Below are 41,432 nucleotides of genomic sequence, written 5' to 3' on the forward strand. Positions count from 1 at the left end.
GCGCCTGATCGAGCGCAGCCTCGTCCAGGGGTTTGGCGGCCGCGTCGATCTGGCCTACCCAGTCACCGGTCTCGTCCTCGCCTTCGAGGCGCCCCTCGCGCGGCTGGCGGCCTGAGGCGTCGTCGGACTGTCCCGCGGACTGTACCTCGGGCCGCGCGGCGGGCGTACGCAGGCGTCGCGCCTTGACGGGGGCGGGTGCGGGGAATAGGGCCCGGGCTTCGGGTCCTGAGAGTGCCGCGCGAAGCCTGATGACAGAGAGCCCCGCTGAGCAACCCGTCGTTCTCCTGGTGGAAGATGACGGTCTCCTGCTGATGGAGGCCTCGGACACCCTGGCCGATGCGGGCTTCACGGTGCTGGAGGCGACGCACGCCGACAAGGCTCTGAAGGTGCTGGAGAACCGCGACGACGTCGAGGTTCTGATGACCGACGTCGACATGCCGCAAGGGTCGATGGACGGCTTCGCGCTGGCCCGCCTCGTCGCCCATCGCTGGCCGGCGATCCCCGTGCTGGTCGTCTCCGGCATGGGCACGCCGGGGCCGCACGACATGCCGGACGGGGCCCGCTTCATCCCCAAGCCCTACGAGCCCTCCACCCTGGTGCGGACGCTGCGCGCCTTCGTCCGCAGAGCGGCCTGAGCGGCGGCCTGACTCGGAAGGCCCGGCCGGCGGCCCGAGCGCGGGGCGCGGGGCCGGGGCGACGCAAAGCCCTTGCACCGCCCCGCCTAAAATGACACCCCCACGGGCGGCCGTCACCGCGGCGGCGCCGGAACGCGGGTTGTTGGACATGCCGGACGATCAGACCCTTCGCTTCGCCACGCAGGCGATCCACGCGGGCGCCGCGCCGGATCCGGCGACCGGCGCCCGGGTTCAGCCGATCTACTTCACCAACGGCTTCGTCTTCGAGTCGACCGAGCAGGCCGCCGACATCTTCGCGATGCGCCGCACCGGCTTCTCCTACTCGCGCGGCTCGAACCCGACGGTCGCGGCGCTGGAGCGGCGCGTCGCCGCGCTGGAGGGCGCCAAGGCCGCTGTCGCGGTCTCGTCCGGCCAGTCGGCGGTGATGCTCGTCCTGATGACGCTGATGCGCTCGGGCGAATCCTACGTCGCCTCCCCGCGCCTGTTCGGCGGCTCGCTCGGCCTGATGCGCCGCCTCGACGGCCGCTACGACCTGCAGCCGCAATTCGCCCGGGGCCTGGCGCCCGAGGATTTCGAGGCCGCGATCACGCCGCGGACGCGGGCGATCGTCTGCGAGTCGATCGTGAACCCCTGCGCGACCGTGATGGACATCGAAGGGATCGCCGAGGTCGCCCGGCGCCACGGCCTGCCCCTCGTGATCGACAACACGCTGGCCTCGCCCGCCCTGATCCGGCCGATCGAGCACGGCGCCGACATCGTGGTGCACTCGACCTCGAAGTTCCTCGGCGGGTCTGGCCAGACCATCGGCGGCGTGATCTGCGATGCCGGCCGCTTCGACTGGAACCGGCCTGACCGCTACAACCTGATCAACGAGCCCTGGCCCGATTACGAGGGCCTCGTGGTGCGCGAGCGCTTTCCCGACACGCCCTTCGCGGTGGCCTGCCGCCTGTTCGGCCTGCGCGACCTCGGGCCCGGCCTCTCGCCGATGAACGCCTTCCTGACGCTCACCGGCATCGAGACCCTGCCGCTGCGCATGGAGCGCCACTGCGCCAACGCGAAGGCCGTCGCGGCCCATCTCAAGGAACACCCGAAGGTCGCGTGGGTGAGCTATCCGGGCCTGCCCGGTCAGCCGGGCGAGGCGCTGGCCCAGCGCTACGTGCCGCAGGGGCCGGGCTCGATCTTCACCTTCGCGCTGAAGGGCGGCGAGCCCGCGGCGATCAAGTTCATCATGAGCCTGGAGCTGATCTCGCACCTCGTGAACATCGGCGAGATCAAGTCGCTGGCGATCCACCCGGCCTCGACCACGCACCGGCAGCTCCGCCCCGAGGAGCGCGCCGCCGCCTGCGTCGGCCCCGAGACGGTGCGGCTCTCGATCGGCCTGGAGAGCGTCGCGGACCTGATCGCCGACGTCGAGCAGGCGCTGGCCAAGCTCGACTGAGCGCGGCCGACCGGCTCACTCCGCCGGCGCGGGCGGGGTGAGCCCGGTGACCTGCGCCGAGGGCTGCTCGCTGAGCCAGCGGTAGAGGATTCCACCGAGCACGCCGCCGAGGAGCGGCGCGGCCCAGAACAGCCAGAGCTGGGCGAGTGCCCATCCGCCGACGATCAGAGCCGGCCCGGTGCTGCGCGCCGGGTTGACCGACAGGTTCGTGATCGGGATGCCCACGAGGTGCACGAGCGTCAGCGCGAGGCCGATCGCGAGCGGCGCGAAGCCGACGGGCGCCTTGCCGTGGGTCGCCCCCATGATGATGAAGAGGAAGAGCGCGGTCAGCACGATCTCTGCCGTGAGGCAGGCGGTGAGGGTGTAGCCCCCCGGCGAGTGCGCGCCGTAGCCGTTGGCCGCGAAACCCTTGGCGAGGTCGAAGCCGGGCGCGCTGCTCGCGATGGCGTAGAGCAGCCCCGCCGCCACGACGGCGCCGACGAGCTGCGCGACCACGTAGGGCAGGATGTCGCGGGCCGGGAAGCGGCCGCCCGCCGCGAGGCCGCAGGTGACCGCCGGGTTGAGGTGGCAGCCTGAGATGTGGCCGATCGCGTAGGCCATGGTGATCACGCTGAGCCCGAAGGCGAACGCGACCCCGAGGAGCCCGATCCCGACCTCCGGGAAGGCGGCCGCGATGACCGCGCTGCCGCAGCCCGCGAAGGTGAGCCAGAAGGTGCCGATTGCCTCGGCCGCGCATTTGCGGATGTCCATGGGGGACTCCTGGGTTCAGGAATGGTCGGCCGTCCGTGATCCCCCCGGCGCCGACGGTCCGGCGCGCGGGCAGACGATGCCGCCGGGGGCGGCGCGGGGAAAGGCCGGCCGCGCGTCCTAATCCCAAATTGCCTGCCGGAGGCTTGTTCGCCCCGGACGGCCTTGCCCTCGGCCTCGCTTCGGGTCCATACTGGAACACAACGCGAACAGATCCCCTGCCCGCCCGCGCCTCATCGGTCCGAGCCATGCCCGCCCCGAGCCCCGGCCGCACGCTGTTCTTCTTCGAGAAGCCCTCGGCGATGCGCGAGCTGAAGCGCTTCTTCCGCTCGCCGAACACCGTCTGCGTCGCCGCCGAGGGCCACCTGCTCACGGCCGAGGAGCCCGGCGATGTGCGGCCGGACTGGAAGCCCTGGCGCTTCGACGCGCTGCCGATCGTGCTCGACACGATCCCCGTCGCCTGCGGGCAGAACCGCTCCGGCCAGTCGCATGCGGGCAAGCTCGCCGCCATCCGCGAGGCGCTGAGCGGCGTCGACCGGGTGATCATCGCGACCGACCCGGGGCGCGAGGGCTCGATGATCGCCTGGGAGGTGCTGGAGCATCTCGGCTGGCGCGGCCGCGTCGACCGGCTGAAGCTCGGCGCGCTCGACGACGTCTCGATCCGGCGCGCCTTCGCGGGGCTGGCCGCCGAGCCCGATTCCGGCGAGCGCGACTACGCCGCCTATCTGGAGGCGCTCTGCCGCCAGTACGAGGATTACCATCTCGGCCTCAACGGCACGCGCGCCATCTCGCTGCGCCTGCGCCCGGCGGCCTTCCGCGAGCCCTGGCGCTTCGGCGGCGTGCAGACGCCGACGCTCGCGATCCTGGCCGATCTGGAGGCGCGCATCCGGGCCTTCGTGCCGCAGGACTTCTTCAGGGTCGGGCTGCATCTCGGCACCGCGGAGGGGCACGCGCTGACCCTCTGGCACGCGCCGAAGGAGCGCATCCTCGACCCGGAGGTGGCCGAGACGATCCGGGCGGCCGCTGCCGGCTGGTCCGGGCCGATCCGCGTCGAGCAGAAGGATGTGCGCCGGACGCCGCCGCGCCTGTTCTCAAAGGATACGCTGGCCCGACGCTGCGCCAAGCGCTTCGGCTGGGACCCGCAACACACCGCCAAGCTCGCCCAGGACCTCTACGACCAGGGCTATCTGAGCTACCCGCGCACCGAGTCCGAGCTGCTGCCCGAGGGGCAGATCGGCGACGCGACGGCCATCATCGTCGCCGTGACCGGGGTGCTCCCGGAACTGGGCCCGCTCTTCCCCCCCGAGCAGAAGCCGGTGATCCGGCGCGGCAAGAGTGGCCCCTACGTCAAGGATCCGGGCGAGCACCACGCCATCGTGCCGCTGCGCAAGGTGCCCGAGCGCGGGCGGCTCACGGGCGACCAGGCCCGGCTCTGGGAGCTCGTGGCCAAGGCCTATCTCGCCGCGCACCTGCCCGACGGGATCGACGCGCGCACCGGTATCACGGCCGAGGTGGGCACGCCCCTGGGCCCGAAGCGCTTCGCGGTCTCTGGGACCGTGGTGCGGGCGCCGGGCTGGCGCGCGGTCTACGGGGCCGAGGCCGACACGGAGGTCGACCTCGTGCCCGGCAAGGCCCGACGCGAGGAGGAGGCGAGCGCGGCCCGCCTGCCGCCGGTGCGCGACGGCGAGGCCGCCGCGGCGACGGGCGCCGAGATCGCGACCGCCGTGACCGAGCCGCCGCGCCGCATCACCCGCGGCGAGCTGCCGGTGGTGATGGCCCGCCTCGTCGATCAGGTCGAGGACCCGGCGGTGAAGCGCGCCCTGGAGAACCCCGCCAACCCGAACGAGCCGAAGGGCCTCGGCACGGCCGCGACCCGGGACACGATCCTGCCCAAGCTCCTGAAGAGCCGCTACGTGACGCTGGGCACCGGCAAGGACCCGGCGGTCTCGGTGACCGAGGTCGGCCTCGCCTTCATCGGCGCGGTGCGGGCGGTGTTCCCGGCCTACGGCGATCCGGTCGGACGGGCGGTGTTCGAGGCGGAGCTCGCCGAGATCGGCCGGGCCGCGACACGCGCCGAGGCGGAGCGCCGGGCCGAGGAGTTCCGGCAGCGCACCCGCGCGCGGCTCGACGCGCTGATCGCGGCGATCGCGGGCGCTCCGACGATCGACCTCGACCCGAGCCTGATCCCGCCGGGCGGGCCTGGCGGACGCGACGACCGGGCCCCGACGCCCGCCATGGTGGCGTTCGCGGTCTCGCTCGCCGAGCGCAAGGGCGTGCCGCTCCCGCGCGGCTGCAAGAGCAGCATGCGGGTCTGCCGCACCTTCCTGGACGCCCAGGCGGGGCCGCGGGCGCAGGGGGACATGGAGGCGCGCGGGCCGGACGGCGTGCGCGCCCCGAGCGAGGCGATGCTGCGCTACGCCCGCAGCCTCGCGGAGGCCCGGGGCATCGCCTGCCCGCCCGAGGTGGAAGCGCGCTTCGAGGCCTGCCGCAGCTTCCTCGACGCGCATGCAGGCCGGCCGGACACGGCGCGGGCCGCCCGGAAGAGCGCCGCTCCGTCCCGCGGCCGGGGGGCCGCGCCACGCAGGAAGCCTGCCCCGGCCCGCCGGCAGGCCCGATCGGCAGGAGATCGTCAGCCGTAACAGAGCGCCGTCCGGCGCTCGGGGGCTCGGGAGGGCACCCTGCCGAAGCCTGATGCCCTCAAGCGGCCAGACGCAGGATCTTCCGCGCTTCCGCGGGCGTCGCGACGCGCCGTCCGTACCGGGCCACGGCCTCGGCGGCGAGGCCGACGAGCTCCGCGTTGCTCGCGGCGAGCCGATCCCGGCTGATCCGAATGTTGTCCTCCAGGCCCGTGCGCACCGCGTCCGCGCCCCGGGCCAGGGCCCAGTCCATCACGCGCGTCTGGTTCCGCCCGATCCCGGCCGCCGTCCAGGTCGCCTCCGGCAGGATGCGGCGGCATTCGGCGAGCAGGATGTCGAGCAGGTGCTCGTCGGCCGGCATCGCGTTCTGCACACCCATCACGAACTGAACGTGCGGCCGCGCGTCCATCAGGCCGGCCTCGATCAGGCGTCTGGCTCCGTGCAGGTGCGAGAGGTCGAAGATCTCGATCTCGGGCCGCACGCCGAACTGCTTCATCTGGGTGGCGAGATCGGTGACGAGCGTGGCGTGGTTCTCGTAGACGATGGTGGGAAAGTTGACCGAGCCCGTCGAGAGCGAGGCCATGTCGGGCCGGTGCCGGAGCGACAGCCCGCGGCTCGCCGGGTCGCGCCCGCGCCCACCGGTGGAGAACTGGACGATCATGCCGGGGCAGTGCCGGCGCAGGCCCTCCTGCACGGCGGCGAACGTCTCGGGATCGGAAGACGCGCTCTCGTCGGCATTGCGCACGTGGATGTGGGCGAGCGTGGCGCCGGCCTCGAAGGCCTCCTGCGTCGAGGCGATCTGCTCGGCGACCGAGATCGGCACCGCCGGGTTGTCGCTCTTGCGCGGCACCGAGCCGGTGATCGCCACCGCGATCACGACCGGTGCGTTTGTCTCGGGCTGGGGCATTCCTGTCTCCTCCGCGGCCGCTGTCGGCCCTCGCGTGATCAGACGTCGCAGACGACCGTCTCGGCGCCGTCTCGGAGAAGGATGTCAAGGGTTCGCGGGTCCGGGGCCCTCGCCGGCATCGGTCCAAGAGCCGGCTTCACCCGCGGGCTTCGCGCCACGCATCGTCCCCGAAAAGCCGGAGAGGGGTTCGGGCGGCTGTCGCGCTTGCAGGGGGCCGGAGGCCGCCCGGTGCGGCCCGGGGGAGCGGGCCCCCGGGCCGCGGGATCGCGCCGCTAGGCCATGCCGAGCGCCTGCATGTAGAGCTCGAGGATCGCCTCCTCCTCCTGGCGCTCGGCGTGGTCCTTCTTGCGGATCCGCAGGATCTGGCGGACCGCCTTGGCGTCGAAGCCGCGGCCCTTCAGCTCGGCGAACACGTCCTTGATGTCGCCCTGGAGACCGGCCTTCTCCTCCTCCAGGCGCTCGATCCGCTCGATGAACTGCTTCAGTTCGTCGGCGGCCACGCCCTCGGAGGAGGAGACGTCGCCGACCTTCGGCATCGAATGGGCGTTCATGAAAATCCTCGTCACCGCGGGGGCGCGCCCCCGCGATCACGGATCGCCCGGGGCCGTCCCATCCTCGCACTGGCCCGAGTGGTAGACGAGCGACGTTACCGGAAGCTTGAGGCCGGCTCGGGGAGCCGGTGCCGGCTCTCCCCGGGAACCCTCAGTGCTGCGGCGGGGCCTTCGCGAAGGCCGCCTGCTGCTCGGGGCTCGCCTCGGTCTGGTGCTGCGCCTTCCACGCGTCGTAGGGCATGCCGTAGACCTGCTCGCGGCTCGCGTCCTTCGAGAGCGGGATGCCGCGCTCGTCGGCCGCGTCCTTCAGCCAGTTCGACAGGCAGTTGCGGCAGAAGCCCGCGAGGTTCATCAGGTCGATGTTCTGCACGTCGGTGCGGCCGCGCAGGTGGCTGACGAGGCGGCGGAAGACGGCCGCCTCCAGCTCGGTCTGGGTCTTCGGATCGATCTCGCTCATGGGGCTCGGCCTCGGGACTGGCGTGGAACGGAACTGTCCGCCTCAGGTCGGTCCCCGGCGCTCCGCCGTCAAGCGTCGCGCGCGGGCAGCAGCGGCCCGAGGCAGCGGGCGAAGCGCGCGGCCCATTCCGTCTGGCCCGCCTCACCGGCGATGAGGTCCTGCCGGATCTCGACCAGCGCGTTCAGCAGGCCCCGGGCGGTGGCGTGGCGGTCGATCGTGTCGCCGGGCAGGCCGCCGCCGTAGGGTTCGTTGTCGCCGACGGTCAGGCCGGCCGGATCGGCCCGCAGGGCCTCGATCAGCGGGCGGCTAAGGCGCTCGTCGCGGTCGTAGAGGATGCCGACCTGCCAGGGACGGGCGACGCCGCGCCAGTAGGGCGTGAAGCTGTGGATCGTCACGATGGCCGGGGGCACGCGAGCCGCCTCGGCCGCCGCCACCGCGGCCTCGATCGCGGCGTCGAACGGATCGTAGAATCGGGCGAGCCGGGCCGCCTTGCCGGCCGCGTCGATGCGGGCGTTGCCCGGCACCACGGCGCCGTCCGAGAGGCGCATCACCAGGGTCGGGTCCGCGCGGCCGCGGTTCGGGTCGATGATGAGGCGCGAGAAGTTCGTGAGGATCGCGGGCGCGCCGAGCAGGGCCGCCAGACGCCGCGTGACCCCCGCCGCGCCGATGTCGTAGGCGATGTGCCGGCCGAACTCCGCCTCCGCCACGCCGAGCGCGATGTCCGGCGGCACATGGTTCGAGGCGTGGTCGCAGGCGAGGATCAGGCCGCAGGCCGGGTCCCCCGGGACGATCTCGACCGGGTGAGGGGTCACGCTGTCGGTACGGGCGGGAGCGTTCACGGGGCCGGTCGGTTCCTCGGCAAAGGCGGGGGCGGATCGCGGAAGCTTGAGCCTTGCCGTCCGGCCCGGGCTCGGGCAAGCACGTATCAAGGATCGTGCGCCCCCGGCAAGAATCGGGCCCCGGGCCCGGCCCCTCGCATCGCGCAGATGTGCGCGGGGCCGGGGCGGGTGAAGAAGAGACCGCACGCGAGAGACGAACAGGCGAGGAGCCCCGCGATGACCGCCAACACCGATCCGGCCGTGCACCAGGCCCGCATCCTGCTCGACCGTTTCCTCGCGGCCGGCATCGCGGCGGCCCATCCGGAGAAGTGCTTGGCGCGGCACCTGCCGCAGCCGGCGCCCGGGCGGCTGATCATCCTGGGCGCGGGCAAGGCCGGCGGCAGCATGGCGGCGGTGGCGAGCCGGTTCTACCGCGAGGAGCACGGGGTGTCCGAGGAGCGCATCCTCGGCCTCGCCGTCGCGCGCCACGGCTACGGTCAGGACGCGCCCGGCATCCGCATGGTCGAGGCCGGCCATCCGGTGCCGGACGAGGCCGGCATCGCGGCGACGAAGGAGGCGCTGCGCATCGCCTCCGAGGCCGGCCCGGAGGACGAGGTGCTGGTGCTCCTCTCCGGCGGCGGCTCGGCCAACTGGATCGCGCCGGCCGGCGACCTCACGCTCATCGAGAAGCAGGCCATCACCCGGGCACTGCTGCGCTCCGGCGCGCCGATCGGCGAGATCAACACGGTGCGCAAGCACCTCTCGCGCATCAAGGGCGGGCGCCTCGCGCTCGCCGCCCGCAACGCCCGCTCGATCCTGACGCTGGCGATCTCCGACGTGCCCTTCGACGACCCGGCGGTGATCGCCTCGGGTCCGACCGTGCCGGATCCCTCGACCCTCGAACAGGCCCGCGCGATCTGCGAGCGCCGCAACATCCCCCTGCCCGAGGCGGCCGTGCGGCTCCTTAACGACCCGAACAACGAGACCCCGAAGGCGGGCGACCCGGCCTTCGCGCGGGCCGAGTACCGCATCATCGCCCGGCCGATCGACGCGCTGGAGGCGGCGGCGGCCGCCGCGCGCGAGGCCGGCTACGAGCCGGTGATGCTCGGCGCCGACCTCGAGGGCGAGGCGCGCGAGGTCGCGGCCGAGCACGCCGATCTGGCCCGCAAGGCCAAGGCCGAGGGCCGCAAGGTCGCTCTGATCTCGGGCGGCGAGCTGACCGTGACCATCCGGGGCGAGGGCCATGGCGGGCCGAACCAGGAATACGCGCTCGCGCTCGCCATCGCGCTCGACGGCGCGGCCGGCATCCGCGGCATCGCGGCCGACACGGACGGGACCGACGGCGGGCGGGGCGAGGCCACCGATCCGGCCGGCGGCCTCGTGGACGAGACGACGCTGGAGCGCGCCCGCGCGGCCGGCCTCGATCCGGCCGCGATGCTCGCCGACAACGATTCGACCCGCTTCTTCGAGACCATCGGCGACCTCGTCCGGCCCGGCCCCACCCGCACCAATGTCAACGACTGCCGCATCATCCTCGTCGACTAGTCTTTTCCAACCCGTGCCGGTCTCTCTGCGTCGCGGTGCGGCGGGGCTCCTGCTGGGCGTGGTGGCGTTCTTCGCCGCCGCGCCCGCGCGGGCGGACCTGCGCCTGTGCAACCTCACGCCCAGCAAGGTCGGCATCGCGCTGGGCTACCGGGACGCGCAGGGGTGGGTGACGGAGGGCTGGTGGGATCTGGCGCCCAAGGGCTGCGAGACCCTGCTGCGCGGTGCGCTGGCCGCGCGCTTCTACTACGTGTTCGCAGTCGACTACACGCGGGGCGGCGAGTGGAACGGACGCTCGCTGATGTGCACCCGCGACTCCGAGTTCACGATCCGGGGCGTCGAGGACTGCCTCGCCCGCGGCTACGACCGCAACGGCTTCTTCGAGGTCGATACCGGCGAGCAGAAGAGCTGGACCATCCAGCTCAGCGACCCGAACCAGCCGGCCGCGCCCCAGCCCTGAGGCCGGGAACGGTCCGGCGGGGTTCGGTGTTCCGGGGCACGCTCCATTCGGAACCGCTCCGTGCCCCTCAGCCTCCGCATCCTCGCGCTCTGCGTCCTCTGCCTCGCCCCGGTCCCCGGGGCGCTCGCGCAGCAGCAGGGCGCTCCGCCGACGGACGCGACGGTCGAGGTCGAGGATCCGCAACCCGGCCCACCCCCGCCGCTGCCCGACCTCGCCGACCCGAACGGGCGCACCGGCGAGTCGCTCGGGGAGCCCGGCTCCGGCTCCGGCATCCCGAAGGCCCTGCGCGGCTCGGCCGCCAAGGCGGGCGGCCCGGTCAACGACCTCAACCCGAGCGGCCGGCCGGAGGAGCCGCCCCTGCCCCGTCCCGATCTCGGCGCGGTGCTGGCCGGCAAGGCCCTGTTTCACGGAAACTATTGCGGGGCCGGCCAGCAGGGCGAGGGACTTGCCCCGACCGACGCCCTCGACGCCGCCTGCCAGCGCCACGACGCCTGTTACGATGCGGCCGGCTACCGCTCCTGCGCCTGCGACGCGGCGCTGAAGCGTGAGGCTGCACTGGTCTCCGAGCAGCCCGGCGTGTCGCGCCAGGTGCGGGAGCGGGCCCTGAGCGTCACCGAGGCCGCCGACGCGATGAACTGCCGGAGACCCTGAGCGCCCCGGCTGCCCGAACCGGGTCACCCCGCATCGCCCGGCGCCAGCCTTCCCTCAGGCAGCCTTCCTCAAGGATGAGCGAGCCCCCGTTCGTACGCCGACCGGAAACCGGGACGTGTCAGACATTCAGATAGGCTGAGGTGCGTGGGCGCGGATCTCCGCGCCTGCCAAGCCATCGCGATCGAGGGCCCTGCTGCCGCCCTCCGGCACGATCCGAGGGTGCGGGCGGCCTCTCGCGGCCTCTCGCGCCGGCGGCCGCCCCGGACGCGTTCCCCGGCGCGGCTCAGGGCGCCGGGCCGACCGGCTCGCCGGTGACCGCCCCCTCCGCCTTCAGCACCTCGTGCGCGGCCTTGAAGGCGTCGAGCCCGGCGGGGATGCCGCAATACACGGTGGCGTGCAGCAGGATCTCCTTGATCTCCTCGACGCTGACCCCGTTGGCCAGGGCGCCCTTGACGTGCAGCTTCAACTCGGCGGGCTTGCTCAGGGCCGTCAGCATCGCGAGGTTGAGCATGCTGCGCGTCTTCCGGTCGAGGCCCTCGCGCGTCCAGGCATAGCCCCAGCACCATTCCGTCGTGATCCGCTGGAAGGCCATCATGAAATCGTCGGCCTTGGCCAGGCCGCCATCGACGTACTCCGTGCCGAGCACGGCGCGACGCACCGCCAAGCCCTTCTGGAACTGCTCGCTCTCCGCCATCGATCCGCTCCCTGACATGTTGCGCCGCGACACTCCCCATTTCAGTCTTGTATGTCAATCAGACAAAGTTTTTGATGAGCGGGCGGCGTCGATCGCTGCTGCCGTGGGCCGAGGGGGAGGCGCGAATGGCACGAGTGCCCGCCGCCCTGCTCGTTCGGCGCAGGGACGGGTCCCTGTCCGATCCCGCGTTCCGTGCCGCCGCGCGGCGGCTCTGCGCCACCGCGCGCCCGGAACTCCTGGGGGGGGCGTCATCGCGCTCGAGCCCCCGCTCCGCTCGCCGGGGCGTCCCAACACGTTCCTCGCCCACGCGGCGGTTTCCGGAGGACTGCACGACAGCGCCTACGTCCGCGGGTCGATGGATCCGACAAGTCCGGAAGCCTGCCGCCGGAGAGCCGCCCGGATCTCCGCGCAGCAAGGCGGTCCCGGCGTGTATGCGGGTGATCTCGGTTTCTACAGCGACGGAGTCGATGGCCGTGTCGTCGCATCGCAGATCGACACGGATCGGGTTCCGGTCCACCTGCCGACGGGAGGGTACGATGACCTGGCCACCGTCGAAGATGGCGCGGCGTTCGCGCGCCTGATCCCGGCAGGACATTCCGGAAGATGCCTGGATTGTGGCATTTCCCCATGTGCGAAAACCCGGATCTGTTTCGAGGCTACTTCATACAGGCCCTCGACACCTTCGTTCGATAGCGAGCAGGAGTGAAGACCGTGACCGACGCGACCGAACCCGCCATCTCGCCGCCGTCCCGTTTGGCGGTCATCGGGCTTGGCAAGATGGGGCTGCCCATGGCCAAGCGCCTGCTCGGTGCAGGCTTCGCCGTGGCCGCCTACGACCCGGTCGCGGCGTCGCGGGACGCGTTCGCGGCAGCGGGCGGACGATCATGCGGATCCGCCGCGGAAGCCGCCGGCGAAGCGGATGCCGTGATCACGATGTTGCCCGATGGGACGATCGTGAAGCGCGTCGTGCTCGAGGACGACGCGCCCGTTCTCGAGGCGATGCGTCGCGGCTCGGTCCTGATCGAGATGAGTTCCTCCGAGCCCTTGACCACCCGCCTCCTGGGCGAGCGCCTCGCGGAGGCGGGGATCGGCCTCGTCGATGCTCCCGTCTCGGGCGGCGTGAGGAAGGCCGAGGCGGGCACGTTGTCGATCATGGTGGGCGGGGAGCCGCGCACCGCCAAGCGCGTCCGTCCCGTCCTGGAAGCGATGGGAAGCGCCCTGTTCGACACCGGCCCGCTCGGCTCGGCCCACGCGATGAAGGCCCTCAACAACTACGTGTCGGCCGCCGGGCTCATCGCCGCCTGCGAAGCCGTGCAGATCGGTGCGGCCTTCGGGCTCGATCAGAACGTCATGGTGGATATTCTGAACGTCTCGACGGGCCGGAACAACACCACCGAGAACAAGCTGAAAGCCTACATGATATCCGAGGCATACAACTCGGGTTTCGGCCTCGCCCTGATGGCGAAGGACATCGGTATCGCGGTCGATCTCGCGGAGGCCCTGAGAAGGCCCGCGCCCCTGTCGCATCACGTCGTCGCTCTCGCGCGCGAGGCGCTGACCATGCTCGGAGCGCAGGCCGACCACACCGAGATCGACCGCTACCTGAAGCGCTTGGCCGAAGAGCGCTTGGCCGAAGAGCGCTTGGCCGAAGACGACGCCTGATCCGCGGTCGGCACGCCGACAGTCATGCGGCGCCGAGCCTCGGTTCTGGGCTCGCGGGCCGCGCACGTCATCGCCCGTTTGCCGGCTCGTTGCGCCCCGGCAGGATCAACTGATGGGGTACCCAGTCGTAGGGTTGCACGTACTCGCCTCGGGCAAGTTTCACGGCATCCTTCACCGCCTGGGCCCCCTGTAGCGGCGCGTCTTGAAGGACGCTGACCGACAGGTCGCCGCTTTTCACGGCCGCGATCCCGTCCGACGTTCCGTCGACGCCGCCGACCAGGACCTTGCCCGCCAGGCCGGCCGCCTTGAGGGCGGCCACCGCGCCGAGGGCCATCTCGTCGTTGTTGGCCGCGATGGCGTCGAATCTCAGGCCGCTGCGCAGCCACGCCGTCACCTGATCCTGCGCCTGCCGCCGGCTCCAATCCGCGCTCGCCTCCGCCAAGAGCTGCAGCCCCGGCCGTTGCCCGAGGATCTCCTTTACGCCGGCGGTGCGCTCCTGTGCGGCGTTGTCGCTGTCCTTGCCGCGCAGGATGGCCACGTTGCCGCGATCCCCGAGACGCTGCGCGAGCATTCGCATCTGCACCCGGCCCGCTACGAGGTGGTTCGCGCTGACGATCGCCATCCTGCTGGTCACCGGACCGCTCGGGCGCCTGTTCACGAACACCACCGGAATCCCGGTCGCCGCGGCCATCGCGGCGATCGTCCTGGCACTGGCATCATCGACGGGCGTGACGATCAGGGCTGCCGGCTTCGCCTCAAGGGCGGCGCGCGCCTGGCTCACCTGGGTCTCGCCCCGGCCGGCCGCCTGCCCCACATTGACCGAGACGGAGACCTCGGAGGCGGCCGTGTCGACGACGGCCGCCTGCAGGCTGTCGAGGAAACGGTCGCCCGCCTCCGGCATCAAGAAGGTGAGTTTCATCCCGGTAGCGGCGGCCGGTGTGGCGAGAGCGAGCAGCAGGAGTGCGGCAGGCAGGGGGCTGGTGCGTTGCTTCATGGCAAGCCTCGGTTGAAGCGCGAGCGTCAGGCGGCACGGACGGTGTCGAGGAACGACTGCACCTGTCGGCGCAGCAGATCGGAGTGCTGGGCGAGTTCGCCCGAGGCGCACAGAACCTGGGTGGCGCCCGTCCCGGTCTCCTCGGCGTTGCTCGCCACGCCGGTGATGTTGACGGTCACCTCGTCGGTGCCGCTCGAGGCCTGGGCGATGGCTTGAACGATCTCGCGCGTCGCCGCCCCCTGCTCCTCGATGGCCGACGCGATGGCGGTCGCCGTCTCGTTGATCGAGCGGATCGAGGCGGAGATACCGTCGATGGCCGCGGCGGTTCGGCCGGTGGAGGACTGGATCGCCTCGATCTTGGCCGTGATCTCGCTCGCCGAACGGGAGGTTTGGCTGGCGAGGTCCTTCACCTCCGTCGCCACGACCGCGAAACCCCGGCCCGCTTCCCCGGCCCGTGCCGCCTCGATCGTCGCGTTGAGCGCAAGCAGGTTGGTCTGGCCGGCAAGCCCGGCGATGGTGTCCACCACATCGCCGATGCTGGCGGCCACGTCCATCAACTCGCGCACCAGCGCGGTCATTCCCTCCGTCTCCCGAACGGCGGCCTGCGACATCGCCGCGGAGCGCTCGACCTGGACTCCGATCTCCGTCACCGAGGCATCGAGTTCCTCGGCCGCGCCCGCGATCGACTGAATGTTGACGGAAGCCTCCTCGGCCGCCGCAGAGACCGCGACCGCGCGCACCGAGGTGGCTTCGGCCGAGACCGAGAGATGGCGGGCGGTCGTCTGCATCTGCACGGCCGCCGAGGAAACGGCCGTGACGATCCCGCCCACCGACTGATCGAACGCCTCCGCCATCTCGCGCATGGCGATCCGGCGCTGCTCCTCCGCCCCGGCGCGCTGGGCGGTCACTTCGGCCTCGAGAGCCCTGTTGCGGATCATGTTGTCCTTGAAGACCTGAACCGCTGCCGCCATCCGGCCGATCTCATCGTGGCGGCGCTGTTCGGGCACCGCGACGCCGATGTCGTCATCCGCGAGCCGGCCCATCGCGACGGTCATGCGCCCGATCGGCCGCGAGATCGTCATCGTCAGAAGCCAGCCGGCCAGGGTGCAGAGCGACAGCAGACAGGCCAGGGCCGAGACGATCCAGAAGCGGGCCGAGGCACGGATCTCCTGGGCGGCGGCCGTGGCCGCCGCCACCTCCTGTTGGCGATAGGCCTGCACGGCCTGCACCGCGGTGTAGAAGCTGGCGGCCTCCGAGAGCATATCACCCTGCAGCACAGCCGTTCCGATCTCGGTCAGGCCAGCCCGGTCGAGGATGCGGATCTCCTCCTCGATCGCCAGGAAATGCTGCCACGCGTTGCGGAGGGTCTCGGCGAGCCGGGTCTCGCGCGCGTCCTCGATCAGGTTCGCGTAATCGCCCCAGGCTTTCGAGAAGGCGATGCGGCTCTCCTCGGCCTCCCGCGCGTAGGCGCTGCGCTGCGCCTCGCTCGGGCTGTAGTGTTGCAGCGCCGTCAGGGCCCGCAGCTGCTGGCTGAGGCGGGCGAGGTCGCCCAGCAGGGTCACGGCCTCGACCTGACGGGCCAGCGCCGCGCCGATCGTCGAGACCTGATCGACCTTGACGATCGCGAAGCCGCCGGTCAGGCCGGACAGCACCACGAGGATCGCGAACGTACCGATGATCTTTGACTTGATGGATCTGAGATTGATCGCTTGAATTCTATGGCCGATCGACATGGCGACGAACCCCTGAGGACAACGTGTCCGAATGGAAACTTCGATGTGACGTGGTGGGGCGTACGCAGCCGCACCGGTCCTGTGGCGCGACTGGACCGATCCCTGTCTTGCTCAGAACGTGACGCCGCTCTTGACGCCGAAGACGACGATATCGGTCCGTCCGCCGACGCCACCGGGACGGTTGATCAACTGGATGTTGGGTCGGACCACGACGTCGGAGGAGAGGGCAAGGCTGTAGAAGACCTCCAGCGCGCGCTCGTATCCGGGGATCGGGCGAACGCCGCCATCGAGAAGGTTGGCGACTTGGACGCTCTGCCCCAAGCCTTGGCTTGCATGCGACTGGCCGATGCCGATGCCGATCCAGTCGAACGGGCGCTCGGCCCAGAAGCCCTTGTAGACGAGGCCGATCGTCTCCTGCCTGTCGATGAACGAGGTCGAGGAATTGGCCATCGTGACCCGCACGAAGGCAGTCAAGCTGCTCAGCGGATTGGCGGGATCTGGCCGGTAAAGTTCCTGTACGGCAACGCCGTAGAGGCCGCTGCGCTCGCGGTTCGCGATCGGCACGCCTCCGGCCACGGCCAGAGGCAGGCCGTCGCGGTTGAGGAAGAGGTCGGGCCCACCGCCGGTCTGGTACCACGCTCCGACCGTATAGCTGCCGGGATAGCTGAAGGGTGGGAGCGTCGGGAAGGCCGCGGCCTCGACGATGGCCAGGGCGCCCACCGCGCCGGACGGGTCGAAGTTGAAGCCGTCTCGGAGGTCGCGCGGATTGACCTGATAGATGCCGGCCATCAGATAGCCGGTGCTCGTGTTGCCGAGCCGCAATCGGGCGGCATATTGCGAGATCGGCCAGTTGTACCAGTAATTGCCGACGAGGTTGCCGGGCTGGTTGCCGCAGAAGGTGAGGTTCTGGAACTCGCAGGCGAAGCCGGCAAAGTCGCTGCTGACCGGCAGGCGACCGAATTTGAGATCGAGGAACTCGCCGAAGCGCTGGGTGTAGGAGAGCTGGGTCAGGCGCGGGATCCGGCCACGGCCGAAGACCTCCTCGGTCTGCTGAAGCACGCCGAACTGCTGGTCCGCGGTGAGGCCGCGGCCGAAGCGATAGGTGAGAGCGACGTTGAAGGTGCCGCCGGCCAGGCCGGCGAGGCGATCCATGTCGACGGCCGAACGGACGGCGAGCTGACCTGCGCCGCGCAGGGATTGATAGGGGCCGCCCTGAAGATTGGTCGATGTCTGATAGTCGAAGCTGCCGTCCATGCGGATGCCGGCGCGGTAGAGATCGTCCCGTACCCCTCCGAAGCTGCCGAGTACGCCCCATTGCGGTGCGGCGCTCTGGGTGTCGAGGCTGCCGGCCGGGGCGGTGTCGACCCCGGCCGCTGTCGAGGGGCGCGCCAGCGGCGGGCGGGCGCCGTCGAGGGCCGGTCGTCCCGATCCGGAGAGGCGGCGTTGTACCGGAGGGGTGGAGAGGGTGGGGCGTTCGGCTGCAGGAGCCGGGGCCATCCCGAGTTCGGGGCCGGTCTGAGCAAGAGCGGGGGCCTTCCCTGACCCGATCATGTACGCCATTGCGAGCGAGAGCGACAGAACGAGCGGGCTTCCTGGGGGCGACATTGTCTTCCGGTGTCCGAGGCGGGATGCGAATTGTGCCGTAATCTGATCGCAGTTTCGCAAGTTACAGACGTCGAACGCTAAATAATTTGGAGACGAAAGGGGCGAGCGACTACTATGAGATCCGGCAATAAGATCGTCTCGTGTATTGTAATTGTACTTTATCAATCAACGAGATATCGATTTATTGCATCTACGGAACGAGTCTTCACTAGAGATATTCGGGTTAAAAATTGGTTTCAGACAACCAGATATTGCAAAATTCTGCTGAATTTCAACCGTATATACTGACCTCGCGCACGTGCAACTCCAGCTTGTCTTCTTGCTGGGTCGGCTTATCGCGAGGCATCTGCTCGACGACCCGGGTTCCGCCGGGGCAGGTCTCGGTGAGACATCCCCCGGATGTGGTGGTCCGCGCTGAGGTATGGCGTTCCGGCTCGTTCACGGTCCCCTTCGGCATGGTCCGGCCGGAATGCGCGCTTTCCGGTTCCGTGAGACCCTGACGGGGGGAGCGGAGGCGTGAAGAAGGCCAGGTCTGCCGAGGAGCAGGCCGCCTGCGCGACGGGTGCCTGAACGCGGCGTGTTCTTGGTGTCGGCCGAGGCGAGGCGCAGGATCGAGCCGTGGCGGCACCCGTACGACGAGAGCCGTCCTCGCGCAGACCCCGGGGTGGCTGACGCCCTGGGCCGTCGCCTTGGCGGCGGCACGGCCGGCCCCTGAACGAGGCTCACCTTTCGGCCGGACCGAAATCCGCGGGACCCTCGTCTCGCGTCCGACTGACCGGCGGCAGCCTGCTCCAACACCCGTTTCGCGATGACACGGCTATCCCAAATGCCTGCACCAGCGCCCCGTCCAGCTTGCCGACCATGTTCTGCAGGACGCGCATCGCCTCATCGGACGAGAACGACGCCTTGTAGGAGCGTCGCTCGATCAAGGCCGCGTAGATGTCGCACACCGTCAGCAACCGGATCGGATCCGAGACCGCCTCACTGCTCAAGCCGTTCGGGTAGCCGGATCCATCGAGCATCTCGTGATGGTGGCGCGTCACCGCCAGGGCAATCGGGTCGCAGGTGCCCGAGGCTCGCAGGATATCGTAGCCGAGCACGGCGTGCGTGCGCATCACCGCCATCTCATCGGGATCGAGCTTGCCCGGCTTGTTCAAGATCGCGTGCGGGATCCGCGCTTTGCCAACGTCGTGGACAAGTGCCGCTCTCGCCATGGTCAGTTGATCGGCGCGCGAGAGCCCAAGGCTCTGTGCGAAGGCCGAGACCAAGCCGGAGACCAGAAGGCAATGCTGGAAGGTGATGTCATCGTGCTCCCAGACGACATCGAGCCAGTGCGTCAAGCCACCCTCCCGGATAGCGTTCATCACAGGCTCGAGCCCGTCCTCGACCGCAGCGAGATCCACGGCGCCAGCCTCTGCGCTCCGGAACATGGCCCTGAGAAGATTTGCGCTGCGCGTGGCCCCGCGCCGCACGATCCAGTCGGCCACGGACGCCTGCGGATCGAGCAGGCGGAGCAGGGCCGCCACAACGGTACGAGGCTCGGCGTCGGTTGCGAGAGAGACGGCGGTGCCCCAGGGGCGGGCCCCGGGCGCAGCGACACCGGGCATGCACCCGACGAGAATCGCTGGGGGTCTGTGCGCTCCGATCTGCTGCGCCAACCACGACAGGCACGAGCGTGTCCGTGGCTGCTCCAAGCGGACATCGACGATGATGCCGAGCACGGGCGCGGCGAGGTACCAGGGTTGATTGATCGCCAGGACTTGGCAATCGGCGATGCATTGCGCTGCCTCGATCAAGCACTGGCTGCGATCCTGCCGGTCGGTTACCAGTAAAATTGCCGGCTGCTTCACGTCGATCCGCCAGGGTACCGCAAGTTATGGCCCGCATAAGGCCAGTAGCACGTTAATATAATTTGAAGGCATAGCAACGATTCGGGCTGATGTATGTTTCTGATATCTCAATCGAAGGTTGCCTTTACTTGGAATACAACTAAAAGTATCGATATTGTCGATTGACTTCGCGCGAAGGCTTTCCTAGGCAGGGTCAACGGCCGCTTCCCCGATATGCCATGATCGGCGCTCTCGACCCCGTGCCGATCCTCATGACGTCGGCCTCAGGGCATTTCACACGACCGGTTCTCGATGGATGGTCCTTGCTGAGATCGGAACCAGACCAAGCCGATCCGTTCCCTGCCTCCAGATGGCCTCAACGGCTCGGCTGGAGGGGGTCTTCGGGCCGCCCGATCCTCTGCCCCTGTGCGTCGCCGACGTTCTAAGCTGGTCGTGGATCGATCGCGGCCCGCATCGGTCGACCGGCTCGTGGAGCGGGCTGCCGAGCCCGGGCATGCGCGCCCGGTGGGGAGGGCGGATCCACGTCCGGCGCTTCGCGCCCAAGACCGCGCTTCGCGCCCAAGACGGCGTGACCCGTATCTGAGGTCGAACTTCATAACCGAGGGCATTGAATGACGGATCCGGCAGTCGGGAGTTCCGTGGCGACGGATACGCGGACGCTGGCAGAGGGGCGTCCGCCGATCGCGATCATCGGGTGGATCGCCACGGCGGCCTCCGTCTCGATGTTCTTCGCCTACATCGATCAGATCGCCCGCAATCTCGAGGGGACCAAGGGGTCCGCCATCCAGCCCGCGGCCGCGCTCGTCGCAGCGACCCTCTGGGCGGCCTATGGCGCCTTCAGAACCCGAAAGGATTGGCCCCTCGTCTGCGCCAACGTGCCGGGCGTCATCTTGGCGGCCGTCGCCATGGTGACCGCTCTCTGATCCGAGGGCCGCTTCCGCCACGATCGAGGAGGTTCTGCCGCGGCATCCGGAAGCTGCCCGGGCCCCGGGTCGTGGAGCGCTCCTCTGCCTGGCCCGCCCTCTTCTGCCGCCGCGTCAGGGGCGACGAGCGCTGTGCCGGCACGCCGAGCGCACCGCCATCGCGCGCTCTTCCCGTCCACCTGTCGGGACAGGGAGGATGCCCCTGATGGCGGTGAGGCGCCGGCCCTCCCGGCCGCGCGGCCGCTTCGTGGGCGCGCGGTTGCCGCGATGGCACCTCCGGAGGGTGCGGCCCGGCGGCATGTCAGTGGCGAGGCAGAAGCGGAAACCGATCGGCGCGGTCCGCTTGGTCCGTCTGCCCGCACATCGAGACGTGGGCCAGCGCGTGGCCGGATCGCGGGCGCGCCATTCCCAATGTGAGTTGGTGCGAGCAACAGGATCCGGAAACGGGCTTTTCTTTGCATCGTCTTGTGGCCGGTATCGGAGATCGCGCAAGACGTATTTGTGAATTAATTATGAACTTGCAGCCTGCTTATCGATGTCGCAAAAGCCGGATCAGAGTGCATCGACAGCGCTAATGCGCTGCCAAATTGCATAGTTGGTTCTAAATACACGCTATTGTTGAGCGTTCATGTGGCTTGTATTGTCCCGCGCCCCTGGTGGCGGGCGACAGCTACGTGACGTCACGATATCAGGAGCATCGGGCGTGGCACGCAATCTCGAAAATCTCAAGGGAACGAGGTTCCTGGCCACACAAACGTTTCCGATCGGGCAGGGCTATGCCGGTTGGCAGATCGACGGCCTTTCAGGCGTCGATTACGACGCGAGCAGAAACACTTTCATCGCCGTTCGAGACAACGCGTATTTCGGCGGCCCGAACGGGCGAACCACCCCGCCTTACTTCAGCCTGACGCCAGTCTTCTCGACCGGTGTGCCGGGCTATACGCTGCAATTCTCCGGTGTCACTCCGCTGGATACCGCATCCTGGATGCCGGGCATGCGCGGCCTGGAATCGGTTCGCCACGATCCGGACGGCGACGGTCTCTGGTTCACGTCGGAGGAGCCGCACACGGTCTACCATGTGCGCGCGGATGGCGTGACCCGTGAGCAATTGACGCTGCCGGATATCGTCACGGGCCGTTTCGCGCCGGGAACGAACAATTACGGGCTGGAAGGGCTCACCTTCACGCCCGACAAGGGCCTTTGGGTCATCCGGGAGAACGCCCTCCAGGGCGACTCGCCGAACCTGACGCGGATTACCCGCCTCGACCGCGACGGAACCGTCGCGGCGCAGTATGCGTACCGGCTCGATTCCTTGAGCGCGCCGAACAACGGGAACAGGCCGGTCGCGAACCCGCCCGCCTCAGGTGTCGGCAACAACGGCGCGGCCGAGATCCTGGCACTCACGGACACGCGCTTCCTCGTTCTCGAGCGAGCCTGGGACGGGATCGGAGCCGAGAAGGCGCCTCAGGGCGTCTCCCACAACGCGATCCGGATCTACCAAGTCGATCTTGGAACGGCGACGGACGTCTCCAAGGTTGGCAGCCTCGCCGACAACGATCCCGCAATCGTGCCGGCATCGAAGCAGATCCTCTTCGATTCGGCCGATCTCGCCTCAACGCTCGCGACATACGATACCAAGATCGACAACATCGAAGGGATGAGTCTGGGACCGGTCCTGCCGAATGGACAGGCCAGCCTTGTCCTGGTCTCCGACAGCAACGCGCGTGCGCAGCAGCGCAAGACCCAGTTCGTCGTCCTCGAACTGGAAACGCCGGTGCCGGAGATCCAGCGCTGGGACGGCGACGGGGCGATGGCGGACGGCGCGGCCGGAGGCGGGCCCGGGACCTGGTCCGCCGCGACCGACCGCCAGAACTGGACGCGCGCGGACGGGCGGATCAACGATGCCTGGGCCGGCAGGACGGCGCTCTTCTCCGGTACGGGCGGCACCGTCTCGATCGACGCGCAGGCGGGCCCGGTATCGGCCGCGGCCCTCCGCTTCGAATCGAGCGGCTACCGGATCGCCGGCGACGCGCTGACGCTCGGGTCGAGCGGGCTCACGATCGATGCCGGTGGAGCAGGCGTCGGCGTGACGTTCGCCTCGGTGCTGGCGGGCGTCGGTGGCCTGGCGCTGACCGGGACGGGAACGACGACCCTCGAAGGAGCCAACACGTATGCCGGGACGACCCGGGTCTCCGCCGGCACCCTGTTGGTCAACGGCTCGTCCGGCCGTTCGGACACGACCGTCGGCGCCGGCGCGACGCTCGGGGGGATCGGTTCGCTCGGCGCCGTGTCGGTGGAAGGCGGCGGCGCACTCGCGCCCGGCAGCACCGTCGGCGTCCTCAGGACGGGCGACGTGCGCCTGGCGTCCGGCGCGACGCTGTCCCTCGACCTCAACGGGACCGGCGCGGGGTCCGGCTACGATCAGGTCGCGGTGACCGGCTCGGTCAGCCTCGACGGCGCGGCGCTCGACCTGCGGTTCGGATCCTTCACCGCGAAGCGGGGCGACAGCTTCGTCGTCGTCGACAACGATGGCACCGAGGCGATCACGGGCGCGAACGGCACGGGCGCCCCGTCGTTGCGCTACGGGGGCGCCATCCTCACGGAAGGCTCGACCTTCAGCGCCAACGGCCGCAGCTACCGCCTCAGCTTCCAGGGCGGCAGCGGCGACAACGACGTCACGCTCACGGACGACACGGCGGCACCCACCCTCCGCGAAAGCGATGTCGGCAAGCTGCTCAGCGGGTTCGACGACATCCGGAAGGAGCATGCCGACCTGCTCGCGCGGAACCTGCAGGCGGTCAAGGACATCATGGCCGCCAGCACGCCGGCCGAGCGCGCGGCAGCGCAGGCCGACGACAGGGCCTATTCGACGGCGCTGGTCGGCGGCCCGGCCCTGGGTGGCCTGAATGCGCCGGGCATGCCCTACGGCAATGCGGACGGCACCGGATGGGCCGTGAACGACGCCGCAGGGAACGAGTCCGCCAAGGCCAAGGCCATCTTCAACTATCCGCGTCCCTTCCTGGCGGATCCCAGCATCAAGCCGCTCGTCGGGGGGAGCGGCGGTTCTCTCCCGAGCGGCCACACCAGCAAGGGGTTCGCCGAAGCACTCTACCTCGCCTACATCTTTCCCGAGCGCTTCCAAGAGATCATGACGCGCGCGAGCGAGTACGGCGAGCATCGGATCGTGAACGGGGTCCATTACCCGCTCGACGTCATCGCCGGGCGCATGGTGGCGGCGTGGAGCACCGCCGGTTTCCTCGATCCCTCGAACAATCCTGGCGGGAGCGCGAACGTCCGGAACACGGCGCTGTCGGTCCGGAAGGCCATGTCCGATGCCCTCGCCGGCACCGGCCAGACGATCGCCCAGAAGGCCGCGAGCGGTCCGACCGATCGCTTCAGTGACTACGCAACCAACAAGGCCGACTGGAATCGCCGCCTGACCTACGGGCTTCCGGACATCGGTCCGACCGATCAGCCCATCACCGTGCCGAGCGAGGCCGCCTACCTGCTGGCGACCCGCTTCCCGTATCTCGGTCTCGATCAGATCCGCGACATCCTGGCATCCACCGCTCTCCCGTCCGGCGGCGTGATGGACAACGGTAACGGCTGGGCTCGGCTCGACCTGTTCCGGGCGGCCGACGGCTATGCCCGGCTCGCGACGGACACCGTCGTGACCATGGACGCCGCGGCATCGGCGGACGACACCCGTCCGGGTGCCGCCTTCAACGCGGCGGACCTCTGGCGCAACGATATCGCCGGCCCCGGAACGCTGACGAAGAACGGTTCGGGCACCCTCACGCTGGCGGGCGGCAACAGTTTCGCCGGGATCGCCCTGAACGGGGGCGGCCTGACCTTGACCGGAGAGAGCCGGCTGACCGGGTCGAGCCGTGTGGCCGCCGGGGTGCTGACGGCGTCCGGTCGCCAGTTGTCGACCGGTGGCGACCTGATCGTCGGCCAGGAGGGTACGCTCCGGCTTGGCCAGACGGGCCTCAGCATCGGCGGCACAGTGGAGGCAAGCGGCACCATCGTTCTGGACGGGGCGGCCGATATCCGGCTGGCCGGCATCGGAACGGTCTCCGGTTCCATCTCGGGCACGGGCAGCCTGACGAAGAGCGGGAGCGGGCGCCTCTCCCTGTCCGGCGCGAACACTTACGCGGGCGGCACCCTGCTGGTCGGCGGAACGCTGGAACTCGCCTCGGTCGCCGCGGCCGGCGCGGGGATCATCCGTTTCGGAACCGGCGCTCAGACCCTGCGGCTCGACCTGCCCGGCACCTACGCCAACCGCATCACGGGTTTCGACCTGGGCGACGCCATCGACCTGCAGGGCCTCGCCTACGACAAGGCCGGACCGCTCGTCTACGACGGCACGACCGGCCGCCTGAGCCTCGGCCTGGGATCGCAGGCGACCAGCCTCAGCATCGACCCGGCGCTTGCCGGGGCCCGTTTCGCCGTGTCAGCCGATGCCGATGGCAGCACGCTCCTCACCTTGCAGCAGGAACAGAGCCCGCCGCCCCAATCGCCTGCCCCGCCCTCCGGCAATCAGGCCGGTGGTACGGGGGCCAGCCTGGCCACGACCACGGACCGGGCTGTCGCCGAAACCGCGGCCGGGCGAACCGTCCGCGCCCTGCCCGACACCCTCGACAAGGCTGCCGTGGAACAGGCCGTCGGCATCTTCCTCGCCGGCCTTCCCGAGGGCACGAACCTCAACGTCTCCACCTTCATGCCGACGCCGGGAGCGACCGATATCCGCGTCGCGGGCCCCGGCGACGGCACGCGCATGGTGGTGACCGTCGATGCCTCGTCCGTTCCGCCCGGTACGCCGATCACCCTCGACAACGTCGATTTCGTCGTGCTGTCCGGGCCCGCCTCGCTGGTCGGCGGCGCGGGCGCGCAGACGGTGTTCGGTGACGATGCCGCCCAATCCATGGTGCTGGGCGCCGACGACGACACCCTGCACGGCGGCGGCGGCAACGACGTGGTCGGATCCAAAGACGGCAACGACCTGCTCTACGGCGATGCCGGGGACGACACCGTCTTCGGCGGCCTCGGAGCCGACACCGTGTCCGGCGGAGCGGACCGGGACATCGTCTACGGCAACCAGGACGCGGATCTGATCTACGGCAACCAGGACGCCGACACGCTCTACGGCGGCCAGGGCAACGACCGGGCGTATGCCGGGCAGGGCGACGATCGGGTGTTCGGCAACGCCGGCAGCGACGTTCTCTCCGGCAATCGCGGGGCGGACCTCGTCTACGGCAACCAGGGCGCCGACGCGATCTACGGCAATCAGGGAGCGGACACGCTCTACGGCGGCCAGGACGAGGACACGCTGTTCGGAGGGCAGGACGACGACGTCGTCTACGGCAACCTCGGCGCAGACGCGCTTTTCGGCAATCTCGGCGCCGACACCCTCTACGGCGGCCAGGGCGCCGACACGCTCATTGGCGGGCCGGGCGACGACCTTCTGGTGGGCGGCCTCGGCGCCGACCTCTACGTCTTCGGCTCGAACGCGGGCCGGGACGTCATCGTGGGGTTCGACCAGGCCGGCGGCGACCGGATCAGCCTCGGCGGGCAGCCCTACACGGTCGGCGCGACCGAGAACGGCGACGCGCTGCTCACCCTGGCCGGCGGCGGCACGGTTCTACTCGCCGGGATCCGCGCCGGTCAGGTCGACCCCGAACGCTTCGTGGCCTGAGCCCGCATCGCGGTCGCTCCCGGCGCATGGGGATGCGGTCGGCGGCTCACCGCCCGTTCACGGGTATCGCGCGGGCATCATCGGACAAGCGGGCCCCTGCGGCCCCCTTGAGCCGCGCGAGACAGTCCGATCGGCATTCCTCGACCGCACGGACGAAGCGCGGCGCGTTGCCGGGCGTGCTGCGGCCATTGCGCACGATGACGGGCAGCATGCACCGGCTCGCCGAAGGGGAGCTCCAGACCCCTGTGCCCTTCGCCGATCGCCGGGACGAGGGCATCCGCCGTGCAGGTGTTCAAGGACAACCTGATCCGCACCCGGCAGCTGGAGGAAGAAACCGCGCGCATCCGCGAGATCAACGGCGTCGCAGCCTCGATTGCGGCGGCGGTCGAGCAGCAGGGGTGCGGCCACGAACGAGATCGTGCGGAACGTCGGCCGGGCCGCCGCGGGCACGAGCGAAGTGACCGGCAACATCGCGGGTGTGGCGGGCGCCGCCTCGGAACTCTCTCGCCAATCCGAGCACCTCACCCACGAGGTTCACCGCTTCCTCGGCACGGCTCGGGCTGCATGAGCTTGGTGGGCCGGGCAGAGGCTGCCCCAAGGCGGAGAGGGGCCCCAGGCCGCGCTGCAGCGGCTCGATCATGGGCGGGCGGTGCCCGGTCTGGGCCAACCTGTTGCCCGACGACCCGAGCCGACGGCATTCCTCCGGCGGGCTCATGGTCCCGGTCGACCGGCTGAAGGTCCGAAGCCGCCCGCACCCGTCAGCCGGCGTCCTCCGAGCGCGAACACCTACCGGCGGTGGCGTCACGACTCGGTGCTGAGCCGGACGAGAGATCCGCCGGTAGGGCCGAAGTTTACCGAGGCATGAAAGCGCCCGATGCTCACACGTCGAGGTTTGCTACGCTCAGCGCGTTCTCCTGGATGAACTCGCGCCGCGGCTCGACCACGTCGCCCATCAGCTTCACGAAGAGGTCGTCGGCGTCGGTCGTGTCCTTCACCTTGACCTGCAGGAGCGAGCGCACGTCGCGGTCGAGCGTCGTCTCCCAGAGCTGCTGGGCGGTCATCTCGCCGAGGCCCTTGTAGCGCTGGAGCGAGAGGCCCTTGCGCCCGAAGGCCATCACAGCCTCGAACAGGCCGACGGGCCCGTGCAGAACGGTCTCGTCGGTCTTGCGCGCGAGCGTCGCGGGCTCGCCGTAGATCTCCCGGAAGGCGTCGGCCCGCTCGGCGAGACGGCGCGCCTCCTGGCTGGTGATCAGCCCGGCATCGAGCGTCGCGACCTGCCGCACGCCGCGCAGCGTCCGGCTGAGCCGGTAGCCGCCCTCGTGCGCCTCGCCCTCCCAGCCCCGCTCGATCTCGTCGGCGATCGCGTCGAGGCGCTTGGCCGTCATGTCGGCCAGCACCTCGGCCTCGCCGGGATTCTCGGCCACATCCCCCGCGAAGGCGCCGGCCAGCACCGCCTGCTCGACCACCGCGCGGTCGTAGCGGGTGTGCAGGCCCTGCAGGATGCCGCGGAAGCTGCGCGCCTCCTCGACCAGCGTCTTCAGCTGCGGGCCGGCGAACTCGGCGCCGGAGGCGAGGCGCAGCACCGCCCCTTCCGTGCCCTGGTCGATCAGGTAGTCTTCCAGCGCCCGCTCGTCCTTGAGGTAGAGCGCCTTGCGGCCGCGCTCGGCTTTGTAAAGCGGCGGCTGGGCGATGTAGAGGTGCCCGCGCTCGATCAGCTCCGGCATCTGGCGGAAGAAGAACGTCAGGAGCAGCGTGCGGATGTGCGAGCCGTCCACGTCCGCATCCGTCATGATGATGATGCGGTGGTAGCGCAGCTTGTCCGGGTTGAAGCCCTCGCGATCGGTGCTCGAGCGGCCGATGCCGGCGCCGAGCGCCGTGATCAGCGTGCCGATCTCGGCGGACGACAGCATCCGGTCGGCGCGCACCCGCTCGACGTTCAGGATCTTTCCGCGCAGGGGCAGAACCGCTTGGAACGCCCTGTCGCGGCCCTGCTTGGCCGAGCCGCCGGCGGAATCACCCTCCACCAGCAGGATCTCGCACTTGGTCGGATCCCGCTCCTGGCAGTCGGCGAGCTTGCCCGGCAGCGACGCGATATCGAGCGCGCCCTTGCGGGTCACGGTCTCGCGCGCCTTGCGGGCCGCCTCGCGGGCGGAGGCCGCCAGCACGACCTTGCCCATCAGGGCCTTGGCCTGGGACGGGTTCTCCTCCAGCCAGGTCGAGAGCCCCTCGTTCAGCACGTTCTCGACGGCCGGGCGCACCTCGGAGGAGACGAGCTTGTCCTTCGTCTGCGAGGAGAACTTGGGGTCCGGCACCTGCACCGAGATGACGGCGGTGAGGCCCTCGCGGCAATCCTCGCCGGTGAGGGAGACCTTCTCCTTCTTGGCGACGCCCGAGGATTCCGCGTAGCCGGTGATCTGCCGGGTCAGCGCCGCGCGGAAGCCCGCCATATGGGTGCCGCCGTCGCGCTGCGGGATGTTGTTGGTGAAGGGCAGCACGGTCTCGTTGAACGAGTCGTTCCACCAGAACGCCACCTCGACCCGGATGCCGTCGCGCTCGGAGCGCACCACCACGGGCTTCTGCATGCCCTCGATCGGTTTGCGCGAGCGGTCGAGGTAGCGCACGAAGGCCTCGATGCCGCCGTCGTAGTAGAGCTCCTCGCGCTTCTTCTCGGCGTGGCGCGCGTCGGTGAGCACGATGCGCACGCCCGAGTTCAGGAAGGCGAGCTCGCGCAGGCGCTTCTCCAGCGTGGCGTAATCGAACTCGACCATCGTGAAGGTCTCGGTGGAGGGCAGGAAGGTCACCTCCGTGCCGCGCCGCCCGTTGCCGGGGCCGACCACCTTCAGCGGGGCCTTCGCCTCGCCGTGGCCGAATTCCATCGCGTGCTCCTGGTCGTTGCGCCAGATCCGGAGCTTGAGCCAGACCGAGAGCGCGTTGACGACCGACACGCCGACGCCGTGCAGGCCGCCGGAGACCTTGTAGGAGTTCTGGTCGAACTTACCGCCCGCGTGCAGCTGGGTCATGATGACCTCGGCTGCCGAGACGCCCTCCTCCCGGTGGATGTCGACCGGAATGCCGCGGCCGTTGTCGGAAACCGTACAGGATCCGTCCGCGTTGAGCGTCACGGTGACGAGGTCGGCGTGGCCGGCGAGCGCCTCGTCGATCGCGTTGTCGACGACCTCGTAGACCATGTGGTGGAGGCCCGAGCCGTCGTCGGTATCGCCAATATACATGCCCGGACGCTTGCGGACGGCGTCCAGCCCCTTCAGAACCCGGATCGATTCCGCGCCGTAGGCGTCGTGTTCAGTCTGCGGAGTGTCGGCCATGAATGTCCTCGGGCAGGCGGGTCGTCGTCATGCGCCGCCCAGCCCTGTCGGGCGGCTTCGCCTGCGATTCGTCTAACCGGCCTGATATAGGGGTTCAGCCTTGAAATTGCATCGGTTTCCGGGCGCGGCACGCTGCGCCCGGCGCCGATTTCTGGCCGGTCCGCGTTAAAGTCCCGTTAGGGCTGTCAATCCTGCAGGAACGGGTTCGAGACGCGCTCCTCGCCGAGCGTGCCCGTGGGCCCGTGGCCCGGGATGAAGGCGACGTCGTCGCCGAGCGGCAGCACCTTGCGCTTGATCGCGTCGATCAGCTGCTCGTGGTTGCCGCCCGGCAGGTCCGTGCGGCCGACCGAGCCCTTGAACACCACGTCGCCGACCAGCGCGAAGCGCGCGTCGCGGCTGACGAAGACCACGCTGCCGGGCGAGTGGCCGGGCGCGTGCAGGATGTCGAAGCTCAGCCCGCCGACCGTGACTTCGTCGCCCTCGTCGAGCCAGCGGTCGGGCGTGATCACCCGGGCGCCGTCGAGGCCGTAATTGGCGCCGGTCTCGGGCAGCGAGTCGAGCAGGAACTGGTCGGCCCGGTGCGGGCCCTCGACCGGCACGCCGAGGCGCTCCTTCAGCTCGGCCGCCCCGCCCGCATGGTCGATATGGCCGTGCGTCAGCAGGATCTTCTCGACGGTCACGCCCTGCTGGGCGATCGCCGCCTCGATCCGGTCGAGGTCGCCGCCGGGATCGACCACGGCGCCGACCTTCGTGGCATCGTCCCAGATCAGGGTGCAGTTCTGCTGGAAGGGCGTGACCGGGATGATCCCGGCGCGGGGCGTTGGCATGCGGCGTCCGTTCGCTGTTCACGTGTCGCCGCATCTCTAGCTCGGATCGCGCCGTGAGGGCACCCGCCCCGGGCGGGCGGAGCCCTCAGGCCGGCGCCCGCCTCAAGGGCGCGTCGAGGCCGCCGACCCGGAACCAGTGGTAGCCGTACCCCTCCAGGCAGAGGCAGTGCCGCCCGTGCGCGTCCGCCTCGCTGCGCTGGCCGGTGAGGAGATCGACCAGGAGGTGGCCCTCGGGTTCCGGCACGCCGGTCTCGACCGAGACCTCGATCGGGCCCGGGTCGAGGTTGTGCACGCAGAGCACGGCGTTGTTGCGCCAGTCGTAGCGCAAAGCCAGCACGGCGTTGCGCCCGGTCTCCAGGGCGGTGACCTCGCCCCAGCCGATCTCGGGCGCCTCCTTGCGCATGCGGATCACGCTCTGCATCCAGCTCAGCAGCGAGTCCTGCTCGTGGCGCTGCTGGGCCACGTTGATATGCCGGAAGCCGTAGGGGCCGTGGTCGATCACCGGCATGACCGGGCGGTCCGAGACCGTGAAGCCGCCATGCGCCTCGCTCGTCCACTGCATCGGTGTGCGGGCGCAGTCGCGCTCCTTCAGGGCGAGGTCGTCGCCCATGCCGATCTCGTCGCCGTAGCGCAGCACCGGCGTGCCCGGCAGCGCGAACATCAGCGCGTAGGCGAGCCGGATCCGGCGCGGGTCGCCGTCGAGCATCGGCGCGAGCCGGCGCCGGATGCCGCGGTCGTAGAGCTGCATGCCCTTCTCGGGGCCGAACTTCTCGAAGACGAGCGCCCGCTGCTTGTCGGTGAGGCGCCCGAGATCGAGCTCGTCGTGGTTCCGCAGGAAGGTGCCCCACTGGCAGGAGAGCGGCCGGGGCTTGGTGCGGGCGATCGCCTTGGCCAGCGGCCGCGCGTCGTGGGCGGCCAGCGCGTAGAAGGTCGCTTGGTTGACCTGGAAGTTGAACATCATGTGCATGCGGTCGGCGTCGTCGCCGAAATAGTCGAGATCCTGCTTGGGGAGGATGTTGGCCTCGGCCAGGATGATCGCGTCACCTTTGCGCCACTGCAGGAACTCGCGGAAGTCGCGCAGCATGTCGAACTGCTCGCGGGGCTCGCCCTTCAGGCCGGCGCCCTTCTGGGCGATCACGAACGGCACCGCGTCCATGCGGAAGCCCGAGACGCCGAGCTGGATCCAGAAGCCCATGATCTTCAGGATCTCGGCCATCACCGCCGGATTCGCGGTGTTGAGGTCGGGCTGGAAGTCGAAGAAGCGGTGGAAGTAGTAGGCCTTGGCCTGCGCATCCCAGGTCCAGGTGGTCTTCTGCACGCCGGGAAAGACCATGCCCTCGTCGGCTGTGGCCGGCTTCTCCTTCGACCAGACGTACCAGTCGCGGTAGGGCGAATCCGGGTCCTTGCGGGCCTCCTGGAACCAGGGATGCCGGTCCGAGGTGTGGTTGACCACGAGGTCGATCAGCACCCGCAGGCCCCGCTGCTTGGCCGCGTGTGTGAAGGCCACGAAATCCCCGAGCGAGCCGTAGGCCGGATCGACGCCGTAATAGTCGCTGATGTCGTAGCCGCCGTCGCGCTTCGGGGAGGGCTGGAACGGCATCAGCCAGACCGCCGTGACCCCGAGGCCTTGCAGGTAGTCGAGCCGGCGCTCCAGCCCGGCGAAGTCGCCGATCCCGTCGCCGTTGGCGTCCATGAAGGTGCCGACCGACAGGCAGTAGATGACGGCGTTCTTGTACCAGAGGTCGGTGATCACGGGCGCCTCCGCGGGCGTGGGGCCGGCGTCCTAACGCGGCCCCGCGGAAAAGCGTTGCCGTACGCGTCCCCACCTTAAAACAGCCGCGTTGTGGCGCCCCTATCGGAGCCCCGGCACAAGGCCTATCCCGGCCGGGCCCGAGACGAGACCGTCGGCTTCCGGACCGTATGAACACCATCCTGATCAAGCTGTTCGCGACCGCGCTGACGCTCAGCCAGGTCACGACCCGGCCCGATGCCGTGCGCACCCAGTTCGACCCCGCGACCGACGGACCGAAGGTCGTGCAGCTCCTGCGCGACGGCTGCGCCCACATGCGCAAGGCCTTCGACATCGAGGACATCAATCTTGACGAGTTGATCTCCACCGCGATGGAGGATCCGAGCGCGGTGGCGGGTGCCGGCGCCCCGAAGATCCTGCACGGGCTCGATATCGGGGAGCTCAACACGAGCTACCGCCAGTTCTGCAACGGCGAGAACCCGGCCAATTCCCCCTTCGACGCGAGGGCGGTGATCGACTTCTACAACAAGGCGACCGAGAACCTGCCGACCGCCGAAGCGCTGCGCGACAAGGCGCTGCCCGGCATGACCCAGATCCTCGACGGCGCGGGCAAGCCCTTCGCCGAGACTTTCGAGGCGAACGGGCGGCGTCTCGCCGTGCCGATCGAGACCGTGCCGAGCCTCGTGCGACAAGCCTTCATCGCGGCCGAGGACAAGCGCTTCGAGAGCCACCGCGGCATCGACGAGCGCGGGGTGATCCGGGCCTTCATCGGCAACCTCGCCGCACCCGGACGGCCGCAGGGCGGCTCGACCATCACCCAGCAGGTGGTGAAGAACCTCTCGGTGGGCGACGACGTCACCTACGAGCGCAAGATCCGCGAGATGATCGTGGCGGCGCGCCTGGAGCGCATCCTCACGAAGCCCCAGATCCTCGGCCTCTACCTCAACGGGATCTATCTGGGCCGGGGTGCCTACGGCATCGAGATGGCGGCGCGCTCCTATTTCGGCAAATCGGTCGGGCAGCTGAACCTGGCCGAGGCGGCGCTGCTCGCCGGTATGCCGAAGGGCCCGAACTTCTACAGCCCCGACAAGTACCCGGAGCGCGCCCGCGAGCGGCGCGCCTACGTGCTCTCGCGCCTGAAAGAGGAGGGCGCGATCACGGAGGCCCAGATGGCCGAGGCGGTGAAGGCCGATCTCGGCCTGAAGGCCCTCGACACGACGAGGCGGGACAGCGGCTTCTACGTGGTGGACTACCTCAACCGCGAGGCGCGCACCTTCGCGGGCGTCGACTCGCTCACCGCGGCTTCGTTCACGGTGCGCTCCACCATCAATGCCGGGCTCCAGCGCGCCGTCGAGGGCGCGCTGCAGGAGGGGCTGGCGAATTACGAGCGCGCCACCGGGCGCCAGACCTGGAGCGGGCCGGAACTCAACCTCGCGGACGCTGTGCGCCGGCTGGAAGCCGCTGCGCCCGCCCCCGAGGCGGCGCCGCAATCCGCGCCCACCGTGACGGGTGCGGAGCCGGCACCCGGCCGCAAGGGCAAGGCCGCCAAGGTCGCCGCCAAGCCCGCGCCGAAGCCGGCCGGCCCGAAGCCCGCCTGGCTGCGCGCCCTGGAGAGCGCCCGGCCGGTCCTCTACGACGTGCGCTGGCCGCTCGCGGTGGTGCTGGAGACCGGCCGCAACGGCGTGCGGGTCGGGCTGCCGGACGGAAGGGTCGCGAGCCTCGATCCGGGCATCGCCCGCAACCGCCTGCAACCCTATGACGCCGTCCGCGTGAAGCTGCGCGAGGGCAAGGGCTTGCGCGCCGAGATCCGGGTGCGGCCGAGCGTGCAGGGCGCCGCGCTCGTGCTCGAGAACCGCACCGGCCGCATCCTGGCGATGGCGGGCGGCTTCTCCTACCCCCTGAGCCAGCTCAACCGGGTGACCCAGGCGGTGCGCCAGCCGGGCTCCACGCTGAAGCCCCTCACCTACCTGGCCGCGCTCAATGCCGGCCTGCAGCCCAACACCCTGGTGCTGGACAGCGCCGTGACGCTGCCGCCGATCGGGGGCGTCGGCGATTCCTGGTCGCCGAAGAACTACGACGGCGGCGGCTCCGGCCCGACGACCCTGCGGCGGGGGCTCGAATTCTCGAAGAACCTCGTGACCGCGCGCCTGCTCCAGGGCGGGATCGCCGAGAAGGCGCCCCAGAGCCTGAAGCGGGTCTGCGACATCGCGCTGGAGGCGCAGATCTACGCCGCCTGCGAGCCCTACTACCCCTTCGTGCTGGGCGCGCAGCCGGTGCGGATGCTCGACCTCGCGGGCTTCTACGCGGCGGTCGCCAACGAGGGCGCGCGGCCCGCGCCCTACGCGCTCGAAGCGGTCGAGCGCGACGGCAAACCGCTCTACACCCATCAGGCCCGCGAGCCGGTGCGGATCGGCTCGGCCGACCGGGTCTCGTTCTACCAGCTCAAGACCATGCTGCAGGGCGTGGTCCAGCACGGCACCGCCGCCGCGCTCGCCCGCAACGGCGCCTCCATCGCGGGCAAGACCGGCACCTCGGAGAACGAGAACGACGCGTGGTTCGCGGGGCTGACCAACGAGATCACCGTGGTGGTCTGGGTCGGCTACGACAACGCCGACGGCACCCGCCGGACGCTCGGCCGCGGCCAGACCGGCGGCCATCTCGCGGTGCCGATCGCCGGCCAGATCTTCAACGCGGCCTGGGCGAACGGCATCGCCAAGACCCCGCTCGCCGGGCCCTCGCCGGAGGCGCGGCCCCTCATCGCCGATATCGGCGCCGAGCATTTCCGCCGCGGCAGCGACGGCCGGGTGGCCGACACCCAGTTCCGGCTCGTGCCGCGCGAGACCGTCTATGCGGGGCGTCCCGACGCCGAGGACGGCGACCTCGCGGGCGGCGCGGAGGACGGGGCCGACGTGCAGGGCGACTTCTACGGCAACATGACGGGCGAGCGCGGGCCGCGCGCCGAGCCCGACCTGTTCGACCCGTTCGGCGAGCGCCGCCCGGCCCGCTCCCGCCGGGCGCAAGGGGACCTCGACGGCTACCGGCCCTGGCCGGGAACCAACCGCTCGCCCTTCGGCGACGAGGATTACGACACGCGCCCGCGCCGCCGCGACCCGGACTACCTGTTCGGCGACGAGCCGCGCTACTGACGCGCCCCTCCGCGAACCATCCAAGGACACACATCCCGTGCGGACACAGCTTCCGGCAGCCCTGGCTCTCGCCCTGATCGCCGCCTTTCCGACCGCCCTGCCCGCTCTCGCCCAGGTCAAGACGCCCGCCGCCGGGCCGGGCACGGGCGCCGCTCCGGCCTCCGAGCGGATCCGCGAGGTCCCCTCCGTCACCGCGCAGGATCCGACGGCGCTCCGGCCCGGCACGATCCTGTTCAGCGACCGGCGCGACCAGCCGCAGAACCCGGAGAGCGGGCTCACCCCCTATCTCGACTGGCAGCGGCAGAAGCCGGCCGAGGCCGCCGCGCTCGCCCCCTTCCCGGGGTACAAGGAGCCGGACTACGCCCAGACCGTGAACGGCGTGACGAAGCAGCGCCACGAGACCCTCAAGGTCTACGTGGCGGAGGGGCGCTTCGTGGTGGCCCGTCCGCCCGAGGCGATCGATCTCCAGGCCTTCGCCAACCTCGCCTTCGTCCAGGCCATGGACCCGGCGATCAAGCACAAGGCGCTCAATCCCGCCGACGTGACCCCGACCAAGGACCCGGCCGCCGCCTTCGCCCGCCGGCCCGACCGGCCCTGGTGCGAGCCGGGCACGACCTGCATCGAGTCGCGCTACGACCTCGAGGGCAAGCTGCCGCTGGGCGTGAAGCTCGCCAACAAGCTGGAAGAGGGCTCGTCGAAGAAGATCGCCGAGTTCGTCTCCTTCCAGAGCGAGCTGCGCACTCTGCCCTCCGAGAAGGCCGCCGCTTTGGCCACGCTCACCAAGGTCGACACGCCGGTGACCGGCGGGATCGAGCAGACGATCTTCTGGGTCAACCAGATCCTGCGCTTCGGCAAGTTCCTGGCCGTGCTGCAGCCGATGCCGGGCGACCCGCAGAAGACCGTGGTCACCACCTACATGGCGCTCGCCATCAAGGCCGACGTGCTCGACCGCAAGGCGGAGTACGCCCGCGTGCCCGTGCTGAAGAACCTGCTGCCGGCCCAGGTGCTGATGGGCAATTCGAGCTTCAACACCGGCACCTCGATCAGCGCGGGCCTGCCGACCTACGCCCGCAACCGCATCGCGGCCTTCGCGGACGCGCTGGGCAAGCGCTGAGGCGACCGACACCTCTCGGGCCGGCGCCCCCGCGCTCTCCCGCCCCGCAGAGGAGGGACAATGCGGGGGCGCCGGCCCGACTTATGGAAGGGCGGATGCGCGCAGAGCGCTCGGGTCTCGTCTCGAGCGGATCCGCCCGCCCCGCTCTCAGTACCCCCGGTTGCCGATCGTCGGCAGCGAGGGCTGGGTGTAGGCGCGGTTCACGTCGCGGCGGCTCTGCGTGCCGTTGGTGTCGTTCGAGCGGCTGAAGGCGTCGGCGCTGAACTGCTGCGAGAAGCCGCTGTCGCCGGTGCTGGTGCAGGCGCCGAGGCCCAGGCTGAGGCACGCCGCCAGCAAGAGGGGCAGGCGGGTCGGGGAAGGGCTGGTGCGCATCGCGGCGTCCTTGCGGGTTCGGTCCTGGCGGTCGGCGTGGGCCGGCCCGCCGCCGCCGTCAAGCCTGCGTCCCGGCCCCGGCGTGCGGGTCGGCACGATGCGAGGCGATATCGCCACGAAAAACTCACCCTCCGCGCGGCTTCCGCGCCATGCCCGGCCGCAATCGTGTGGAGGATGGGCCCCCTCCCCTGGCGAATCCGCGGGGGCCGGGCGACAAGCGATCCCGATGAGCAACGTCCTGCCCTTCCGCCAGCGCCAGCCCGTCGCGAAACTCGCCCGCTGCGAGGTCGTCGCGGTCGCGGGCGATCTTCTCACCCTGCTGGAGCAGCTCGAGGACGTCTGCGCCCGCGCCGCCGGGACGGGCCGCCCGCCGCTCGAGGTCGAGCGCACGGTCCAGCACCTGCTCGACGCGGTCGGCGCGGTCGAGCGCGCCCTCGACTGCATCGGCGAGGGCGAGCAGGCCGCCCCGGCCTGACCGTACCCCTTAGGGAAGGCTGAACGTTCGGAACTGTCGCGGTCAACTTTTCGTTGAGCGCACGGACGACGCCCGCGTCACCGTGTCCCGGAGAAGCCGATGCCCGCGACCAGCCCCCGCCGCGCCGTCCTGGCGCTGACTGCCTTTGGACTGATGGCCGGTACGGCCGCCCACGCGCAGGATGGGGGCCTGTTCGAGGCCTTGTTCGGACGGTCGCAGGCGGCACCGCAGCAGCCGGTCGCACAACCGCAGGTTCAGGTCCCCGTCTACGGATACGGCTCCGACACCGGTTACCGCCGACGCAGCCACCGGGTGGAGCGTCCGCGCCCGCGCACCCGCTACACCGCCCTGCACAAGCCCGAGCCGCTGAAGGTGAAGATCACCGACCGGCAGACGCCCCTCGACATGTCGGCCGGCCCCGCCGCCGCGCTGATGCGGGACGAGACCCTGCGGCCGGGCGACATCGTCATCCTGAAAAGCGGGCCGCAGGTCTACACCGGCGGGATCGAGAAGCGCCACACGCTGCGCGATTTCGAGCCGGCGCAGAGCTCGCGCCTCATCGGCAAGCAGACCCGCCGCCAGCTCGCCGCCATGGTGACGCCGGTGGGCGCGCTCCCGGCCGACGAGGCCCGCCGGGTGCTGGCCCGGATGAAGCGCGGGCCGCGCAGCCCCGCCGCGCTGCCGGAGCAGGCCACCGCCCAGGCCAGCCCGATCCGGGTGATCAATGCCTGGACGCCGGTGCGGTAGGCCGGGCGCCAGGGTTGCGCCGATGCGCTCCTGAGGCGCGCCGGGTCCCTGGTCCGCGGGACCCAAACGCAATCGACTTGACCATGCGAAGGGTCGTGCAATGTGGGGAGCAGGCTTCGGGGCTGCTGCCCGAACCAGATGTTGAAGCCGACCGAGGTCGGCCCGGTATGAGTGCGCTTCAATCAGACCTGACGCTCTTGGCTGCCGACAGGCTGATTGCAAAACAGCGGCATCATTCGGTGATGGCGAGCCCGAATTGGCCGCCGGATGGATGTCCGGCAATAGCGATTTCACAACTGACAGTAGTCTTTTTATCCAATTGCATCTTCTTGATTACTTTTTATCAACGAATTATTAACCGTTTCGTTTATATATAGATTGAAGTGCGGCGCGTATCTTGAGATCTTTAAAATGTTGATCCGTAAGAAATTCAGCGAAGATAAGGCGATCCTCGACGCCCTTGATCGTTCGCTTGCTATTATAGAGTTTTCTTTGAGCGGTACAGTATTAAGGGCAAATTATAACTTTCTAAACGTGGTTGGCTACAACTTGAATGAAGTTGAGGGGCAAAGCCACCGCCTGTTCATTGACGCAGCAACGGTCACGGAGGCGGAATACGCGATGTTCTGGGAGAGCCTCCGCGCGGGTGATTACGTGTCAGGTGAATTTATGCGTGTCGCGAAGGGCGGCCGGAAAGTCTGGCTCGAAGCCAGCTACAATCCCATCCGGGGCGCGGACGGACAGCCGTATAAAGTCGTCAAATTCGCATACGACATCACAAGCCGGAAGAATGAAAACATCCGACAGAGCATGATGATTGACGAGGTTCCGGTCGGCGTCATGACGGCCGATCCGAACGACGATTTCAAAATCAGCTTCATCAACAAAACTTCGCTCAGAACCCTGGAGACAATTGAAGAGCATCTGCCGATCAAGGCCTCTGAGCTGATCGGGAAATCTTTTGACATTTTTCATAAGAATCCTGGACACCAGCGCAGGATGCTCGCCGATGCGAGCCGTCTACCGCATCGGGCAAAGATCAAGGTCGGACCCGAGACGCTCGACCTAAAGGTCTCCGCGATCCGGGATGCGGAAGGGCGCTACGTCGGCCCGATGCTGACGTGGTCTGTGGTGACGGCCCAGGTCGCGATGGTGGCGGAGGTGACGCGCGTCGTCGATGCGCTCCGGCAGGCGATCGAGGAAATGCGGAGTTCGGCCCAGGGTCTGAACACCTCGGCCGATCAGTCGAGCGGGCTCGCAGCCTCGGCTGCCGCCGGTTCTGAGCAGATGGCCAGTTCCATCCAGGAGATCTCAAGTCAGGTCGGCCGGGTGTCGGAGCGGGCCAACCAGATCGCCGACCAAGCCAACGCGACGGTGGGTACCGTGCGGATCCTCGCTGAGAACGCTGTCAAGATCGATGCGGTCGTCGGCATGATCAAGTTGATTGCCGATCAGACCAACTTGCTCGCCCTCAACGCCACGATAGAAGCGGCGCGCGCGGGTGCGGCCGGTCGAGGCTTCGCCGTCGTCGCGGCCGAAGTGAAAGAACTCGCTGGCCAGACCGCCCGGGCGACCGAGGAGATTACTCGGCAGGTTCAGGCCATCCAGGGCACCACGCAGAAGGCGGTCTCGGCAATCGACACGATCACGGCCGCGGTCGACGAGCTATCGAGGCTGACGCTGACGATGGCGCGGGCGGTGGAGGAGCAGGCGGCCTCGTCCCAGGCGATGGCGTCCAACATCCACGGCGTCTCCTCGGCCGCTGGCGCGACCGGCCAACTCGCGGAGAGTGTCCGCCAGATCTCGGAGCGGCTCGCGGACTACCCGGCCGGTCTCACGCAGAGCGTAGAGACCTTCCTGAAGGCGAGCTGATCTGCGCAGCCGCCCTGGCCGGATGCCAAAGCGGCGCCCGGCGTCACGGGGCGATCACCGCGGCGCAGGCATCTCGGCCGAGGCCGCATCGACCGCTTCGCGCGCCGCGTGGCCAGACCGCTGAGTTCGCTACGGCGACATCGCAGGAGGGCCCGCCTCCCGCTGCTGCTCGGGACGGGCGGCCTGGACCGGGCGAGCGAAGAACGGCCGCGTGCGGCCCGTGCTTCCGTCCTCGGCGGTCCTCGCCAAACCCCCGCACTCGGGATCGGCCTCTCGGCCGTTCTTCTCGGCGCAGGGCCAGACTCAAGGGCTATCGGCTCAGCCCAGCGCCGCCACGCCCGACATGCTGGCCCAGACGGTGCCGTAGTGGCAGGCGGTCGCGGCGAGCACGAAGGCGTGCCAGATCGCGTTCTGGAACGGCAGGCTGCGCCAGACGTGGAAGACCACGCCGACCGTGTAGAGCGCCCCCCCGATGGCAAGCAGCCAGAGCGCCGTCGGCTGCAGCACCGCGATCACCGACTCGTAGGCGAGCAGGCCGCTCCAGCCGAGAACGAGATAGAGCCCGATCGAGAGCCGGTCGAAGCGGCCCGGGAAGAACAGCTTCACCGCGATCCCGATGCCGGCCACCACCCAGATCACCCCGAGCAGCGCCCAGGCGGTCGGCCCGGTGCCGACGAGGGTCACGAGCGGCGTGTAGGTGCCGGCGATCATCAGGTAGATCAGCGCGTGGTCGGCCCGGCGCAGCAGCCACTTGCGCGGGCTGACCGGGTAGAGGTTGTAGGTCGCCGAGACGCCGAGCATGCCCACCAGGGCGGTGGCGTAGACCACCACCGCCACGCGCTCGCCCCAGCCGAGATGGGCGGTGAGCGAGGTCGCCACGATCGCGACCGCGCCGGCGAGCCCGAGCACGACGCCGAGCCCGTGCACCACACCGTCAGCGAGGATCTCCCGCTTGGAGTAGTGCCAGTTCAGTGACAGCGGTCTCCCGTCCTCGGCCAGGAACATCTGTGCCTCCTGCAGCGCGTGCAGTGTAAGATTTTCGAGGCGAAGGCGTTCCGTACGCAAAATGCGTAAACACTGGATATCCACGCCGAATTGCGAGCGTGGTGAAGGCTTGTGCTGTGCAGCACGATCGCTGCGCAGCAAAAGGCCGCACGGAGCCTTGCGGTTGCTTGCTCGCTCCCTCGGCGCTGCGGCGTCAGCTTCGCGCCCCGGTCCCGAAGACGCTTAGGGCGCCTTCGAGACCGTTTCGTGACGCAAGGCTCGGAGCGGGTGCTGGACTCAGAGGCGGCCGCCCGCCAATCCCTCGAAGCCGAAGGGGGTCTCGCCCTGCGCACGCGCCGGGGCCCGCGCGCCGAGGCTCAGCCGGGCATGCACCGTCGCCATCATCAGCACGCCCATCGCCAGGACCTGATGGGCGAGGCCCGCCCAGAGCGGCACCGCGAGCAGCAGGGTGACGATGCCGAGCCCCATCTGCGCCACCGCGAGGGCTGCGACGCCGGCCGCCCGGCCCCGCACCCCGCCCGCGGCCCCGGAGAGCCACGCGTCGACCGCGTGGGCGAGGGCCGCCAGCACGATCAGGTAGGCGACGAGCCGGTGGTTGAGCTGCACCAGGGTGGTGTTGTCGACGAAGTTCTCGATCCAGGGGGTGACCGCGAACAGCTCCGCGTGCGGCGGGATCAGCGCCCCGTCCATGGTCGGCCAGGTGTTGTAGAGCAGGCCCGCATGGGAGCCGGCGACCAGGCCGCCGAGGAAGATCTGCACCAGAACCAGGACCGGCAGGGCGAGCGCCGCGGCGCGCAGCCGCG

Annotated in this window: 31 protein-coding genes and 1 pseudogene; 15 read left to right on the forward strand and 17 right to left on the reverse strand. The window is 69.9% G+C overall.

Features of this window, described 5'->3' with window-relative positions; translation table 11 throughout:
• Positions 1–248 precede the first annotated feature (248 nt).
• Both MFF54_RS11220 and MFF54_RS11225 read left to right on the forward strand, forming a co-directional pair.
• Positions 249–635 (forward strand): response regulator, encoded by a 387-nt coding sequence (locus MFF54_RS11220; protein WP_066922204.1) that lies wholly within the window; start codon positions 249–251, stop codon positions 633–635.
• A 148-nt stretch (positions 636–783) separates the two neighbouring features.
• Positions 784–2,073, forward strand: coding sequence for an O-acetylhomoserine aminocarboxypropyltransferase/cysteine synthase family protein (locus MFF54_RS11225; protein ID WP_238302857.1), 1,290 nt, complete (start codon positions 784–786; stop codon positions 2,071–2,073).
• A gap of 15 nt (positions 2,074–2,088) precedes the next feature.
• Here the strand turns inward: MFF54_RS11225 and aqpZ are convergent, their stop codons facing one another.
• Positions 2,089–2,823 carry an aquaporin Z gene (gene aqpZ / locus MFF54_RS11230; protein WP_238302858.1) on the reverse strand — a complete coding sequence of 245 codons (735 nt, stop codon included), beginning with the start codon at positions 2,821–2,823 and terminating at the stop codon, positions 2,089–2,091.
• Between the two features lie 245 nt (positions 2,824–3,068).
• Here aqpZ and MFF54_RS11235 point away from each other — a divergent pair, with 245 nt between their 5' ends.
• Complete coding sequence (locus tag MFF54_RS11235; protein WP_238302859.1) at positions 3,069–5,459, forward strand: type IA DNA topoisomerase; 2,391 nt, start codon at positions 3,069–3,071, stop codon at positions 5,457–5,459.
• 58 nt (positions 5,460–5,517) lie between these two features.
• On the opposite strand, the gene MFF54_RS11240 is transcribed toward MFF54_RS11235, so the two are convergent.
• The 4 genes from MFF54_RS11240 to MFF54_RS11255 all read right to left on the reverse strand — a co-directional run bounded on the left by MFF54_RS11240 (position 5,518) and on the right by MFF54_RS11255 (position 8,210).
• Positions 5,518–6,363: a 3-oxoadipate:acetyl-CoA acetyltransferase gene (locus tag MFF54_RS11240; RefSeq protein WP_238302860.1), complete on the reverse strand. Its 846-nt coding sequence runs from the start codon at positions 6,361–6,363 to the stop codon at positions 5,518–5,520.
• A gap of 272 nt (positions 6,364–6,635) precedes the next feature.
• Entirely contained in the window at positions 6,636–6,899 is a 264-nt protein-coding gene (locus MFF54_RS11245) for a DUF2312 domain-containing protein (protein ID WP_238302893.1), read from the reverse strand.
• Positions 6,900–7,065: 166 nt separating this feature from the next.
• Positions 7,066–7,371: a DUF1244 domain-containing protein gene (locus MFF54_RS11250; RefSeq protein WP_238302861.1), complete on the reverse strand. Its 306-nt coding sequence runs from the start codon at positions 7,369–7,371 to the stop codon at positions 7,066–7,068.
• Between the two features lie 68 nt (positions 7,372–7,439).
• A complete protein-coding gene (locus tag MFF54_RS11255; protein WP_238302862.1) occupies positions 7,440–8,210 on the reverse strand; it encodes an N-formylglutamate amidohydrolase in 771 nt (256 codons plus the stop codon).
• A gap of 216 nt (positions 8,211–8,426) precedes the next feature.
• Between MFF54_RS11255 and MFF54_RS11260 the strand changes: the two genes are divergently transcribed.
• Genes MFF54_RS11260 through MFF54_RS11270 form a run of 3 tightly spaced genes read left to right on the forward strand, consistent with a single transcriptional unit; the run spans position 8,427 to position 10,842 of the window.
• Positions 8,427–9,734 carry a glycerate kinase type-2 family protein gene (locus tag MFF54_RS11260; protein WP_238302864.1) on the forward strand — a complete coding sequence of 436 codons (1,308 nt, stop codon included), beginning with the start codon at positions 8,427–8,429 and terminating at the stop codon, positions 9,732–9,734.
• Positions 9,700–10,191 carry a DUF1036 domain-containing protein gene (locus MFF54_RS11265; protein WP_370880177.1) on the forward strand — a complete coding sequence of 164 codons (492 nt, stop codon included), beginning with the start codon at positions 9,700–9,702 and terminating at the stop codon, positions 10,189–10,191. Before MFF54_RS11260 ends, MFF54_RS11265 begins: the two co-directional genes overlap by 35 nt.
• A gap of 60 nt (positions 10,192–10,251) precedes the next feature.
• Positions 10,252–10,842 (forward strand): phospholipase A2 family protein, encoded by a 591-nt coding sequence (locus tag MFF54_RS11270; RefSeq protein ID WP_238302867.1) that lies wholly within the window; start codon positions 10,252–10,254, stop codon positions 10,840–10,842.
• 283 nt (positions 10,843–11,125) lie between these two features.
• Here MFF54_RS11270 and MFF54_RS11275 read toward each other — a convergent pair whose 3' ends face one another.
• Positions 11,126–11,536 (reverse strand): carboxymuconolactone decarboxylase family protein, encoded by a 411-nt coding sequence (locus MFF54_RS11275; protein WP_238302869.1) that lies wholly within the window; start codon positions 11,534–11,536, stop codon positions 11,126–11,128.
• Between the two features lie 711 nt (positions 11,537–12,247).
• Here MFF54_RS11275 and MFF54_RS11280 point away from each other — a divergent pair.
• Positions 12,248–13,198 carry an NAD(P)-dependent oxidoreductase gene (locus MFF54_RS11280; RefSeq protein ID WP_238302871.1) on the forward strand — a complete coding sequence of 317 codons (951 nt, stop codon included), beginning with the start codon at positions 12,248–12,250 and terminating at the stop codon, positions 13,196–13,198.
• Between the two features lie 67 nt (positions 13,199–13,265).
• On the opposite strand, the gene MFF54_RS11285 is transcribed toward MFF54_RS11280, so the two are convergent.
• The 4 genes from MFF54_RS11285 to MFF54_RS11300 form a co-directional block, all read right to left on the reverse strand.
• Positions 13,266–14,192 (reverse strand): substrate-binding domain-containing protein, encoded by a 927-nt coding sequence (locus MFF54_RS11285; RefSeq protein ID WP_306423958.1) that lies wholly within the window; start codon positions 14,190–14,192, stop codon positions 13,266–13,268.
• 26 nt (positions 14,193–14,218) lie between these two features.
• A complete protein-coding gene (locus tag MFF54_RS11290) occupies positions 14,219–15,925 on the reverse strand; it encodes a methyl-accepting chemotaxis protein (RefSeq protein WP_238302874.1) in 1,707 nt (568 codons plus the stop codon).
• Positions 15,926–16,036: 111 nt separating this feature from the next.
• A complete protein-coding gene (locus MFF54_RS11295; protein WP_238302876.1) occupies positions 16,037–17,422 on the reverse strand; it encodes a carbohydrate porin in 1,386 nt (461 codons plus the stop codon).
• A gap of 830 nt (positions 17,423–18,252) precedes the next feature.
• Complete coding sequence (locus tag MFF54_RS11300) at positions 18,253–19,380, reverse strand: HD-GYP domain-containing protein (RefSeq protein ID WP_238302878.1); 1,128 nt, start codon at positions 19,378–19,380, stop codon at positions 18,253–18,255.
• Between the two features lie 638 nt (positions 19,381–20,018).
• On the opposite strand from MFF54_RS11300, the gene MFF54_RS11305 reads away from it, so the two are divergent.
• The gene (locus tag MFF54_RS11305; RefSeq protein ID WP_238302879.1) at positions 20,019–20,303 is read left to right on the forward strand and encodes a SemiSWEET family transporter; all 285 of its coding nucleotides are present in this window, start codon (positions 20,019–20,021) and stop codon (positions 20,301–20,303) included.
• A gap of 628 nt (positions 20,304–20,931) precedes the next feature.
• Positions 20,932–25,998 carry an esterase-like activity of phytase family protein gene (locus MFF54_RS11310; protein ID WP_238302881.1) on the forward strand — a complete coding sequence of 1,689 codons (5,067 nt, stop codon included), beginning with the start codon at positions 20,932–20,934 and terminating at the stop codon, positions 25,996–25,998.
• A gap of 46 nt (positions 25,999–26,044) precedes the next feature.
• Here MFF54_RS11310 and MFF54_RS11315 read toward each other — a convergent pair whose 3' ends face one another.
• Positions 26,045–26,209 carry a hypothetical protein gene (locus MFF54_RS11315; protein WP_238302882.1) on the reverse strand — a complete coding sequence of 55 codons (165 nt, stop codon included), beginning with the start codon at positions 26,207–26,209 and terminating at the stop codon, positions 26,045–26,047.
• A 122-nt stretch (positions 26,210–26,331) separates the two neighbouring features.
• On the opposite strand from MFF54_RS11315, the pseudogene MFF54_RS11325 reads away from it, so the two are divergent.
• Positions 26,332–26,566, forward strand: a pseudogene (locus MFF54_RS11325) (hypothetical protein); the annotation flags it as partial.
• Positions 26,567–26,876: 310 nt separating this feature from the next.
• Here the strand turns inward: MFF54_RS11325 and gyrB are convergent.
• The 3 genes from gyrB to MFF54_RS11340 all read right to left on the reverse strand — a co-directional run bounded on the left by gyrB (position 26,877) and on the right by MFF54_RS11340 (position 31,901).
• Positions 26,877–29,321, reverse strand: a complete 2,445-nt coding sequence (gene gyrB / locus MFF54_RS11330) for a DNA topoisomerase (ATP-hydrolyzing) subunit B (protein ID WP_238302884.1) — start codon at positions 29,319–29,321, stop codon at positions 26,877–26,879.
• Positions 29,322–29,506: 185 nt separating this feature from the next.
• Entirely contained in the window at positions 29,507–30,148 is a 642-nt protein-coding gene (locus tag MFF54_RS11335; protein WP_238302885.1) for an MBL fold metallo-hydrolase, read from the reverse strand.
• An 85-nt stretch (positions 30,149–30,233) separates the two neighbouring features.
• On the reverse strand, positions 30,234–31,901 hold the full coding sequence (locus tag MFF54_RS11340; RefSeq protein WP_238302886.1) for an alpha-amylase family protein: 1,668 nt from the start codon (positions 31,899–31,901) through the stop codon (positions 30,234–30,236).
• A gap of 167 nt (positions 31,902–32,068) precedes the next feature.
• Here MFF54_RS11340 and MFF54_RS11345 point away from each other — a divergent pair, with 167 nt between their 5' ends.
• Both MFF54_RS11345 and MFF54_RS11350 read left to right on the forward strand, forming a co-directional pair.
• Complete coding sequence (locus tag MFF54_RS11345) at positions 32,069–35,044, forward strand: penicillin-binding protein 1A (RefSeq protein WP_238302887.1); 2,976 nt, start codon at positions 32,069–32,071, stop codon at positions 35,042–35,044.
• Positions 35,045–35,081: 37 nt separating this feature from the next.
• On the forward strand, positions 35,082–36,158 hold the full coding sequence (locus tag MFF54_RS11350) for a hypothetical protein (RefSeq protein WP_238302888.1): 1,077 nt from the start codon (positions 35,082–35,084) through the stop codon (positions 36,156–36,158).
• A gap of 147 nt (positions 36,159–36,305) precedes the next feature.
• On the opposite strand, the gene MFF54_RS11355 is transcribed toward MFF54_RS11350, so the two are convergent.
• The gene (locus MFF54_RS11355) at positions 36,306–36,530 is read right to left on the reverse strand and encodes a hypothetical protein (RefSeq protein WP_238302894.1); all 225 of its coding nucleotides are present in this window, start codon (positions 36,528–36,530) and stop codon (positions 36,306–36,308) included.
• A 226-nt stretch (positions 36,531–36,756) separates the two neighbouring features.
• On the opposite strand from MFF54_RS11355, the gene MFF54_RS11360 reads away from it, so the two are divergent.
• The 3 genes from MFF54_RS11360 (at position 36,757) to MFF54_RS11370 (ending at position 39,624) form a co-directional block, all read left to right on the forward strand.
• Positions 36,757–37,005, forward strand: coding sequence for a hypothetical protein (locus MFF54_RS11360; protein ID WP_238231815.1), 249 nt, complete (start codon positions 36,757–36,759; stop codon positions 37,003–37,005).
• A gap of 99 nt (positions 37,006–37,104) precedes the next feature.
• Complete coding sequence (locus tag MFF54_RS11365) at positions 37,105–37,752, forward strand: hypothetical protein (protein ID WP_238302889.1); 648 nt, start codon at positions 37,105–37,107, stop codon at positions 37,750–37,752.
• Between the two features lie 411 nt (positions 37,753–38,163).
• Positions 38,164–39,624: a methyl-accepting chemotaxis protein gene (locus tag MFF54_RS11370; protein ID WP_238302890.1), complete on the forward strand. Its 1,461-nt coding sequence runs from the start codon at positions 38,164–38,166 to the stop codon at positions 39,622–39,624.
• A gap of 318 nt (positions 39,625–39,942) precedes the next feature.
• Here MFF54_RS11370 and trhA read toward each other — a convergent pair whose 3' ends face one another.
• Together trhA and MFF54_RS11380 are read right to left on the reverse strand one after the other, a co-directional pair.
• Positions 39,943–40,629 (reverse strand): PAQR family membrane homeostasis protein TrhA, encoded by a 687-nt coding sequence (gene trhA, locus MFF54_RS11375; protein WP_238302891.1) that lies wholly within the window; start codon positions 40,627–40,629, stop codon positions 39,943–39,945.
• A gap of 276 nt (positions 40,630–40,905) precedes the next feature.
• Positions 40,906–41,432 (reverse strand): COX15/CtaA family protein (locus tag MFF54_RS11380; RefSeq protein WP_238302892.1); only part of this gene is annotated, 527 nt, incomplete at its 5' end.

It is taken from the genome of Methylobacterium gregans, assembly GCF_022179245.1.
Lineage (GTDB): Bacteria > Pseudomonadota > Alphaproteobacteria > Rhizobiales > Beijerinckiaceae > Methylobacterium > Methylobacterium gregans.

Coding starts and splice junctions, on each gene's coding strand:
- MFF54_RS11355 (WP_238302894.1), bottom strand. CDS start 36,530: ATGCGCACCAGCCCTTCCCCGACCCGCCTGCCCCTCTTGCTGGCGGCG.
- MFF54_RS11265 (WP_370880177.1), top strand. CDS start 9,700: ATGTCAACGACTGCCGCATCATCCTCGTCGACTAGTCTTTTCCAACCC.
- MFF54_RS11220 (WP_066922204.1), top strand. CDS start 249: ATGACAGAGAGCCCCGCTGAGCAACCCGTCGTTCTCCTGGTGGAAGAT.
- gyrB (WP_238302884.1), bottom strand. CDS start 29,321: ATGGCCGACACTCCGCAGACTGAACACGACGCCTACGGCGCGGAATCG.
- MFF54_RS11250 (WP_238302861.1), bottom strand. CDS start 7,371: ATGAGCGAGATCGATCCGAAGACCCAGACCGAGCTGGAGGCGGCCGTC.
- MFF54_RS11365 (WP_238302889.1), top strand. CDS start 37,105: ATGCCCGCGACCAGCCCCCGCCGCGCCGTCCTGGCGCTGACTGCCTTT.
- MFF54_RS11315 (WP_238302882.1), bottom strand. CDS start 26,209: ATGCTGCCCGTCATCGTGCGCAATGGCCGCAGCACGCCCGGCAACGCG.
- MFF54_RS11290 (WP_238302874.1), bottom strand. CDS start 15,925: ATGTCGATCGGCCATAGAATTCAAGCGATCAATCTCAGATCCATCAAG.
- MFF54_RS11310 (WP_238302881.1), top strand. CDS start 20,932: ATGTGGCTTGTATTGTCCCGCGCCCCTGGTGGCGGGCGACAGCTACGT.
- MFF54_RS11245 (WP_238302893.1), bottom strand. CDS start 6,899: ATGCCGAAGGTCGGCGACGTCTCCTCCTCCGAGGGCGTGGCCGCCGAC.
- trhA (WP_238302891.1), bottom strand. CDS start 40,629: ATGTTCCTGGCCGAGGACGGGAGACCGCTGTCACTGAACTGGCACTAC.
- MFF54_RS11240 (WP_238302860.1), bottom strand. CDS start 6,363: ATGCCCCAGCCCGAGACAAACGCACCGGTCGTGATCGCGGTGGCGATC.
- MFF54_RS11235 (WP_238302859.1), top strand. CDS start 3,069: ATGCCCGCCCCGAGCCCCGGCCGCACGCTGTTCTTCTTCGAGAAGCCC.
- MFF54_RS11335 (WP_238302885.1), bottom strand. CDS start 30,148: ATGCCAACGCCCCGCGCCGGGATCATCCCGGTCACGCCCTTCCAGCAG.
- MFF54_RS11360 (WP_238231815.1), top strand. CDS start 36,757: ATGAGCAACGTCCTGCCCTTCCGCCAGCGCCAGCCCGTCGCGAAACTC.
- MFF54_RS11295 (WP_238302876.1), bottom strand. CDS start 17,422: ATGGCCCCGGCTCCTGCAGCCGAACGCCCCACCCTCTCCACCCCTCCG.
- MFF54_RS11370 (WP_238302890.1), top strand. CDS start 38,164: ATGTTGATCCGTAAGAAATTCAGCGAAGATAAGGCGATCCTCGACGCC.
- MFF54_RS11275 (WP_238302869.1), bottom strand. CDS start 11,536: ATGGCGGAGAGCGAGCAGTTCCAGAAGGGCTTGGCGGTGCGTCGCGCC.
- MFF54_RS11225 (WP_238302857.1), top strand. CDS start 784: ATGCCGGACGATCAGACCCTTCGCTTCGCCACGCAGGCGATCCACGCG.
- aqpZ (WP_238302858.1), bottom strand. CDS start 2,823: ATGGACATCCGCAAATGCGCGGCCGAGGCAATCGGCACCTTCTGGCTC.
- MFF54_RS11285 (WP_306423958.1), bottom strand. CDS start 14,192: ATGAAGCAACGCACCAGCCCCCTGCCTGCCGCACTCCTGCTGCTCGCT.
- MFF54_RS11260 (WP_238302864.1), top strand. CDS start 8,427: ATGACCGCCAACACCGATCCGGCCGTGCACCAGGCCCGCATCCTGCTC.
- MFF54_RS11345 (WP_238302887.1), top strand. CDS start 32,069: ATGAACACCATCCTGATCAAGCTGTTCGCGACCGCGCTGACGCTCAGC.